Raw genomic sequence first — 44,181 nt, 5'->3', positions numbered from 1 at the left:
CCACGATGTGGCGGCAGGACTGCAGGAGGAGTTCCGGCATGGAACTCCTCCCGGGTCCGCCTCCGCCGCACAACCGCGGCTGGACCGCGAGCCCGGACCGGATGCGGCCCCATGGGCAGCGCTGCTGCCGGGCGTGTCCGGGGCGGCGAAGGGGCTGGAGCTGGTCGCCGCCCGCGTGAGGGAGCGGGCGGCTGAGCTCGCCGCCGGCCCGCCCCCAAGAGCAGCCGGATCGCCAAACGGCAAGATCCGGCGGTAGAGCACAACGGACGCCCGTTTAACTCCCGGGCGTCCGTTGCTGTGTCGAGGGCACTCATGCGCGCAAAACAAGTAACAAAAAGGCATTAAAATTACTGGCGTGGGTGCTCATGCGACGAAACAAGTGCCAAAAGGCATTAAAATTGCTGGCGTGGGTGCTCATGCGACGAAACAAGTGCCAAAAGGCATTAAAATTGCTGGCGTGGGCACTCATGCGACGAAATAAGTAACAAAAGGCACTAAAATTACTGGCGTAGGCGCTTATGCGGCGAAACAAGTGCCAAAAGGCACTAAAATTGCCGACGCTGGTGTAGGCGCTGGCATAGACGCTGGAGCGGCCACTCATGCGGCGAAAGGCGAAGCGGGTGCCGCCCACATGTGCGAACGATCAAAAACTGGGCGGAAAACCTCGCGTTTTCTCGCCCATCTTTTGTTGGGGACTTCAAATGAACAGTTCCTTTGAACTTACTTATTTGAGCAGCCCCTTCGTATTACTTATTCAGCGGCGATCCATGTTCGCCATAGCCGGGGTGGTGATAATCCGTATTGCCCAGCCGGCTGAGAATACCCGATTCCATGAGCATGGTGCGGGTTCTGGCCGTTCCGGAGCGGTAGAGAAGCACGTACAGCTCGGAGAGCTGCTTGTTGAATTGCTCCGGAGCAGCATCATGGTCTGCCGATTTATAGGGAACCGGCGCGCGCCGGAACGTGTAGTCATCTTCGGCTGTTAAAGCGTTCAGCTTGTCCTGCAGCAACGATAATTCTTCTTCATCCAGCAGGACTTCGAATTCGGCTGAATCATTAGGGGACTCCTGAATAAGACGATGAGCGACAGATACATAGTAAGTCTGCTTTTCGTGTTCCATATGCATCTTCCTTTCCGTGACGGAGCGTGGCAGAGAAGCCCTATTTTTTGTTTACACGCGCTTGTCGAATGTGAATCAAGTCCGATTTTCACCGGGATTCCAAAAGTGGTATGATAGCAGTTATAATCGAACCAAATTCACACCGTCAGGAATGGAGGACTACTGTCATGAATTTTTTTCAGCGTATAAAAGACGGGGCGGGAAAGGTATCCGACCGAGCGCAAAATGCCGTGGAAATCGGGCGGTTGAACACACAAATAACAACTATTGAACGCGAGATGGGACTGTACCATCAAAAAATGGGTGAAGTCTTCTATGACGGGTACCGTCAAAAGGATATGTCAGAAGCAGAGAAAGAAATGCTGGAGCTGGCGAAGACATGTGATCTTCTTGTTGAAGAACGGGATGAGATTCGGGCCAAGATCGCTGAGTTGAAAAATGAGCGGCTGTGCGGCGCGTGCGGCAAAACGGTTGCTGAGGATGGACTGTATTGCCAGTATTGCGGGCATAAGCTGCATAGACCGAAGGCGGTGGCGCCTGTCAGAGAGAATCCGAAACAAGCCGAAGAGAAGATTCCGGTCAGGGCAAAGGAACCGGAGCTGGAGCCGGAGCATCCTCCTGTTCTGCCAGCCGACCCCTTGGATTTTCTGATCCCTTCCGCTTCGCGCGAAGAGGCGATGGCTTCCCTCGAGGTAGAACCGGAGCCGCAAACGGATTACCCCGAAGATGAGGAGCATGAAGCGCGCAGACAGCAGGAGCTTGAACGGGAGCAAAGGCGCCAGGAGGAGCTTGAGCGGGAGCGGAGGCGTCAGGAGGAGATGGATCAGCGAATCCGCTCGTGGCAGGAGGTGGCTAATGCCAGAGAGAAGTCTTCGGATCCTCTGGCGACGGCAATTCCGGTTGTGCAATGTCAAGTCTGTTCCGTTGAGCTGGTGAAAGGAACCAAGTGGTGTCCGCATTGCGGCTCCGAGCAAATTTAGAGCATCGTTCACTAAAATGTTGCAAAGTCCAGCTGGTCCCCCGTGAACTCATCCGTAGTAAATAGTATATTGGTTGCGACTTGGTCTAATCTGATTATGAATACTTGCAGCAACGATTACGGAAGGGAGCTGGCAACATTGGAATGCATTGTTCACTTTGAGGTCGTCTATCCTCATGAGAGCAAGGAATTAAGGGGTTTGATTTTTTTAAACGAGGGGGAAAAGCCCTCGGAGCGCGACTTTCTGGATATGTTTCAGTCGATGGGCTTCAAGCTGAAAATAGAGGACCGCGAGGAGTTGGTCTTTAAACCGGCCGAGGCTGGAGCTGCTTACAGCTTGATCCGGATTCGCAGACTGGATACCGGGGAGAAGACTTATAAAGAGGATCAGGAGCTGAGATCCCTGTTAACTCACCTGCTTCCGGGTGAATCGCGTCCGATCTAACGGGACTGCACAAAAATTCCTCTTTATTTTCTATCAGGTTGTGCGTTATACTGCTAACATTGCTTTTGAGTTCGGCATTTTTCTCGTATATGTGCAGGAATGGGCCTGCATGTTTCTACCCGATCACCGGAATGATTGGACTACGGGGAAACCATGATATGTATTCAAACTAAGGGAAGTCGGCCTGTTCTTTGAGCGGGCCGGGCTTCTTTTGGGTTTAAGCGTGTATGGTTTTCCGCAATTTCAGTCCGTTTCCCGGCCGGGAGACGGACTTTTTTGTGTCCGGAGATGCATGTCCGAATAGAATTCACAGGGGGAGAGAGACATGAAGCTGCTTAGAGACAAGGTAATGACTGAGGGGATCGTGCTGGGAGAGCAGGTGCTGAAGGTGGATTCTTTTCTCAACCACCAAATGGACCCGCTGCTGATGAAGGAAATTGGACGAGAGTTCGCCCGGAGATTTCAAGACGAAGGGATTACCCGGATCTTAACGATCGAATCTTCAGGAATCGCTCCGGCCATCATGACGGCAATGGAGCTCGGCGTGCCCATGATTTTCGCAAGAAAGCATAAGTCGCTTACGCTGAAGGACAACATCTACGTGGAGAAGGTATATTCGTTCACCAAGCGTGAGAGCAATGAGATCACCGTATCCAAAAAGTTTTTGCAGGAAGGCGATCGAATCCTGATTATCGATGATTTTCTGGCGAATGGCGAGGCGGCGTTCGGTTTGGCTCGAATTGCGGAACAAGCCGGCGCAAGCGTTGCGGGGATCGGAATTGTGATCGAGAAGTCTTTCCAGCCCGGTGCAGGGCTGCTGCAAGAAGCAGGATACCGGGTTGATTCGCTGGTACGGATTGCTTCGCTAGAAAATGGAACCGTCAGCTTCGTAGAAGAAGTGCACGGGCAATAATTAGATCAAGAGTACTACACAGAGAGATAACTTGAGAATTTAGAGGGTAACCATACGGGGAGGAATAGATTCACATGGAACGCGAGGCAATATTTCAAAGAAACCGGCATCCGTTTAAGACTTTTTCACTGGGCTTGCAGCATGTACTGGCCATGTATGCCGGCGCGGTCATCGTACCGTTGATTGTAGGCGGGGCTCTAGGACTATCGCATCAGGATTTGACGTATCTGATCGCCATTGACCTGCTCGCCTGCGGGATCGCAACACTGCTTCAAGTTTTCGGGAACCGCTACTTCGGGATCGGTCTGCCGGTGATGCTGGGCTGTGCATTTCAAGCGGTATCCCCGATGATCGCGATCGGCCTTGAGGATGGAATGGGTGTGAGTGCCATTTACGGGGCGATCATCGCTTCAGGCCTGTTTGTCTTCCTGTTCTCAGGCTTGTTCGGCAAGCTGATCGCTTTGTTCCCGCCGGTTGTAACCGGCTCGGTCGTCACGATTATTGGCGTCACGCTTATTCCGGTAGCTCTTACGGATCTGGGCGGCGGCAACACGGCTGACCCGAATTTCGGAAGTCCTGCCAATCTGATGCTGGGCTTTGGGGTTCTGATCTTCGTCATTCTGATGAACCGGTTCGCCACCGGATTTCTTCGTTCCATCTCCGTGCTGCTGGGCCTGCTCGCGGGGACAATCGTTGCCGGCTTCATGGGCCTGGTTGACCTGACACCGTTAAAGGAAGCAGGCTGGTTCCACATGATTGAGCCCTTCTACTTCGGCAAGCCGACCTTCCATGCTTCGGCTATTTTGACAATGATTCTTGTAGCGATCGTGAGTGTTGCGGAATCCACCGGCGTATTTATGGCTCTGGGCAAAATCGTGGATAAAGATATTACCTCCAAGGATCTTGAACGCGGCTACCGTGCGGAAGGCCTGGCCATTATGCTGGGCGGCGTGTTCAATTCCTTCCCGTATACGACCTATTCGCAAAATGTCGGGCTCGTCCAGATGAGCCGGGTCAAAACCCGCGATGTTATCGTTGTAGCGGGGAGCCTGCTTATCCTCATTGGCTTTGTTCCTAAAATTGCAGCATTAACACAGCTTGTTCCTACTTCCGTCTTGGGCGGAGCGATGATTGCCTTGTTTGGTCTGGTGCTCTCCTCGGGTATCCGGATGCTTGGGGACCAAGTGGACTTGAACCGTCATGAGAACCTGCTCATCATTGCTTGCTCGGTAGGCATGGGCCTTGGCGTAACTGTTGTTCCCCAGATTTTTGACGCATTGCCTGCCTGGCTGCGGATTCTGGTGGACAACGGCATCGTAGCCGGGAGCTTTACAGCCATTGTCATGAATCTGCTCTTTAACGGCCTGCGCGGAGACAGCACTAAAGCGTCCCGCACCGCGGAAGAGGAAGAACCGGCAGCAGCGGAACTTACCGCTTAACCGCCTTACATCCGGTTCAGCTGCCGCTCGGCGAACTCGCCGATCCAGGGCAGCTTGAGCCATTTTCCTTGAAGGGCGGCCAGCATAAGGACAATCCAGAGTACAAGGCTCAGCAGGGAGAGAAGCATACCGACAATGACGCCGATGATCGGAAGGAAGCCTGCGGCGGCATGAAATACCATCAAGCCGGCGAACAGGATGACCGATTGCAGGGCGTGAAACAGGACAAAGCGGCTTCTGCGCTCGATCAGGAGGAAGACAACGCCTCCTACGAAAGCGAATAAGTAACATAGAAAGGCTGCGACATTCTCATAAAGTCCGGTTGATGATCGGAATGGAGACATACATGCACCTGCTTTCCGTTATAGAGGTAGTTCAAAAAGCCGACTTTTTGAACAATTAACTTATATTTTCATACTATGTCATACACGGGACGGGCAGAACCGGATTGAAGCGCGGGCGCGCAGCACCTTGTCAAAGGGGCGGCGTCCGCGCTTTTGCTTATTCAGAGCCCGTTCCGCGGTCAGCAAGCAGGACTGGCAATATCTGCTCCTCCATCAGCCGCTTGGGATTTTTACAGCGCTTGACGTTGCAGGCGGAGGCGAATACCGCCACGGCTTCCAGCTCGGGGAGCACATAAATTTGCTGGCCGCCATGACCATGAGCATAAGCGTAACGGAGACCGTGGAATTCACTGGTCCACCAATGGTAGCCGTATTGCCCGTATTCGGAAAATGCTTCTCCACGCGGCGTCATTGATTCGTGAAGCCATTCTTCATGAAGCAGGCGGTTCCCTCGGAAGGTGCCTCCCGCAAGACAAAGCTGGCCAAGCTTCATCATATCGATAGCTTTCATATAGAGACCGACATGCCCGCAGGCGCCGCCGTCCGGAGCGGTTTCCCAGTGATAATCTTTAATCTCAAGCGGACTGAACAGGTAACGGTCTGCATAATCTCTGACAGGGGTGCCGCTCCATTTGGACAGTAGACAAGCAAGGAGATGGGAATAAGCGCTGCAGTATTGAAAATGTCCGAGTTGCTCCGGTATGACAGGCAGCCGCAAGACAAAACCGGTCCAATTTTTACTGCGGTGTAAGCGATGTATGAATCGTTCGCCGAGCTTGGGGCCGGTCTGCCAATACAGCCCGCCCGTCATGGAAAGGAGCTGTCTCAGCGTCATCTCGGGCCAATAGGAGTCGGGTCTGCTCGGGGCATACTCCTTCACATCGTCCCATACCGGCTTGTCCAATTCGGGTAATAGCTCTTGATACTGAGCGATGCCAAGCAGAATGGAGAGGACGCTTTTTGTTGCCGATCTAAGATCATGGAGTACTGCCGGAAGGGATTGCTGAAAGTATTGCTCATGCCGCATCTGTCCATGCTGGGCAAGCAGAAAGCAGCGAATTCCAGGATAATGGGCACGAATTGTCCGGTCGGCAGCATGGAAGGCGGGGTCAGTCGGCGTTGTGAAATTCATAAAGCCTCCTAGGTTTTTTACTTGTATTTTTACCCGCACAGACCGATATAAGTAACAAGGAATAAAATTAAAAGGATGATTGATTTTGGAAGAAAGCTGTACCGGGGAGATGAATATGTTACAATATAGGAGGTAGAGGTCTTTTTCCGCATGGATGATTCTCTAAGACCGGCATACAGCTGCAAGGACGCTTGATTTGATCATGCCTGATTCATCGAGAACGGGTGAGGGTATGTATAGTGTCATGCACCCGCTGAAAAGAGGCATCAGCAACATCTAACTTCACGACATACTAGCTTTTCGGCATTCTCGAAATCGGAGCATTGAACTAGAATCGTTCTGGGAGGGAATATGGTATGGCAACGAAAGGTCACAATGAGGTGAAAGAAAGTTTGCGGGAAATGACGCGAATATTCAAGCCGAAGGATCCTAAGAAATTTGTGAAGGAGTATGTCCGCAAGTACCGGATTACAGGTGGGTATGAGGAAGAATTGACTCATCTGGTTGAAATGGAGCTCGACAAGCTCGACTCTTCGGTCTCCTGAGGAGATTGCATATAAACAGAATTCACTATAATAGCTGTTAATAACGAACGCCTGGCAGATCGCTCGGGCGTTTTTTCTTGGTATGCGGCATATAATAGCCACAGAGCCGAACAGTCATCATGAAAGGGGCTAGCAATTTGAAGATTCAGTTGAAGTCGAAGGAAGAAATTGAGCGTATCAGAATGGCCGGAGCCATTTTGGCTGACTGCCATAAGGAGATTGCCAAGGTGATCAAGCCGGGAGTCACGACGGCGGAGATTGACAGACTGGTAGAGGTCTATCTGGCAAGCCGCGGGGCGACCCCTGCTCAGAAGGGCTACAGAGGGTTTCCTTTTGCGATCTGCGCCTCAGTGAATGAAGTAGTATGTCATGGGTTTCCAGGGACCGTTCCGCTTCAGGAGGGGGATATCGTCACCATTGACATTGTCGTGAATAAAAGCGGCTGGATGGCGGATTCGGCCTGGTCCTATCGGGTCGGAAATGTATCGCAGGAAGCGGAGAGACTGCTGCAGGTAACGGAGAGGGCTCTTGCAGCCGGCATTGAAGCAGCACGCATTGGGAACCGAGTAGGGGATATCAGCTATGCGGTTCAGGAAGTCGCCCGCAAGGCCGGGCTTGGAATTGTAAAGCCGCTCATCGGTCATGGAATCGGGCGCAATATGCATGAACCGCCGGATGTCCCCAACTTTGGGCGCCCTCGTTCAGGTCCGAAGCTGCAGGCGGGAATGGTTATAACCATTGAGCCGATCTTGACGCTGGGAGACACCGGAGCGGTATTCTGGGATCAGGATGGCTGGACGATCCGATCTGCAGACGGAAGCCTTGGAGCTCATTACGAGCATACGCTAGCTATCACGGAGGAAGGCCCCGTCATCTTGACTTGCTGATTAGATAAGTTGAACTGATAATTGTACGTGCACTTAATTTAGACCGATCGATCTCATTATTTAAAACCGAGCCTGAGCCCTGCAAAGGGAAAGGGCTTGGTTTTTTTATTTTTTCAGCAACCAAATTCTCCGCTGACAATATTCCAATATCAGGAATGCTGGTATACAGACTCTCAGGTTTCAGTCATAAAGTTTTGATAAATGTCAAAAATGAATATTCTAAAAAAGAAGCCGGAAAAGGAAGGGAGGAGGCGGGTTCAAGCGTCGTTTTCAAAGATTAAAAACATGTGAAAACGTTCGCAAACCCTTGTTTCAAGCGGGATTTCAGATATTTGAACAATTTGTGAACTAAGTTGTGAACGTTGACAAAACATGGGTTCGATCATATATTTAATAGGTGATAACTGTAATTGACAGGGGATAAAATCCGTGATACATGAATCCGTTTTTTATGCTCAAGCCTGTACATAAACTGGTTACTAAACGGAAAAGTGGGGTTGATCAATGATGAAACCGTGGAAGGGTATCAAGCGTCTGTTGCCTCTGCTCGCGATGTCTCTCTTGTTGTCCGCATGCGGACGGGAGGATCTGTCGGTGCTCAGACCGCAAGGAACCGTGGCACAAGGCCAATTCGATCTGATTATATTGTCCATATCAATCATGGTTGTAGTAATGCTCGTTGTGTTTGCGATCGCGGCCTATGTCTGGATCCGCTTTCGGCGCAAGCCAGGACAACAGGAAGTTCCCAAGCAAGTTGAAGGCAATTTCAAGCTGGAGGTTGTCTGGACGGCAATTCCGCTCGTACTGGTGCTGATCCTTGGTGTGTTCACGGTTCAGAAGATCTTCGCCTATGGAGAGGATTACTGGAACGATAAGAACGCTGTTAGGGTTCAGGTGACAGCCCATCTGTTCTGGTGGGAGTTCTCGTATCCGGATTATGGAATAACAACAGCGCAAGACATGATTATTCCTACTGGGAAGAAAATTGCGCTGGAGCTTAAGACGGCTGATGTACTGCATTCCTTCTGGGTGCCTTCGCTGGCGGGCAAGACGGATACCAATACAGATGGGACCGTGAACAAAGCCTGGATTGAAGCGGAGCAGGAGGGTGTCTATCTAGGGAAATGTGCGGAGCTATGCGGACAGTCCCATGCCTTTATGGAATTTAAGGTTAAATCGGTCAGTGAAGAATCGTTCAATGCTTGGGTAGAGTCTATGAAAGCGCCTGCTGTATTGCCGGAAGATCCGGCGGTGGCCGAAGTCTTCCGGACGCAATGTCTGTCATGCCATGCCGTTGGCGATCAAGGAGTTCCGGTAGGGCCGAATTTAACGGGGGTAGGCAGCAGAGAGACGGTAGCAAGTATTCTTCTGAATGCCGAAGGCTCGGGCAATGCGGTTGATACCCGGCCTGTCCAGGAGAATATGGAGGCATGGCTCAAGGACCCTCAGAAGTGGAAGCCGGGTAACCGGATGCCGGATCCCAAGGAGGATCTGGGGCTGACGGATGCGGAAATCGAAGCGATCGCCAAATATCTGGCCGATTACAAGCTATCGTATGAATAAGGGATGGTGATTCTTCGAGCTCACTGACTGGCGCGGTGTGAAGCCGCAGCAACGATAAGGGGGTACACAGCCTTGGCTCACGCTCATAGTGTCAAGCGGTACAAGGGATTCATGGATTGGATCACAACAGTTGACCACAAAAAAATAGCGGTATTATATTTGCTGGCAGGTGGATTTTTCTTCGGAATCGGCGGTATTGAAGCGCTCTTGATCCGGGTTCAGCTCGCCAAGCCGATGAATGATTTCGTAACGGCCCAGCAATTCAACGAGTTAATTACAATGCACGGCACAACGATGATTTTTCTAGGCGTGATGCCGGTGATCTTTGCTTTGATGAACGCGGTAATTCCTTTGCAGATCGGTGCGCGGGACGTGGCCTTTCCTTTTCTGAACTCGCTGGGCTTCTGGACGTTTCTGTTTGGCGGCTTGCTGCTGAATCTGAGCTGGGTGATGGGCGGAGCGCCGGATGCAGGCTGGACTGCTTATACACCATTGTCATCCTCGCAGTTCAGCGCCACTCATGGTGTGGATTTCTATACCATCGGCTTGCAGATCGCCGGTTTAGGGACGCTGATCGGCGGGATTAACTTTTTGGCAACGATTATTACGATGCGGGCGCCAGGCATGTCTTTTATGCGGATGCCGATGTTTACGTGGACGACCTTCGTAACCTCGGCCATGATTCTGTTTGCTTTTCCGGCGATTACCGTCGGGCTCGTATTGTTAACCTTCGATCGGATTCTGGGCGCGAATTTCTTCAATGTTGAACTCGGGGGCAACCCGGTGCTGTGGCAGCATATCTTCTGGATCTTTGGCCACCCTGAGGTGTACATATTGATTCTCCCGGCGTTCGGCGTGATCTCCGAGGTGGTCAGTACCTTCTCGCGGAAGCGCTTGTTCGGATACAGCTCCATGGTGTTTGCGACCATTCTGATTGCCTTCCTCGGCTTCATGGTCTGGGCCCACCATATGTTCACGACAGGGATGGGGCCGATCGCCAATGCCTTGTTCTCGATTGCGACGATGCTTATCGCGGTTCCGACCGGTATCAAAATCTTCAACTGGTTATTTACGATGTGGGGAGGACAAATTACGTTCACCACAGCAAATTTATTTGCCGCCGGCTTCATACCGACCTTCGTCATGGGCGGGGTTACTGGCGTTATGCTGGCCTCGGCGCCAGCGGATTATCAGTACCATGACACCTATTTTGTCGTAGCGCATTTCCATTACGTAATTGTCGGAGGTCTGGTGCTTGGCCTGTTCGCCGGTCTGCATTACTGGTGGCCTAAAATGTTCGGACGCGTTCTAAGCGAACGACTGGGCAAATGGGAATTCTGGACTTTTATTATCGGCTTCCATATGACCTTCTTCGTACAGCACTTCCTGGGACTTATCGGGATGCAGCGCCGCGTATTTACTTATTTGCCGAATCAGGGCTTTGATCTGATGAATCTGATCAGTACCATTGGCGCGTTTTTGATGGGTGTAGGCGTGCTGATCTTCCTGGCGAACGTCATTCTCTCCTTCCGGGAGAAGAAGGGAGTTGCCGGGGATGTATGGGGGGATGGCCGGACGCTGGAATGGGCTATTCCGTCGCCGCCTCCGGAGTACAACTTTAAGCAAATTCCGCTGGTTCGCGGGATCGATGCATTCTGGAAGGAAAAGATGGCAGGACATCAAGAGATGACGCCAGCAGAGCCTGTAGGCCCGATTCATATGCCTTCACCAACAATATTGCCATTCCTCATGTCCGTGGGATTATTCATTGCCGGCCTGGGCTTTATGTTCACGAATGATGACTTTGGAAATAGCTTCCTGAACTTTATGTTCAATAAATATATTGTAGTTGCTATTGGTCTTGGACTGACCTTTCTCTGCATGCTGCTAAGATCGTTGCACGATGATCACGGCTGGCATATTGAAGAGGAAGAATTGAAGGATGGGGGGGTTCAGGCATGACAACACCACATGCACAGCAAGTGAGTGATACGCTTCCCCATGAACCGGAGAAGGCGACGCTGGAAGGACGCAATAAGGTGCTCGGTTTCTGGTTGTTCCTTGGCGGGGAGGCGGTGCTGTTCGGAACGCTGTTCGCCACCTTCCTGGCCTTGCGGGATCAAGTTGCGGACGGCCCTTCTGCGGCGGAGTTGTTCAGCTTGCCGATCACGGCGGCAGCCACCTTCATCCTGCTGGTCAGCAGCTTGACGAGTGTGTTCGCTATTCAGGCGATGCATCGCGGCAACAGGAAGTCGCTGGCTACCTGGCTTGGAGTGACAGTCGTGCTCGGTCTTGCGTTCCTCCTGCTTGAAATTTACGAGTTTTATGAGTACATCGTTCATGATGACTACGGGATGACGACCAGCGCATTCAGTTCAGCTTTCTATACACTGGTTGGATTCCACGGAGCGCACGTGCTGTTCGGGATTCTGTGGATTTCGATCCTGATCGGACAACTGATGAAGAAGGGGCTTACGGCCGTTACGGCTCCTAAAATCTATGTATCCGCCATGTACTGGCACTTTATAGATGTGGTATGGGTATTTATTTTCACGGTGGTCTATTTGCTTGGAAAGGTGGTCTGACGGGAATGAGCACCCATGATCTGAACGAAGACGGGGCGGTGAAGCATCGGCATCGCCAGGAAGGGCCGCAGAAGCATGTGATTGCGTTCATCTTTTCGATCATCCTGACCTTGATCGCCTTCGCAGCGGTTGCAGCGGGAGGCGTGAATACAGCATTTACGGTCATTCTGCTGCTGGTGATGGCCATTCTGCAGGTGCTGATCCAGCTCGGCTACTGGATGCACATGAAGGATAAGGGGCATATGATCCCGATTCTGTTCATGGCCGGAGGCTTTTTTGTCGCCGGATTGGCTATTATAGCGGCGCTATACTGGATGTGGTGGTAAAATAAGGAGAGGCGGGCTTGGAATAAGCCGCCTCTTTCGTCTTGTTAGAGCCGTGTTCACAATTTGGACAATTGATTGGCAGTGCAAGGGGGATATGTGGTGTTTGGATTAGCCTATTTTAAGTGGGAAGAAATTTGGAGTCCTGTTTTTCTGGCGGTTATGTTATTGATTACAGCGGCTTATCTCGTACTGACTGGTCCTGTCCATGATCGCTTGCATAAGGGGAAGCCGGTGACAGCTGGACGTAAGGCCCTGTTTTTACTGGGTATGACTGTGCTTTATGCTGCCCAGGGAGGCCCTGTGGAGCTGCTGGGGCATATCATGTTCAGCTTCCACATGGTTAGTATGGCGCTATCGTACCTGATTGCCCCGCCGCTTCTGATGCTGGGGCTGCCGAATTGGATTTGGCGCAGACTTGCAGAGCAGTTGTCCCGCAGTCCGTTGTCCCGCCTGCGCTTTCTGACGCATCCGATCGTCGCGGCTGTGGTATTTAACGGACTGTTCTCGCTCTATCATTTCCCTGCCATTCATGATTACGTCATGCTCCATTTTACTATTCACCGTCTGTACTATGCGGTTCTGTTCATCGCAGCCATTCTGATGTGGTGGACGCTGGTCAAGCCTCTGCCGGATCATTCGGAAGTGCATGGACTGAAGCAAATGGGCTTTATTTTTCTGAACATGGTGCTGCTTACTCCGGCTTGCGGTCTGATTATTTTTGCGCCTGAACCGCTCTATGCGACCTATAGTGATCCGGCGGTCTGGGCTCAAGCGATGGGGTATTGTGTATCCGGTGATCCGGGAATGCTGCTATCCCGCTTCGGGGGACCTGAATTCTTCGGTTATCTGGAGCCTGCTATTGACCAGCAGGTTGGAGGCATTATAATGAAGTTTATTCAGGAGATTATCTTTGCATCGATGCTTGCCTATGTGTTCTACAACTGGTACAAGCGGGAGAATCGGGAGGATGACGAGCTTTCCGGGGACGAGGCGAAGATGAATCTTACGTGATTGGAGGATATTCATGGATTGGTATTTTATATTCCCTACGATCAGTACAGGATTTATTGCCCTAAGCGCCGTGCTGGTTGCCATCGGTTGGGCACTGATTATCAAGGGGAAACGGGAAGCCCATAAGAAGACAATGATAGCTGCGGCGATCGCGGCCATCCTCTTTTTTATCATCTACATGTCGCGCACCATATTTATCGGCAATACATCATGGGGCGGCCCGGAGGATCTGGAAGTGTATTATCGCGTCTTCCTCATCTTCCATATTGTGCTGGCGAGCGTGGCGGCTGTCTTCGGCATTACAACCCTGGTGCTAGGCTTTAAAGAAAAATATGCCAAGCATCGGAAATGGGGCAAGATCACTTCGCTCATTTGGTTTGCCACGGCAATTACCGGGATAACGGTATACGTGCTGCTGTATCTGCTCTATCCAGGCGGCCATACCCGGCCTGTATGGGAAGCTATCTTTGGATTGAATATAAGTTAAATAGAGCAGCCAAGTAGAAAGGGCATAAGTGTGAAATGTTCTGAAAGAAGCGAAAGCGTTCGCCTTTGAGAACGGATTTCCACCCTATGATGGCTTAGTTCAATCAGAGAAATCCGTGAACAACAGCGATCGTAAGAACACTTCACACGTTGCCCTCAGTATACAGGCAGGAGTTTAACTTATGACGATATTTTTCTCAGCAAAAAGGGCTCTGAAGTCATGCAAGACGGACTTTGGAGCCTTTTTGCTATGCATGAGCGCCAAGCGAGCGGTTGTATTTTTCCCAGGATTAGGGTTGACGTACATAAGGCCAGAGATTATACTGTGTATAAAGATATAAACAGTAAGCACAGTGATTTCGAACCGAAAACCTGCGCAAGACGGGAAAGGTGATGACGCTTGAACAAGTGGCGGGATGCTTGGGTGATTATCAAGAAAGAGCTTAGCACCGATAGGGTGTACCTGATCTGGGGTCCGCTCTTCATGGCGTATGCAGGGGCGATGATCGGCCTGATGATGTATGGTCTCTCGGAGCAAGAGGATCACCTGAATCCAGTGATCGATTTCCTCATGCTGGCTGTTCTTCCGTTGGCCGGCATTCTGTTCTCCAAGCGCTCATTTAACTATATCAAGGATGACACCTATACAAGAATGTTGTTCTATTATCGTACATTGCCGATTCCGGTTGAAACGGTGATGAAGAGCAGATTTCTTCATATGATTGCCGCCTTCCTTATTAATGGTGTTATCCTGTTCACAGCCATCCGGTTGCTTTTTGATATGAATATGAACGGGCTTCAGTATGCCGTATTTATATTGACTTGGCTAGGCTATGCATTAGCGGTGAATGGAATCTTCATTTTCTTCGAATTCACCACCAGCGGCCGAACTTACATGTGGTTTACGATTTTGATGGTGCTGTTGTTCGGACTTGCTGCTCTGATATCCGCTATTTCTGGTTTCGGTCTGACTGAATATTCGATGCAAATGAGCAGGGAGCACGGAATGCTGTCTTCTCTGATGTGGGGAACGCTGCTGGGAGGCGGGCTTCTGCTTGCAGGCTTTTGTACTCTTGCTATCCGCAAGTTGAGCCGAAGAAGTCTTAGGGGATAAAGGAGCATCCAAGATGATCTTGGAGTTGGAGGTGAACGGAAGGTGTGGATTCCGATTCAGATTAACGAGAATAGTGCGGAGCCGCTCTATCATCAGATTGAGACTCAATTGAAGTCGCTTATCGTAAGCGGACAGCTTGAGGAGGGAACGCTGCTTCCTTCCATCCGGGAGTTCGCAAGCAGTCTGAACTGCAGTGTCATCACGGTGCGAAGAGTGTATCAGGACCTTGAAAATGAAGGATTACTGCGTACCAAGCAGGGGACAGGGACCTTTGTGGCAAATGTTGCGGCTGGCGAGCGTGATGAATATAAACGTGCGGTAGTTCAGAAGGCGGTTGAGGCGGCAGTAGATACGGGGATTTCCGTGCAGTACAGCAGCCAGGAGCTGAAGAAGCTGTTTCTGGATATTTTACAGATTAAATATAAGGATGCAGGAAAAAGGGGTGACCAGGAATGATGCAACCGGATAGCGGAGTAGCAGCAGTCGAGCTTATGAATGTGGTGAAAAAGAGCCCCCGGGGACAGATTGGGCCGTTTCAGCTCAAGATTCCTCAGGGCTATGTAGTTGCATTAGTCGGCCCTAATGGATCCGGTAAGACAACATTGCTGAACATGATGCTGCAAACCCTGATTCCGGATACAGGCAGTGTGCGATGGTATGGCAGAGGGTTCGAAGGCCCAATTCCGTTGGAGATTCGCCAGCAGATGGGTTATGTTCCTGAGCACCCCGCAGCCGAAGAGCATATTATGACCGCCGACCAGGCGGCAAGGTTCAGATCGCACTGGTATCCGGCCTGGGACTGGCAGCGTTATGAAAGACTGATGGACCGATTTGAGGTGCCCCGTAAAGAGAAGCTGAACCGAATGTCCAAGGGGGAACGCCGTAAATTTGAAATCGCAGCAGTGATGGCCGCAAGGCCAAAGCTGATGCTGCTCGATGAGCCATCGGCCGGACTGGATCCATTTGCCTGGAAGGATATGATCGAGGAACTGAGAAGAAGCCTGGATGAGGACGCATCGACCATCGTCCTGTCCACGCACATTGTGGAAGAGATCAAGCGGCTTGCGGATTTTGTTGTTCTTGTTCAGCGGGGAGAGCTGCGAGGCATGGCTGAAAAGGACGCGCTGCTCGGAAGCTGGAAGGAGTATTGGGTTCGCGGGGCGGAAGGCAGCTTCTTGACGGGCATGAATGGCGTGATCAAATGCGAGCCTGACGGCCCCTCCATATTGCGTATGGTATTGAAGGACGAGGCGGAGCTGGAGAAAAGAATAGCATCATCAGGCGGAAATGCGCAGATTATCAAGAGCCGCGTGTTGGAGCTGGAAGAGATACTTCAGCTATGGATGCAGGGAAATGCACCTGATGGATTAATCGATTCAAACTAGGAATGGAGGCGGATTATGGTGGCAAAGAGACTGGAACTGGAACAGGTTGTAAAGGAATTTGGAGAGAAAAGAGCGGTGGATCAAATTACGCTGCAGGTTGAAGAGGGCGAAATTTACGGATTGCTGGGCGCTAACGGAGCAGGGAAGACGACAACCATGCGGATGGTGCTCGGTCTGATCTATCCGGATAGCGGGCGGATTCTATATAATGGGAAGCCATACGGCCCGGAACTGCAGTCGCAGATGGGCTACCTGCCGGAAGAGCGCGGTCTCTATCCTAAGGTGAAGGTTAGCGAACAGATCATTTATTTGGCCCGTCTACGGGGCATGTCCGCCGCAGAAGCCGATAAGAGTCTGAAATATTGGCTCGAGCGCTTTGAGGTGCCGGAGTATTACGATAAGAAAATCGAGGAGCTTTCCAAGGGGAATCAGCAGAAGATGGGCTTTGTCGCCGCCGTGGTGCACAAGCCGCAGATTGTGATTATGGATGAGGCCTTCAGCGGCCTGGACCCGGTCAATGTGGAGCTGCTTAAGGCAACCGTCAAGGAGCTTCGCGATCAAGGAACGAGCATCCTGTTCTCAACGCACCGGATGGAGCATGTTGAGGAGCTGTGCCGTAATATTACGATTTTGGACCGTTCCCGCACCGTGCTTCAAGGAGATTTACGAGAGATCAAAAAGAAGTATCCGCGTGAAGAGGTGCTGCTCTATACCACGGGAGAGGTTGAAGGGCTTGACCGGATTCCGGGTGTGAAGAAGGTCAGCCGACAGGAGAGAGGATATGATATCTCCATCTCGGATGTAGCTGCCGCGAAGTTAATTTTGAAGACGGCGATGGAGCAGGGCGAGGTTGAACGCTTTGAAATTAAGGAGCCGACGCTCAATCAAATCTTTATTAAGGAAGTGGGTGAGTCGAATGAGTAAATTAAATACGGTGATCCGGTTTACATTTTTGAACAAGATCAAGACCAAATCATTTCTCATTACAACGCTGGTGCTGGTTCTGCTTGTGTCGATCGGTATGAATATTCCTTATTTCATAGATAAATTTTCAGGCGGGGAGCAGGGGCCGGCGAGTGTCGGAGTGATGGAGGCCAGCCAGCCTGAAATCGTTGCTTCGCTGGAGGCCTATCTTCAGAAGCAAGGCGAATTCGGATTCACTTTGCAAAAGTTTGCGGGAGAGAATGAAGAAGCTCTTCGTGCGGAGCTTAAAGCGGGGAATATCGACGGGTATCTAAAATTCAATCAGGATGGGCAATCCGCATTTCCGACGGTTTCCTACATTTCGAATAAAGACAGCGTTCCTCAAACCTTGAACAGCTCGCTCCAGGCCGCTCTTCAGAGTGTAAAGGCAGAGGTTATTACGAAGGGGGCGCTGAGCGAGGAGCAGCTGGCTGCCCTGACAGCTCCGGTATTTATCGATCCGGTTAAGCTGGATGCTTCGGGAGCAAATGCATCCGCAAATGAAGCAGAGACAGAGGCAGGTCCTGCGCCGATTAATTACATTGTTGTGTACGCTCTGGTCATTCTGTTCTTCATGATTATTATGATGACCGGGAATATGATTGCGGCGGAGGTAACGGCCGAGAAGAGCTCCCGAATCATGGAAATATTGATTACCAGCGTCTCGCCGCTGACCCAGATGTTTGGCAAAATTATCGGAATGCTGTACATTGGACTGCTGCAAATCTTTATTTTTGCAGGCGTAATCGGCATTAACATGTCGCTTCCGCACAACCAGTCGGTTCTTGGAAGTCTGAATCTGAACCTGGCTGATATCAATTTGACAGTGCTTGTACTGGGCCTGATTTACTTTGTGCTGGGTTACCTGTTGTATGCCACATTGTTTGCCGCCATCGGCTCGCTGGTAAGCCGGACGGAGGAATTGGGCCAGGCGATTATGCCGATTACCATGCTGTCGCTGGCTGCTTTCTACATCGGCATCTTCAGCTTGAGCGCGCCCAATTCGCTGCTGATCAAGATCAGTAATTTCATTCCGTTCTTCTCGCCGGTCTCCATGATTGTGCGGGCGGGCTTAGGGGATACCCCGGTCTGGGAAATTGCGGCTTCCCTCGTCATTCTGGCAGTCTCGATCCTGTTCTTTGGCTGGCTTGCCGCGAAGATTTATCGTACGGGCGTGCTGCTCTACGGCAAACGTCCAACCATGAAAGAGCTGCGTAAAGCAATGCGTGCTTATAAAATTTAATTCAGGAGTAGAGGAGAATTCGACCTATGAAAAACTGGAAATACATGCTCTTATCACTTGCTCTTTCGACCGGTCTGCTTGCATCGGCGGTCCCGGCTGCGGCAGCGCCGCAACAACCATGGATTAAAGTGAACGACCAAGCCATCGAATATGCGGCCGAGACCGCGCCGATTGCTCAGGATGGAACCACGCTGGTGCCTTTGCGCACTACGCTGGAGGCTTTGAATGCGAAGCTTGCCGGAACTGCGGACGATACCATCACTGTTGTGGTGGAAGGCCGGACGATTACGCTGAAAAGCAAGCTGGAGCGCATTCATGGAGTAACCTATGCGCCGATTCGCATCATCGGGGATGTTGCCGGCTATGTAGTCAGTTGGGACCAGGCGACACGTACGGTCCAGCTGGTATCCAAGGCAGCGGCGCCTGAAGCTGTCTCCCAGACCGGAGGACGGGGCTTCCTGTGGGAAGTTGAAAACAACGGCACGACGGTATATCTGGTAGGCTCCATGCACATCGCAGATGACAGCTTTTATCCGCTGCGCGATGAGTTTGAAGAAGCTTTTACAGAAGCGGACTATTTGGGCGTAGAGATCGATATCAGCAAAGCGGCGGATGAAGCGCAGCAGAATTTGATTCTGAGCATGGGAACGTATCAGGACGGATCAACCTTGAAGGATCATATCTCGGCCGAGACGTATGCCAAGCTGGGCGGCGTTCTGAAGCAAAACGGCTTGGAGCCTGATATCCTCGATGCTTATAAGCCGTGGGTTGTGGATTCTACACTTGCATCGCTGAAAACTGCGGCGACCGGCTATGAAGCATCGGCAGGGGTGGATCTGTATTTTATCCAGAAGGCGCTTGAGCGTCAACTGCCGATCATTGAGCTGGAGTCTTACGAGTCTCAACTGAGTATGTTCAACAATTTTTCTAAAGAGCTGCAGGAGAAAAACCTGAACACAACGCTAGACAATATCGATGTGGTGGAAGATAGCGTGAATGCGATGGCTGAAATGTGGAAGACAGGAAATGATGAGCAGCTTCTGGAGCTGACTAACAGCTTCTCCGAAGATGAGGAGTACAATCAGGCTATGCTGATTGACCGGAATCTTGGAATGGCAGAGAAGATCGACGGCTACCTGAAGAGCGGAAAGAACGAAGAGTATATGATCGTAGTTGGCGCAGCTCGTTATTTGGGAGAACACGGAATCATTAAACTGCTTGAAGATAAGGGTTATACGGTGGTGCGGAAATAATGACAAGGTTGGATCATAAAAATAGAGTCGGTGTCCTGTTTGTTTGTCTGGGTAACATCTGCCGTTCTCCGATGGCGGAAGCGATCTTCCGCCATCGGATGATCGAGGCGCAATTGCAGGAGCTCATCACGATTGATTCGGCGGGAACCGGCAATTGGCATACCGGCAAGCCCCCTTATGAGGGCACACGGCGTATCCTTGACCAGTACGGAATCTCGTATGAAGGCCAGAAGGCAAGACAGGTTGCCGGGGATGACTTTACCCGGTTTGACTATATTGTCGCTATGGATGGTCAAAATGAACAGGATCTCCGCACGCTAGCCTCCCGGGCAGATGCCCGGATTATCAAGCTGATGGACCTTGTTCCGGAATCCCTGCTTAAGGACGTTCCTGATCCGTATTATACAGGAAATTTTGAAGAGGTTTATGACCTGCTTACTGCAGGGTGCAGTGCCTTGCTGGAACTGATTCGGCGGGAAAAGGGGCTGTAATGTAAATTAGTATCCATAGCATGCCGAAGGCCGGACTGGAGATAAACTCCTCGTCCGGCCTTTATTTGTTAGGACTTCCCGTTGATGATCTTACGACCAGATCGCATGCCAGGTTGATCTTCTCGAAGGGTCTGCCAGGCTCGCTAATCCGGTCCAGCAGAGCGGAAACCGCACGTTCTCCCAGCCGCTCCTTGTCTACATTAACGGTAGTCAGCGGAATGGCGGAACGTCCGGATTCCTCAATATTGTCGAAGCCGGTAACCGATATAACATCCGGCACAGACATGCCGCTTGCTTGAAGCGCTTCTAATGCGGCAAGGGCAATCTCGTCATTGGCACAGACCCAGGCGGTCGGAATCGGTTCGCCGTTATCGGTATATTCGCTTATCTTCTCCTGCAGCAGTGCGAAATTGGCGCTGTGATCCGTGCTGGTTAAAGCTAACTGGTTGTTTGCCGGGCGGATATCGAGACCATTGTCCTCCAGGGCTTTGCGAAAACCAATCCAGCGGTCCGTGAAGCTTCGCGAGTAGCGCATTTCTCCCAGAAACCAGAAGGAACGGTGCCCTAATGCCCAGAGGTGTCCGGTAATCATCGACATGCTGTCGATATTGGAGGCGAATACCGTATCGGATGGAACGAGAGGATCCTCATGATCTGTTAGGACAAAGGGTAGTCCCAGCCGCTTGATCTCCAGCAGCATGGATGTCGTCACTTCTCCAACACCGATGACGCCGAGCAGGCTGTCCGGCTTCAGCAGCCGCTCAAATCCCTCTGGAGTCTGCTCCGTCAGGATGAGCATGCCGAGTCCGCGGCGGGAGAGCGCGTTGCCGATTCCGTGCACAATCATGCTCCAGAAGGTTGAGTCCATGGTCTGCAGTCTAATATTAGGCATCAGCACGGCGACGGTCTGCTTATCTTGTCCCCATACCTCTTGCCCTGTTGTACTGGGCCTGCTTTTCTCCTCATGACCTCTGACGGTGCGCTGTTGCTTGAAATATCCAAGCCGGGTAGCGGTATCAATTATTTTTTCACGGGTTTGAGGGGAGACCCCCTCTTTACCGGCTAACGCTTTTGAAACAGCATATTTGGAAAGCCCAAGCGCATCGGCAATTTGCTGCATGGTCACTTTTTTCATCTCTTATAAAGCCCCTTTTTCTCTTGGGAGTATCGAAATCTATACTATCGGATTACGATTAGGTTTACAAGGTGTTTTGTTAGCGAAACAAGTTGAACTTGTTATTTTGTTAGTTTACAATTGTGATTGTTAGCTAACAAAATAGAGGTGATAAGAATTGGAACCATTACAGCTTAAGCAGGAAATGAACAAAGAGCTGCATGATATTCTTCGTTTTTGGTTAGAGCATTCTATTGATGTTAAGCATGGAGGATTTGTCGGACAGATCAACAGCGATATGACCGTGGTGCCGGACGCCCCGAAGGGCTTGGTGCTGAACGCCCGGATTCTCTGGACCTTCGCCCGTGCCTATCGGCATGAACCGAAGCCGGAATATATGGAAATGGCAGAAAGGGCGCTGCATTATCTTGAAGCTCACTTCCGAGACCCGGAGTATCCGGGGTATTTCTGGATGGTCGATTATCGTGGACGTCCCCTGCAGACCAAAAAGCAGATTTATGGGCTGGCATTTTACCTTTATGCGCTATCCGAATTTATTCTTGCTAGTGGACGCAAGGATCTTCTTCCTCTTGCCGAAGAAGTATTCGAAGTAGTTGAGAAAGGCTTTGATCCGGTTCACGGAGGGTATGTTGAGGCCTATGCGAGAGATTGGACGGATGAAGGGGATATGCGCCTTGGTATTCATGATCAGAATGATAAGAAGTCGATGAATACCCACCTTCATGTTCTGGAGGCCTATACGAACTATTTCCGCATTGCCAGAGCTCCAAAGCTGGAGAAGCAATTCAGGAGATTAATAGGAGACATGCTCGATCGGATCGTTGATGAAGAGGGCGGTCATTTTCATTTGTACTTCGATGAGGATTGGAGCTTGAAGTCCAGCCATGTCTCTTATGGCCATGATATCGAAGGAAGCTGGCTGCTCATGGAGGCAGCAGAGCTGTACGGAGACGCCGAACTGCTTGAGCGGACCCGGAATGCGGCGCTGCGAATGGCGGATGCCGTGTTGACGGAAGGAATGGATGCTGATGGAGCGATTATGTGGGAAGGGGATGCCAATGGCGTCTTCGACACAGATAAGCACTGGTGGGGGCAGGCTGAAGCGATCGTAGGATTCGTGAATGCTTGGCAAATGACCGGAGAAGAGCGCTTCCTGAAGGCAGCTACGGGATGCTGGGGGTTCACCCGTAAGCATATTGTTGATCCGATCCATGGAGAGTGGTATTGGAAGACAGACCGGGCTGGCAATCCGGACCTCAACGATCCGAAGGTCAACGAGTGGAAATGTCCGTATCATAACGGTCGGGCCTGTTTTGAAATTATCGAACGTATTAACCTTTGATCACGAAGCAAAATCTTGAAGTGACTCGGCATCGAATCTTGAATTCAGCCGGGCCTTCCGTTGCTCACGTAGGTTCTGCCTACGCTCCGCTACTCTGTCCCTAACTTCATCCAACCTTCTCGGTGCTGAAAGGTTAACTTTTGATCGCTTATTTAATGGTATAAATTGTTAATTATATTAAATTTGTGGAGGGCTGTGTATAACAGATGAGTACATTGTTCGAACAGCGCAAGGAACAGATCGAGGATTGCTACGAGGCATTAATTTCCCGTAAAAATGAAGCTTTGTTCTCCGAGAACGGGATCTATGAGCGGTATGCCAATCCTGTATTGACCCATGCCCATGCTCCGCTTGTGTGGCGTTATGACTTTAATCCGGAGACGAACCCGTATTTCATGGAACGGATCGGTGTCAATGCGGCCTTTAATCCAGGGGCTATTGAGCTTGACGGAAAGTTCTATCTGATTGCGCGTATGGAAGGTGTGGACCGGAAGTCGTTTTTTGCCGTTGCCGAGAGTGATAGCGGGGTTGACGGCTTCCGTTTGTGGGATCATCCGGTTGTGATGCCGGAGACCGAAGAGGAAGACACAAACGTATATGATATGCGTCTGACCAAGCATGAAGACGGCTGGATTTACGGTGTATTTTGCACAGAAAGAAAGGATCCTGATGCGGCTCCAGGGGATCTCTCGAGTGCAGTTGCTCAGGCTGGTATAGCACGTACAAAGGATCTTAGGACATGGGAGCGGCTCCCGGATCTGAAGACCAGCTCGGCCCAGCAGCGCAATGTGGTGCTTCATCCCGAATTCGTAGACGGGAAGTATGCATTCTATACCCGCCCGCAGGACGGATTCATCGATGCCGGTTCCGGCGGAGGAATCGGATGGGGCCTGTCCGACAGTATGAATCCTGCTGTTATTGAGAGTGAGACGATGATAGACCGCCGTTATTATCATACGATCAAAGAAGTGAAGAACGGCCAAGGCCCGGCTCCGATCAAGACGGAGAAGGGGTGGCTTCATATTGCGCACGGCGTAAGAAATACAGCGTCAGGCCTGCGCTATGTCGTGTATGCCTTCCTGACCGATCTGCAGGATCCGTCGACGCTGCTGCATGCTCCGGCCGGTTATCTGATTGCCCCGGAAGGAGAAGAAAGAATCGGCGATGTCTCGAACGTTGTGTTCATTAACGGTTTGATCGCCAGAGAAAATGGGGACGTCTACTTGTACTATGCATCCTCTGACACGCGCTGCCATGTGGCTACCACTACGGTTGACCGTCTGCTTGACTATGTGCTGAACACGCCGGAGGACCCGCTTCGCTCCTATGCCTGTGTGCAGCAGCGAATTGAATTGATAAACCGTAATTTGGAGTTTTTGAGCTAAAGAAGAGAAAGAGGAGATTCAGAGAGCGGGCGGTCATTTGACAAGCCGCTATGCTTCCCCTATGCTTATGCACCAGAGGTACTCTCACGAAGGAGATGATAGCGGTGCATAATGGTTTACCCTTTGAAGAAATATCTTCCAAAGAGCTGAATGATCGGCTGGAGCGGGGAGAGGGCCTGCATATTGTTGACGTGCGGGAGCCTCATGAATGGTTCCAGGGTCATATCCCGAGTGCAAGGCACATTCCATTAGGGCAGCTTCCACATAGAATGGACGAACTGGACCCGCAGGAAGAATGGTTCGTTATCTGCCATAGCGGGGGAAGAAGCGCGCTGGCCTGTGAATGGCTGGAGGAGCAAGGCTTCAGAGCCGTCAATGTCATGGGCGGAATGATGTTTTGGGAAGGCGAGATCGAATAACACACGAGGGTGTCCCAAAAATTCTTTACACCCTTAATAACAAAGTAGAGTGATATTCATATAGGAAACAAGGGATCAAAGCGAGAGAAGGCCGCTTGATCCCTTGTTTTCTTGTGTCCACTGAGGCTTCTTTGATCAAACAAGGAGTGAGGGAAATCCACCCGACCTTCAAACTTACTTGAATCTGACAAACATCACCTGGTTTTGGCAATCCTCGAAGCTTTAGTGTGTTGAAGCTTTAGTGACCTTCTGGATTATAATGGTCTCACCGGCATCCGCACCAGCAAAATTAATGCCTTTTGGCATTTATTTTTGACGCATGAGCACCCACGCCAGCAATTTAATGCCTTTTGGCATTTATTTTTGACGCACGAGCACCCACGCCAGCAATTTTAATGCCTTTCGGCACTTATTTCGCCTCCCGGAGCCGCCCGCCAACAATTTTAATGCTTAATGGCACTTGTTCCGCAACGCACGGCATGACGTTACTTTGAAAAAGGTGTCCCTAACCTCTGCGATGACTTTGGGATACCCTCAACTTCGGCGAAACTTTTCTCAGGCTTAAGTCGTTAACATGAAGAAGAGCAAGTGAATAAGCAAGATAAGGAGATCAAGCATGCCTACTCCATCATCATTGCCCAGCCGTTCTACGGCACGCAAGAATCAGGGGCAGCAAAAAAGGAAGACAACGCGTAAGCCGCGCCGAAAAAAGAAAGGTGTATTTTTACGGTTTATCGGCCGTTTAGTCGTGACCTTTATGGTCATCGGGGTTTTAGGCACACTTTGGCTATTTCTAACTCCGTCAGGCAACAGTATGCGTTATCTGATGGCAGATACGCTGATCACGACACAGCACCGTCATTGGGCTAAATATATCATCGGACAAGCAGAATTGGATAAGCGTGTTGCTGCCTACCAGGCTCAATTTGATGCCATGGGAACCGAGGAGGATACGCATACGATTAACCTTCCAACTGGCGAAGAGGAAGAGGGGGCCGAGGAAGAGAAGCCCTTAATTGAAATCGAAGAGGTTTCCGGTACGGGCTACCATGGTTTTGTTCTGACGGTCAACGATCCGACCAAGATCCGGTTAGGCGTTCCAGCCAAGACTGGCAAGGGGGAGAAGGTATCCAGCATGGTGGCTCGCACCGGGGCGGTTGCCGGGGTCAATGGCGGCGGCTTTGCGGATCCAAACTGGAAGGGGAACGGCTTCAAGCCGATCGGAGTCGTTATTTCCCAAGGGAAGCTTTACTACAATGGAATCGGAGCCAACGATGCGACCCAAATTGTCGGTATCGATAAGAAGGGCAAGATGATCGCCGGCAAATATACGTTAACCGAGCTGTCCGAGCTGGGCATTCAGGAGGCGGTCACCTTCCAGCCCCGTATTATTGTGAATGGCAAGGGGCAGATCAAAAGCCAGAAGGAAGGCTGGGGAATTGCTCCAAGAACGGCAATGGGGCAGCGGGAGGACGGCGCGATTCTCTTTGTCGTGATCGATGGACGCCAGCCCGGCTACAGCATCGGGGCTAGTCTTTACGATGTTCAGCAGATCATGCTGGATCATGGAGCGGTGATTGCTGCCAATCTGGACGGCGGTTCCTCGACCGTGCTGGTCACGAAAGGCGGAGAGATCGCCAATAAGCCGTCATCCGAATACGGAGAACGGTATTTACCGACGGCCTTTCTTGTCTTTGAGGATCCGGATCAAGTGGAGATTCCGAACATTTGGGAGGGATTGCGTCCCCAGGATATCGATGCCGGCAAAAAGTGATATATTTCCAAAAGGGAGAATAATGATTCTGCGTGTTGTGGGCAAGGTGTGAAGTGTGCTTACGATCGCTATTGCTCGCGGATTTCTTGATTGAATAAACCATAGCAGGGTAGAAATCCACTCACAAAGACGAACACTCCGAGCATATGCTCCCGAAGAAGCTTTCTTTTCAGAAAGCTTTTACTACAGCAAACTTCACACTTATACCCTTATTACGCATTCTCTTCAGCTCGGCTTTATAGTGCCGGATGCACTAATAGTGCTCATACAGCTGCCTAAGGCAGCATCCTTGTATCCCTCGACATGCATATATACAGGCTCGTTCATCCGGCATATGGGCCACCGGATGCACTGATGCATTACGTATGCAGCATTGCCCCTAATGGATAAGCACGTGAATTTAACTATGCCCACGGTGTACGGATTTTTCTAACGGTGGATGTGAGTCGTATGGAGAAGTTAAGGGGAGTAACTAAATTGCGATTGGAATGAGCAGGAGTCGAATTAGCCTAGTCATGTAGAGCAAGTGAAGTTTGAAGCAAGACAAGCATACCGATCAATTGAGCATAGCTTCGGTGCAAGACCGGAGCATCCTGAGGCTGGGTGCAACTAACTCCTAACGCATCTCTAGGGCAACTCCATGCGCTCGGTATGCTAACGGTGTCGTGCGTAAGCTATCGCGCGAGCTTGCCATTCACACGCTTAGCCCAAGGCCGCGTGTAGTCTCCTGCTTGCTGCCGCAAGCGGCAAGCTTATTGCAGTGTAGCTTAGGCGCAGCTATGTGCAAACAGGGGGCTAGTTAAACTCCTAAGGCGAAGTAAGCAGGGCATAAGTGTGAAGGGTAAAAGCTTTCTGCAAGAAAGCTACTTCGGAAGCATAGAGCGGAGCGTTCGCCTTTGTGAGCGGATTTCTCCATTGTTAGAATTTAGTCCAATCATAGAAATCCGCGAACAACAGCGATCGTAGCAACTCTTCACACGTTGCCCCTCTAACGCGCCTTCTTTTTGTTTAGCTGCACATTTTCCTGTTTGACTCACCTGAGCATTCGCCAGCTCATAAACAGGTTTTCGCTACTTAATAATCACGCCCCCAAAGGGAATTGCTTCTCGCAAGAACCGCTTTACGATTCCATCGCCGCTCTCCAGCTCCTGCTGGAGACGGCTGCCGCCAGTGGCCTGTACCAGTACGGAGCCTTGGCCCGTAATTTTCCACTGGTAGCGCATATGCTGGCTGGCCAGATGATTGCCGTACACAGCCAGTTCCATTCGCGCGGACTCGGGGTAGGCAACTACACAGCCCGCCTCTACATATAGCGGCTCAACAGGATGCAGCTCCAGCTCGAGCACCTGGCCTTGGGTCAAAATACCGATTTCTCCTTCGCCGGAAAATTTCATTTTCACAGCATCCCGGGTGATCATCATATTTTTGATGCTCAGAATGCGCGATTCCATAGTTATATGATCTGTATAGAAGAAGAGATGGCGGAAATCATACAGCAGATCGCTGCCCCCGCTAAGAGAAATAGCTTTAAGACTGATGCCGGGAGGAAGGGAGGCTGCTAACTCACAAGGGCCGGTAAAATCAGCCCGAACCAGCTTCCGTTTGCGGTACATCCCCTTGATATTCATTAGCCTGTCTACCCGGTTGGCCGTAGCGCCGCGGTAGGCGATCACCTGGGCAGGGTGCAGTATATGAAGCTGCTCCCCTTCGTCCAGGAAGAACCTGACGGCTTGTCCGCCATAGCCGCCGCCCGGTTGATGTTGATTCTCGATTTTCATCTATGGATCAATCCCTTCATGCCGGGCTTCTGATCGGCTTATTGTACAGCGGATTGAATGGACCAGCTAGCGTCTGAGCAGCACCCGGATCAACCGCAGCACTACAAAATAACCTGCAATGAGCAGTACCCCTGTAATGATCATTATCCTCAGCTTGCGCGACTGATTCTCCCGGTTTTGCTGAGCCGTCGTCAATGCAGCGACGGATTCCGTAAGCTCCCGATTTTGCTCAAGTAAAGCCTCGTTCTGCTGACGGTAAGCCTCCAGGGTGGCGTTCGCCTCTTCAAGCTTGTCCTGTGTCTGCTGGTAGCTCTCCTTCAGTTCATTTACTTCACTCGGCAGTTCCGAAATATCCTTGATTCCTTGATACATATCGCTAAAAAAACCGGCCTGGGCATGCGGTGCAGCAGGGGTATACAGACTGCTCCATCCTGCTGCCGCAGCAACGGCCAGCAGTAAAGCTCTCTGGCACCATCGTTGAATTTGCATCCCGCCACCTCCATAACATGTCTCGACAATTGTACTCTACAATACGATTGAAAAGTCTATAAAGTTTCTTATTCTATCCTTAAACGACATGAGGCAATGTGAAAAAAAGGCCGCTCTGCGGGATGCATCAGCATCGAACAGAACGGCATAATTCAATAATCCTGGTCAAGCGTACATCTGGCAGCCAGGTCGGCGTAAATACATAATCGCAACTGTACGCGGACCGCAATGACAAGAGATGGCGCAGCCGCCCTCAATAATGGCAACTTCCTTCGTGTCAGTCCTCTCAAGCAAGGTTGACTTGATATAATCGGCAGCCCGCTCCGCCAGTGTCTGAGCTACAATAATCAGCTCGCGGTCCACCTTATGAATATTTTCGGTGAAATGATGAAGCATTCGCTCCACGGCCTTCTCTTTCTTGCCGCGGTATTCATCGGCAGAGATGACGTTACCTTCTTTAATACGGAGCACAGGGCGAATCTTGAGCAGGCTGCCCAGCATGTGCTGGACATTGGATACTCTGCCGCCCCGATGAAGATAGTCCAGGCTGTCGACGAGCACTTCAATTTCAACCCGTTCGCGAAGCTCCTCAAGCATGGTCACAACTTGCTCGGCCGTTTTGCCCTCACGTACTGCCTCGGCAGCCTTTCGAGCCAGCAACGCGATTCCGCCGGAGACATTCAGGGAATCAACGACAAAGATACTGCCTGCAGGGAAATCGTCTGCGGCGATCAGCGCATTTTGATAAGTTGAAGATAGCTTTGATGACATGCTAATGAATACAATAGTGTCGCCTTTATCGATATAAGGAGCAAAAGCGCTGATAAAGTCAGCCGGAGAAGGGGCAGTCGTATGCGGCAGCTCCCCGGTCTCATCTACACGGCGGTAAATTTCATCCGTAGTTATCTCATGTCTGTCCTTATAGGCTGTTCCGCTAAATACAACATAGAGCGGAATGATTCCGATATCGTACTCCTCCATCCAACGTTCCGGAACATCCGATATGCTGTCGGCAAATATTTTGACTTGTGTCAACGCTTCTCCCCCAGTTAATGAGTATTAGATATAAAGTCCTGTAACTTTGATTATAGTGCAAGGGGGGCGGCTTACGCAAAAAAGTCTGTTCGGCTTCCTAGCGGCATGCTCCGATCGGTTAACCTCTATTCCAGCTGAAGCGTTGACGATATTTGCGTGGAGCCAAGCCCTCGATCCGGGTGAAGCTGGAGGTAAAGTAGGCCGCCTGATTGAATCCGACCTCCTCCGCAATCCGTTCCACCGGCCAATCGGTCTGCAGCAGCAGCAGCTTGGCTTGATCTATGCGAAACCGGAGCAGGTAAGCGGAAGGAGAGCATCCGAACACGTTATGCATACAGCGGGCGATATACACCGGATGGAAGTTGATGGCCTCCCCGAGCCGGGAAGCCGAGAAGGGTTCGCGATAATGCGCTTTTAGATATATTGCGGCCTTCTCGGCACAAGCAGATTGGGGGGAGTTATTCTTCGCCTCCAGTGAAGCGGATAGAAGCATTATGATCTCCTGGAACAAGGCCTGCTGCTTTAGCCTGGCACTGGACATATGTGTGCTTTGATTCAAAGAGTCCAGCTCATGCAAGGTGTCGAACATTTTTTGCGGCTGAACCAGCTTGGTAAATTGAGGGAGAAAGACCGAATAGGGCGTAACTTCGAAGGGATCGGGAGAAAGGAAGCCCTTGGACTCATGGTCGATCAGCCGCTGCCCCGCAACCGGATATTCATTAATGACCTTCCAGTCTCCTAGCAGTTGAAAATGGAGCCAGTAATGCGCTGACTCGTCCGGACAGCCTTCATAGGCATAATGGTGACAGTCTGGACGAAGGATGAGCGCATGGCCCTCAGAGATGACATAGTCCTTTCCTTCTTCACCGACGAACAGGGTTCCTTTCCGCACGACAAGCAGGTCGAATGCCCCGATATTTTTCCGGCTGGGATGCTTGCCTCCCGGGGGGAGAGCAGCCAGACCGCTCATAATGAAATGAGGCAGCGGGGGTGCGGTGAATTCAATAATGTTTGACAACGTTTACAACTCCATTCATGCCATGATGAGGTTGGAATATTGAAAGATTGAGTTGGTTCAATGATACAATAAAAACATTTTTCAATCTATAATGTGATTCATGTTATATAAGTTGAACTATATAAACTACGTAGAAAGGGCATAAGTGTGAAGTGTGCTGAAGAAGCGTAAGCGTTCGCCTTTGTGAGTGGATTTCTACCTTATAATATCTTAGTTCAATTAGAGAAATCCGCGAACAACAGTGATCGTAAGCACACTTCACACGTTGCCCTCAAAACGTAAAATTCAATAGTTTAACTTATATAATAAGATAAGAGAGATACGGCAGGGAATGTCTTACCGTTTTCACAGGAGGTTGAAATTGTGATGGAACAGCAAGAAGGAAAGGGTAACAGATTTTCCCTATGGATGCTTGCATGGCCGATTTTTATTGAACAATTTTTGCAATTTTTGCTGGGGGCCGTTGATACATTGATGGTCAGCCGGATTTCTGATAACGCAGTAGCGGTAGTCGGCTTCTCCAATCAGCTGTTTAATGCGCTTATGACGCTGTTTGCAACTGTGGCAAGCGGGGCCGGGATTGTTATCGCCCAGAAAATCGGTTCCCGCAAGGAAGAGGAAGCACGTACCGTGGCGATCATCGCTTTTAACGTGACCGCGGCAATCGGTCTTTTTCTCAGCCTGATACTAGTTGTGGCACCGCGCCAAATTGCGGCAATGCTGCAATTGCCGACAGAATTGCTTCCGTTGGCAGAGGTTTATATCTCTATTGTTGGCGGCGGCATGATCCTGACCGCGATGATGGCGGTCCTCAGCACGGCGATTCGGAATACCGGCAATACAAAAGGGCCGATGATGACAGCTATTGGGATGAACGTGCTTCATATCATCCTGAACTATGGTTTTATTTTCGGAGAGCTGGGATTGCCTCAGCTGGGGCTGACAGGTGTTGCCATTTCGACTGTGGTCTGCCGCTTGCTTGCGACGCTTGTGCTGCTGTTCATTTTCCTTGGGTCCTTTGTCCGGAAAATCCTGCCGCGCGACTTCTCCGTCTTTGATCGGCGGCTGTTCAAAGAAATACTGGTGATCGGCTGGCCGCTGGGGGTGAACTCGGCAAGTTGGGTATTCTCTCAATTGGCGATCTTTTCATTTCTCTCGATCCTCGGGACGACCGAACTGACTGCGCGGACCTACATGAATACATTAGAATCGTTCTGCTTCCTGCTCGGCTTCTCGCTGGCTCTGGCCGTGCAAATCCAGATTGCGCATCTCTATGGAGCAGGAAAGACCAAGGAGGCCTACAGCGCTGTCTTCAGGGTGCTTAAGGTCGGACTTCCCTTAGTTATCGTGAATGCTTTTCTGCTTGTATTGTTCGGAGAGCATATTATGAAGCTGTTTACCCAGGATCAGGATATTTTAAGCCTTTGTACGGTGCTTTTATGGCTCAATCTGCTGCTTCAGCCGGGTAAAATGGTGAATATGGCGATCGGGAACTCCTTGAATGCCGTCGGAGATACCCGCTATACCATGAACATTTCCCTCATTTTCATGTGGATGGTTGCTACCGGATGTTCTTATCTGTTCGGCGTCTGGTTCGGGTTTGGAATCGTGGCGATTTATCTCAGCATGATCAGTGATGAATATATTCGCGGTGTATTATCGTATTTCCGCTGGAGACAGCGAAAATGCCTTCGGGTGAAGGAAGCAGATTTGCAGCGGGAGCGGGAGTATGAAAAAGATGATGCCTGCAATACGGAGTGTACCCCGAGCCCCGCTGTTTGAATAAATAGGGTTGTCTAATAAGTCCCAAAATAAAAGTTGGACGAGAAAACGCGGTGTTTTCCGTCCAACTTTATTGTTTTGCGGCTTTGCGCCTATACCTTATTCTGCGGCCTCTTCATCCTTGACCCGATCCGGCAGCTGCTGAACATAGCTATCGGACATCCGGAGCAGCTCAAGCGCTCTGTTATATTCGTTCTCGGTTGTGAGAGCCTGACTGACAGCCTCCTCGGTGAACGGATATTGAGTGCCGTCCTCATACCAGATTCCTGGCATGAACAGTGCTTTATTGTTCAGGAAGGAGCCTGAAGGCAAGTAATAGCGTTGTGGCAGCAGGTTATAAGTATGATTCATGATATCCTGGCCGAAATGCAGATGCTGATCCAGCGATAATCCCATAATGTTGGCTACGGTAGGAAGAATGTCGACCTGACCGCCAACATGATCCAGTTCGGCAGGCCCTGCGCCTGGAATCGAGACGATGAGCGGGATGTTGATCATGTCGATATAGCCATAATCCCGGCCGTAAATCTCTTTCATCAGTTCCAGACCCTGTTTATCAAGGGAGTACATCGGCAAGCCAAGATGATCCCCGTAAATGAGGACTACGCTGTTATCCCAGATACCGCGGTCTTTCAGGTCCTGAATGAATTCGCCAAGCGCATGATCCGCATAGTTCTGGGCACGGATATAGTCGCCGACCATGTTGTCCTGATAACGTTCAGGCATTTCAATCAAATCCTTCTCATGCGGCAGCGTAAATGGATGATGTGCCGTCATGGAAATGACATGAGAGTAGAACGGTGTGCCCGTATCCTGCATTTTGCCCAGTTCCTCAGCGGTCTTTTTATACAATACCTCGTCAGAAGGCCCGAAGAAGATCGTGTCTTCATCGCCGAAGAAAGCTTGATCGTAATAACGGTCAAATCCCAAAGCTTCATAGAGCGCGCCCCGATTCCAGAAATCAACGACATTGGTATGGAAGGTTGTTGTATCATATCCGGCTGATTTCATCAGCTTCGGTAGACTAGGAAGATCCTTGTCGGGATAGTTCTGGGTTGCCGCCTCATTATATGGAATATAGTAAGAGGTGTTCACTACAAATTCAGCATCTGATGTATTTCCCTGTCCGACCATCTGGTAGAAGTGCTTGAAATACAAATTATCCTTCACAAGCGAATTCATGACCGGCGTAATTTCCTGACCGTCGATTTTTAAATTGATCAGGAAATTCTGAAAGGACTCCATTTGAATGATGATCAGGTTCTTGCCTTGACCGGCCCCGGCATACTTTACCTCGGCATCCGGGGCGGTTGCCTTAATCTTATCAATTTTCGCCTGGGTAATTTGATTCTTGTCTACCAGATCCTCTTGCTTCGTTGCGGATACAATCGCATAGGTTTCATAATTCAGGATCCCCATTTGTTCGGCCTGCTTGATCTCGTTCATGCTTGCCCGGTTCGGCCATACATTAAATAGGCAAAGTGCCAGGGAAGCTGCAAACACAACTGCGATAAAGCCTTTATTCAGCTTCTTCAGATTGAAGAAGGCTCTCAGCTTCTCGGCCCGTTTCTTACGGAACAACCAGAAGGAGAGGACGACGATATCTAGAAAGATCAGCAAATAATAAGGAGCAAGCAGCGAGAATACACTGTTCTTGACCGCGGTCACCTGATTGACCTGCTGGAGGGCGTGAAAGGTAACAATAACGCCATAGTATTTATGATACATAATTGCTGCGAAGAAAATGGCGGTTACTGTTAAATTAACGGCCACATAAATTCCGATCTTGCGCTTGGAAGAGAACATTTCGATCAGGCAGAAGAGCACCCAAATAAAGGGCAGTTCTCTCAGCAGCGGTCCCCATGGCGGCACTCCGTCAAAGATGGAGATCCAGGTAAGATAGGTTTTTAAAATCATGATTATTGTAAAAAAGACAAAGGGCTTCGTATTTCCAAGCCAGGTTCGATTTGATGCGATCACAGTATGTCCCATCCTTTCGTTTTATCTCTACGTAAACTCTAAGTAAACACTTCTCATATAATACATGAAATCAAACGAAGAATAAAATAAGCCAAATCACATATTTAGCAAGTTATTCCAAGAAAAACTATACTATACCCTGATCCTACGGGGTTATTGACATGTGGTCTCAATATTTGGTAAATTTAATGTATCCTAAGTGATAGGGAGAGCTATTGATGACGGTGAGCGTTCTTAACTAAGCAATTTCATACGAGCTGATTTTGGAGCAAATGGCGAGGCATGGCTTCTTTTTTTGAAAAGGAATCAGGCAGCCTTGTTTTGTATTACCCAATTTCGGTTCTGTGATTAGTTAAGAACACACGCAAAGCATCGAATAGCGCTTGATCGCTGTATGCTTGTTCGGACCGATATCCGAAGCCGTGTTGTTTCCAGCACGGCTTTTTTTGTTGCTGCAAGCGTCCGGAATGAAGCATATACAGGAGACACAAGGGCAAAGGATGGCATTCGTGCTGTCTTTTGCCCTATTTTTATACCCTTAGGAGGGAATACAAATGGAGAAATTTACATTACACATGCTTGAGTATGAAAGTATGAAGCAGGACCTAATGACCTTTGCGGTCACTTACGCCGGTCGGGATAGAATCGCTAAGCTTGCTCCTATGAGTGACAGAAGGAGGATCGAGCGAGAAATGCAAGAGACCGCCGAGGCGCTGCTTCTCGTGAAGCGGGGTTCGAGTGTTCCTCTCCCCTCGCTTGAAGGCATAGAGGTGGTTGCGTCGCTCCTCGGCACAGGTTACCTTTTTTCAGAGCAGGATCTGACCGCCGTCCAGGTATTCCTCCAGAGCTGCGGACATTTACGGAAATATATAGAGTCCAAGGGGGATGCAGCCTGGCAGATCGGTATTCACGCGGCTTCTCTACGCGACCTGCCTGCCCTTAGACAAGAAATTAACCGATGTATCCGGCATGGAGAAGTAACCAATGAAGCGAGCAGAGAGCTTGAGAAGGTAAGGCGCAGGATGGAGATGGCGAAGGAGAAGATCAGCAAGAAGATTCAGGGCTTCATGTCGCGCTATGCCTCCATTCTTCAAGAGAACATCATCAGTCAGCGGGGCGGAAGATATGTGGTGCCGATCAAGCGGGAATTCTACAAGCAAGTAAAGGGAAGAATGCTCGACCAGTCTACGAGCGGGCAGACCGTATTCATTGAGCCCGATGAGATCGCTGTGCTTCAGGGAGAGTTGGAGGTTCTGCTTGGGGAGGAAGCGCGCGAGGAGGCAAAGGTTCTCGGGATGCTGACGGAGCTGGTAGAGTACGAGGCAGATACGATTAAGCATAATATTGAGGTTACAAGCCTGTATGACTTTATTTTCGCTAAGGCGAGGTATGCTGCATCCATGGATGCGGTGCCAGTCATCCTGAATGATTCTGGAGAGACGGTGCTGCGCGGGGCAAGGCATCCAAAGCTTCTCGATGTCATGGTTCCACTGGATCTCTCCATTGGGAAGCACTATAAAGCGCTCATTATTACCGGACCAAATACCGGCGGAAAGACGGTTGTTCTGAAGACCTTGGGCTTGCTTGCACTGATGGTGCAATCCGGTCTGCTGGTCCCGGTCCTGCCGGGCAGTCGCTTCTCAGTCTATCGCGAGGTCATGGCGGTAATCGGCGACGGGCAGAATCTCGAGCAATCGCTGAGCACCTTCTCGGCTCAAATTCACAGCTTGGCGGCGATGCTTCAGGAGGCTGGACCGGGCAGTCTGTTGCTCATTGATGAACTCGCCGCGGGAACCGATCCCGGTGAGGGCATTGCCTTATCGGTTGCTATTCTTGAAGAGTTCAGGCGTAAAGGGTCCACAGTTTTGGTTACGACCCATTTTAATGAGCTGAAGACCTTTGCTTCCCATGCGTCAGGCTTTGAGAATGCCCGTATGGAATTTGATGCGGAGACGCTTATGCCGCTGTACCGGCTGACAATCGGGCTGGCCGGCCAGAGCTATGCGATCGATATTGCCTGCAAGCTGGGAATTCCGGAGGGAATTATCACTCGTTCCCGTGAGCTTGTTATGACGCCTGTTCAGAGCAGTCCTTCGCATAGCCCGCTGCGCATGGACTTGGGGACAGAGACGGATAGGGATACGGACACAGATACGGACACAGATACAGACACAGATACAGACACAGATACAGACCCAGATACAGACACAGATACAGACCCAGATACAGACCCAGATACAGACCCAGATGCGGACCTAGAAGAAACCAACCGTCCCCGTCTTCAACGAGATGATCGGGCGGAGGAGCAAGAGGGAGAGCGTGTGCAAGATCGTGAGCAGGAGCAAGCGGATCGGGAGCTTCAACCCGCTGTTCATGAGACGGTGGTCAGACCGGTCTTTGAAGTGGGGGATGCGGTACAGATCCCTGCCCTGGGAAAGATCGGAATCGTGACCGAAGCAGAGGATCATCGCGGAATGGTGGGGATTATGGTTCAGCGGCAGCGCATGAAGATGAACTGGAAGCGGCTGAAGCCTTATCTGAAGAAGGAGGCACTGTATCCGGAGGATTATGACATGGACATCATCTTCGATACGAAGGAGAATCGGAAGAGACGGCATCTTATGGGAAAACGCCATATCGAAGGGATGGAAATTATCCGCAAGCCGGGAGAATAATGAGATCAATGCAGAAGTTAATGCCAATGCTCCATTCACCGCAGTTTCCTGCAAGAGTGCAGCAGTATAAAACAGGCTAACGTTTCTGCGTACTGGGGGTAACGTGTGAAGGTTGCTTTCGATCGCTGTTGTTCGCGGATTCTCTGATTGAAATAGTAGGGTAGAAATCCGCTCACAAAGGTGACCGCTCCGCTTCTGCAGTAACCTTCACACTTATGCCCTTGCTACGCAGGCTCTTTAGCTCGGCTCTATAAGTGCCGGGCACTAATGAATTACAAACAGTAAATAGGCAACACCGCAACACCGCAACACCATTGGGTAGATGCCCCAATTACAACAATCCCGCAAAGCAAGAGTTGTTTCAGTAGATCAGCAATTTTCCCACCAAATACGCATACGTACACCTCGCACTGAGCGCGGCTCTTCAGGGCGCGGTGTTTCGCAGCATGACAGTGATCGTTCGATGTCATGAAAATACGATCGTACGCATCCAGTGAAAAAAGTTACCTTAAATTCAGTGGAAATGCTAGAAATGCGGATATAGTGAAATTTTTGTACTTAAAGTTGACTAAAACACGGGTTTGGCTAGTTACTGGCGATCTAAGGTAAGTTTTTTCACTAAAAGTGGGTTTGCGCGTCGAATGAAGATTTTAAGGTAGGTAATTTCACTGGAGCGTAGCCGGAATGAGGCTGAATAAGCTGGATGAGTGAAGTTCGGAACAAGAATACCTAGTCAGATAACGAAGTTCCGCGTTCTGCGCAAGGCCGAAGCGACGTGCGAGTGGGCGCAACTCCAGGCGCCAGTGTTCCATTGGGCTGTGCGTAAAGTGAATCGTGCTGGCTTCCATTCGTAATGACTAAGGCGATCCTGATAGCAAGGGGGAGTTGGGGGGAGGCTTGCGCGGAGTATCCTACTTGCATGCCACAGGTGGCCAGCTTACTGTAATGAAACATGTGGCACAGCCATGGTGCAATCTGTCGTATCAGTTGAACTGCGAAGGCGAAGTAGCCAGGGCAAAAGTGTGAAGGGTTGTGAAGAAGCGGAGCGTTCGCCTTTGTGAGCGGATTTCTACCTTGTTAGAACCTAGTCCCATCATAGAAATCCGCGAACAACAGCGATCGTAGCAACTCTTCACATGTTGCCCATCTAACTCGCTCTATTACGTTTAACTGTTTTCCTGCTCGCATGTCACAGACGCAAGCACGAAAATGTCAGCTTATGGCATCATGTTCGCCCATTGGCTAAAACAATGTCAGCGGAGATTGTAAAGCCTCAGTCAAACGGTCGGTAAACCGCTCCAGAAAGACTTGATCCTCAGCACTAAAGCGTCCCTTTAGCGGACTGTCGATATCAAGGACACCGAGGAGCTGCCCGTCTTTCACTAGAGGAATGACGATCTCGCTGTTTGAAGCGGCATCGCAGGCTATATGGCCGGGGAAGGCGTGGACATCTTCGATCCGCAGCGTCTCCTTGCGTGCTGCGCTCGTACCGCAGACGCCCTTGCCGAGCGGAATCCGGATGCAGGCAGGGAGCCCCTGGAACGGGCCAAGCACAAGCTCTGTTCCGTCGAACAAATAGAAGCCGACCCAGTTAATATCCTGTAAATAAAAGTTAAGGAGAGCGGAAGCATTGGCCAGATTGGCGGCCGTGCTGCTCTCGCCTTCAATTAATGCGTGAAGCTGGGATAAAGCGGCTTGCTCCCGCTCCTCGCGCGTACCTTCATAAGTGCTGGCGTGAAACATAATCGAATGAACCTCCTTTGTGTACAACTCCCATTATAACGCTATTCGGGCACTCTTGGCTGTTTCCCAAAACTTTTTCAAGGGTAAATTTGTAGCGTAAGGTCGAAGCATTGAAGCCGAAAAGGGAAGGGGGAACAGGCATGCGTGCCGACGTGCAAAATTTGTTCATTCGTATTCATATGCTGAACCAGGCTACGCTGGAGAAGCTCACGGTCAGCGGTACATTGGCTCTTCTCGAATCGCAGGGCTACAAGGTAGGAGAACGGGAGGTCAAGCAGGAGCTGGAGCAGCTGACAGACGCGAATTTTCTTACCTCGTACGAGGATAACTATTCCATCACCGGGGCCGGTATGGAAGAAATGAAGGAAATTCGGGGTGTGCTGGATCATTTATGCAAGACGGTCAACCAGACACCCCAGAGAGACTGACTGACTTTGATGCAAAATGCCTGACAACACTTGAAGGTGGTGGCAGGCATTTTTTCTACACCAATCGTCAAAAAAAACCATATTTCATGTAAATTGTATAATATGTTTTTTTGCATCATGCGATACAATGACTGTAAGACTATGGGAAGGTGATCGTATGACAGCCTCGTACTTTACGAATACATGCAATAAAAAGCCGCCAGTCACCAAAGCCAAAGTAAGCAACGAGCTGTCGGATATGATCGAACAGCTCCGTGCACAGCTTGTCCACGCCGCAGAGCATAACGGATTCTGCAGTGATATTGTGATTGAGCTGAGCCAGCGACTGGATACGTACATCGTCATGGCTCAGCACGAGATGGTAGGTCAATGAGTCATCCGCCCGGAAGCGCAGAAACCGGACCGGATACGGAAATGCCGGATAACCCGGATCTGTTCTCTGCTTCTGGCTTCAACGCCAGCTGGATCAACTGCTGAACCTCCCGGGCATAGCGCACCGGATCAACGGCATAGGCATTTCCGTGCACCGCTCCTTTTACAAGCAACAAGCTCCGCGGCTCGGGCTTGGCTTCATAGAGCTCTTCGCTCATATAGGTGGGGACATAATTATCCTCGGTTCCATGTATAAACAGAATGGGAAGTGTGCTGTTCTGTACGGCCTTCAAGGGACTGACCTGTTCCATCCGGAATCCGGCACTGCGGTGCATCCGGCGATTAATCATGCCAAGCAGCGGGAAGGCGGGAAGCTTGTTCAAGACGCTCATCTGATGGCGGAGCAGCTTGGTCAGGTCTGAATAGGGGCAGTCCGCAACAACAAACTTCACATGAGGGTCAGCTATGGCAAGGTACTCAAGTACGGTACCGCCGCCAAGAGATTGACCGTGCAGACCGATAGAGCAGTCCTCTCCGTAGTGGTCAACAATCCACGCAACCCAAGCTGCGATATCATGCTTCTCCATGTATCCGTAGGTGGTATATTTTCCCTCGCTTTTCCCGTGTCTCCGCTGGTCGATCAGAAGGAGATTGAAGCCTTCCCTTTGAAACAACTCAATATACTGTGTGGAAACATAGAGCGAAACGGTATAGCCATGGACAAGGATCATCCAGCGCTTCCCGTTCCGATGCGGTTCAACCAAATAACCGCCTAGCTTCAGTCCGTCTATCGAGGTGGTCTGCACCTCTTTTTTCTCCAGCCTCTTGAATTTTTCTCTGCTGTACATGCCGCAATGCTCAAGATAGTCGAAAATGCCCTCGCTGCTCTGGTGCTTCATCTGAGTAATCAGTCGAAAACCATAGTGACTGCCGATAACTAAGATAACGGAGACACATAACCCGGCGGCAAGCAAGTAAATCATCGGATACCCACTCCTTCACGCTGATGCTGTAGCTATAAGTAGTATCCCCGTTTTTTGTCTAAGAAAATCAGAACTTGGTGCATTTACATTTCAAAGGGAGTGTAATGCGGAAATAGATCAGACTCTGAATCGCAGCGGAGAAACAGTGAACAGCAGTGAAGCAGCGTTGAACATTGAGGCAAAATACGAAGAAACCCTGTACTTTGAAAAAGTACAAGGTTCTTTTACTAAATCGTTTGATGCCGCTTAATCTATAGGTTTTTTATTTAACCAAATACGATGTGGTCAAAGGGACAAATAAGGAAGAACCTGGATCTGCGTCAACGATCTCCACAAATATAAAGTCTGTATCGGCTACATCTACATCGACAGAAACCAATCCATTACTCGGTGCAACGGTAAGTGATTTCAAGATTGTATTGTTATGATCTATAATTGTGATTTCCTGCGAACCATTAAGCGTCGCCAGTTCAAGATGCAGCGTTGAATATTTGTTTGAAGTCATGATCTGGAAGCTCTTTCCCTGCTTAACGGTGTCGGTGTTCAGGTAAACATCTTTGTAATCTTTGCCGTCATAGGATGTATCCTTGGGGTCTTTGGTATGCCATGCAGAGGTACCCAGTACGGTTTCCGCCAAAGAACTTAACGTCAACTTGTCAGTTGTCGGTGAAGGTGTGGAACCACTGTTTCCGCCAATGATCACCGAAGAGGTTGTGTTGTCATAAGTAATCTCTGTTCCCAGCAATGTACCGAGTCCTCGAATAGGCAAATAGGTTGTTCCATCATAGGTAATAGGCAAAACAGTCTTGCCGTTGGCATCTTTAACGGTCACAGTTTCCCCATTCATTTTCAGAGAAACCTTGCTGTTCAGATACGCTTTAATGGGCTCTAACCCTGTTGCCGCAAGCGCTCCTGATCCAAACCCAAGCGTCAGTGTACCTAACATTAACCCTATAACGACTTTTTTCTTCATTAATTTCCCTCCTTAATTGGGAATAGATTCCTTTATACATTTAAACCACTAAAGAGATGGTGTCAAGTGCTTTCAGGAGTGTTTCAGCAAAATTTTTAATAAAAATTAAAAAAGCAATTTTTTATATTCGTTTGTTTTGACGAGCAGCGGGCTTGTATGTTTATATAATTGGGATACCATGATTTGATAAGGAGGGAGAAGCATGTACAAATGCGGCGGACAAATTCCTATCCTGGAGAGCCATAGACTTAGACTCCGCAGGATGGAGCGGGAGGACGTGCCGGTACTGCTGGACTATTGGAGCGATCCGGAGGTTGTTAAACATATGAACATACCTCCCTTTGAAACGCAAGAGGATGTATGGCAAATGATCCATCTGCTGAATGGGCTGTCTCAGAGCGAGGATGCGATACGCTGGGGAATTGAACTGAAATCCTCCGGGATGCTGATCGGGAGCTGCGGCTATAATGTGTGGGAGCTTGCCGGTGCTTACCGTGGAGAAATCGGGTATGATCTCGGCCGTCCCTATTGGCGGAAGGGTTATATGACCGAAGCGCTGCATTTGCTGCTGTCCTTTGGCTATCATACGATGGGTTTAAATCGAATCGAGGCTTTGGTGGTTCCTGAGAATGCTTCCTCGCGATCACTGCTTCGGATTCTGGGGTTTCAGGAAGAGGGCTTGCTTCGGGAGTATCAGATGACAAAGAGTGGCTTTACGGACTTGTTGATGTATTCTTTGCTCAAAAGAGATTATGAGTTATCGATCAAAAAATGACTTGGGAACAACCTCTGAAAGGCTGGCGGAGAAATGAACACGGGATGGAATTTACATAAACTGGACCCCCTCTCCAAGCTGGTTGTCCTGTTCTGTGTCGCCTTGTTGGCGATGTATTGGGATACTCCAGCTCCGTTGCTGTTGTTGCTGGCCGTGCTGCTGGTTCTGGCGCGGTATGGAGCGGGAATCGGTTGGCTGAAGCTGTTTGGCCGGATGGGGTATATTATTATCTTTGCACTTCCGTTATTTGTGATTACAGCAATCAGTGTACCGGGAGAAGGAGCTCAATTGTTTCCCGGACTTCCAATTTCCGCGGGGGCGGTATCATATGCGGCGGCAATTTCGCTCCGTATGTTTTGCATGTTTTTATCCTCGGTCATTTACATCTGGTCCACCGATCCGCAGGATTTCGTCGTTATCATGGCAAATCGGTTGAAGCTTCCCTATCGATTGGTCTATGGTGTATCGATGGCTCTCGCTTTCCTGCCGCTGCTGGAGAGGGAGGGGCGGGTTCATGCCCAGGCCAGAAAGCTTCGGTTCGGACGGGCCCCCCGCGGACTTCGGGAACGGGTGATGCTTCGACGGGAGAGCCTGGTTGCTGTATTCTCGGGAGCCATCCGCCGTGTGGAGCAGACCGCAGGAGCAATGGAGGCAAAGGGCTTCGGCGCTTATTCCAGCCGTACCTATCTGAGGGAAGTTCGGATAGAACGCTCGGGATATGTCATTATGCTGACAAGTGTGGTGCTTGCGTCAGTGATGATGATGTTTTAGCAGATTGAAAAAGAAAAGTCTTGACGCATTCTAATTGTCAACTTATATTTTTAAATTAGGTTGACAATTAGAGACGGGAGAGATGAGCATAATGAGCGCAGAAGAAACGAAGAAGAGTATAAAGGACAGAATCCGGTTTTCCGCATTTACTACGGCAGAGATCGTTATGATGGCGATGCTGGCTGCAGCCAACGGAGTGCTGACAATGTACATTTCACCGGTGAATCAATTATTGAACGGCCTCGGCGGACCTATTGCTACATCCACGATTACAGGACTGTATATGCTCTACGGAATGCTTGCCTGCTACCTGATTCGCAAACCGGGTACGGCTGTTATTACCTTTGGAATCGGAGCGGTTGTCCAGTCATTTATGGGCTCGGCATATGGGATTCCATCCGCCTTTGCGGCAGCTGCTTGTTATATGGTGGTTGCGGAAGCTGTATTTGCGGTATTCCGTTACCGCAAATGGGGAATGGCTCAGATGATGCTGGCAGGCGGGGCTTTGGTGCCGATCTGGTTCTACTTTGCGGCTAGAATGTTCGGCTACGTAAATTGGAGCGGAGATATCCTTGCCTTGGCTTTGGTTGTACGAATCGTAAGCGGAATGGTTCTGTCCGGGATTCTCTCGAAGCTTGTTGGGGATGCTCTGGTCAAGAGCGGTTTATTACGCCGCTTTGCCGCTGCAAAATCTACGTTGGAAGGATAAGCAATGAAGACAGGTGTGAAGGACAAGCTTCTTAAGGAGGAGCTAATTACGGTGGAATCCGAATCTGCTGTAGGGGAAGCGCTCAGGCTTGAGCGGGTATGTTATCGCTATAAGGCAGACAGTAAGCCTGTGCTTGACGAGATTACATTCTCTCTGGAGCCTGGAGAATGGGTCACGATTGCGGGGCCGAGCGGATGCGGCAAGTCTACACTGGCGAGGATACTGGCGGGGGACTTGCCCCGAGCCGGCGGAGGACTGCGAACCGGCGAGATCCTGGTGAACGGCATCGATCCTGCCGATGCCAAGATCGGGGAGACGGCCCGGACCATCGGCCTCGTCTTTCAGGACCCGGACGCGCAGCTGGTCCTGGGAAGAGTAGAGGACGAGGTG

General features: G+C 50.3%; 44 protein-coding genes and 1 riboswitch. Of the genes, 31 read left to right on the top strand and 13 right to left on the bottom strand.

What is annotated here, in order from left to right; all coding sequences use genetic code 11:
* Positions 1 to 310: 310 nt before the first annotated feature.
* Both TX85_RS26820 and TX85_RS14610 read right to left on the bottom strand, forming a co-directional pair.
* Positions 311 to 631 (bottom strand): hypothetical protein, encoded by a 321-nt coding sequence (locus TX85_RS26820; RefSeq protein ID WP_148444370.1) that lies wholly within the window; start codon positions 629 to 631, stop codon positions 311 to 313.
* A gap of 115 nt (positions 632 to 746) precedes the next feature.
* Positions 747 to 1,121: a hypothetical protein gene (locus tag TX85_RS14610; protein WP_044480246.1), complete on the bottom strand. Its 375-nt coding sequence runs from the start codon at positions 1,119 to 1,121 to the stop codon at positions 747 to 749.
* Between the two features lie 167 nt (positions 1,122 to 1,288).
* On the opposite strand from TX85_RS14610, the gene TX85_RS14605 reads away from it, so the two are divergent.
* From TX85_RS14605 to TX85_RS14590, 4 genes are all read left to right on the top strand, one after another.
* Positions 1,289 to 2,101, top strand: coding sequence for a hypothetical protein (locus tag TX85_RS14605; protein ID WP_044480245.1), 813 nt, complete (start codon positions 1,289 to 1,291; stop codon positions 2,099 to 2,101).
* Between the two features lie 96 nt (positions 2,102 to 2,197).
* Complete coding sequence (locus tag TX85_RS14600) at positions 2,198 to 2,545, top strand: hypothetical protein (protein WP_316244895.1); 348 nt, start codon at positions 2,198 to 2,200, stop codon at positions 2,543 to 2,545.
* Between the two features lie 63 nt (positions 2,546 to 2,608).
* Positions 2,609 to 2,708: riboswitch (purine riboswitch) on the top strand.
* Between the two features lie 162 nt (positions 2,709 to 2,870).
* On the top strand, positions 2,871 to 3,458 hold the full coding sequence (locus TX85_RS14595; protein ID WP_044480242.1) for a xanthine phosphoribosyltransferase: 588 nt from the start codon (positions 2,871 to 2,873) through the stop codon (positions 3,456 to 3,458).
* Positions 3,459 to 3,532: 74 nt separating this feature from the next.
* Complete coding sequence (locus tag TX85_RS14590; protein ID WP_044480241.1) at positions 3,533 to 4,897, top strand: nucleobase:cation symporter-2 family protein; 1,365 nt, start codon at positions 3,533 to 3,535, stop codon at positions 4,895 to 4,897.
* A gap of 5 nt (positions 4,898 to 4,902) precedes the next feature.
* Here the strand turns inward: TX85_RS14590 and TX85_RS14585 are convergent, their stop codons facing one another.
* Together TX85_RS14585 and TX85_RS14580 are read right to left on the bottom strand one after the other, a co-directional pair.
* Entirely contained in the window at positions 4,903 to 5,241 is a 339-nt protein-coding gene (locus TX85_RS14585; protein ID WP_044480240.1) for a DUF4870 domain-containing protein, read from the bottom strand.
* A 157-nt stretch (positions 5,242 to 5,398) separates the two neighbouring features.
* Positions 5,399 to 6,373: a serine hydrolase domain-containing protein gene (locus TX85_RS14580; protein WP_049894974.1), complete on the bottom strand. Its 975-nt coding sequence runs from the start codon at positions 6,371 to 6,373 to the stop codon at positions 5,399 to 5,401.
* A gap of 356 nt (positions 6,374 to 6,729) precedes the next feature.
* Between TX85_RS14580 and TX85_RS14575 the strand changes: the two genes are divergently transcribed.
* The 15 genes from TX85_RS14575 (at position 6,730) to TX85_RS14505 (ending at position 20,225) form a co-directional block, all read left to right on the top strand.
* A complete protein-coding gene (locus TX85_RS14575; protein ID WP_044480239.1) occupies positions 6,730 to 6,918 on the top strand; it encodes a hypothetical protein in 189 nt (62 codons plus the stop codon).
* Between the two features lie 137 nt (positions 6,919 to 7,055).
* Positions 7,056 to 7,805, top strand: coding sequence for a type I methionyl aminopeptidase (gene map, locus TX85_RS14570; RefSeq protein WP_187375163.1), 750 nt, complete (start codon positions 7,056 to 7,058; stop codon positions 7,803 to 7,805).
* 504 nt (positions 7,806 to 8,309) lie between these two features.
* Positions 8,310 to 9,368 (top strand): cytochrome c oxidase subunit II, encoded by a 1,059-nt coding sequence (gene coxB / locus TX85_RS14565; protein WP_044480237.1) that lies wholly within the window; start codon positions 8,310 to 8,312, stop codon positions 9,366 to 9,368.
* A gap of 111 nt (positions 9,369 to 9,479) precedes the next feature.
* Positions 9,480 to 11,330, top strand: coding sequence for a cytochrome c oxidase subunit I (gene ctaD / locus TX85_RS14560; protein ID WP_044480809.1), 1,851 nt, complete (start codon positions 9,480 to 9,482; stop codon positions 11,328 to 11,330).
* Positions 11,327 to 11,953 (top strand): cytochrome (ubi)quinol oxidase subunit III, encoded by a 627-nt coding sequence (locus TX85_RS14555; RefSeq protein WP_044480236.1) that lies wholly within the window; start codon positions 11,327 to 11,329, stop codon positions 11,951 to 11,953. The genes ctaD and TX85_RS14555 overlap by 4 nt, the downstream gene beginning before the upstream one ends.
* A 5-nt stretch (positions 11,954 to 11,958) precedes the next feature.
* Positions 11,959 to 12,279, top strand: coding sequence for a cytochrome C oxidase subunit IV family protein (locus tag TX85_RS14550; protein ID WP_044480235.1), 321 nt, complete (start codon positions 11,959 to 11,961; stop codon positions 12,277 to 12,279).
* A gap of 99 nt (positions 12,280 to 12,378) precedes the next feature.
* Entirely contained in the window at positions 12,379 to 13,290 is a 912-nt protein-coding gene (ctaG, locus tag TX85_RS14545) for a cytochrome c oxidase assembly factor CtaG (protein ID WP_044480234.1), read from the top strand.
* A 13-nt stretch (positions 13,291 to 13,303) separates the two neighbouring features.
* Positions 13,304 to 13,777 carry a DUF420 domain-containing protein gene (locus TX85_RS14540; RefSeq protein WP_044480233.1) on the top strand — a complete coding sequence of 158 codons (474 nt, stop codon included), beginning with the start codon at positions 13,304 to 13,306 and terminating at the stop codon, positions 13,775 to 13,777.
* Positions 13,778 to 14,176: 399 nt separating this feature from the next.
* On the top strand, positions 14,177 to 14,890 hold the full coding sequence (locus TX85_RS14535) for a hypothetical protein (RefSeq protein WP_044480232.1): 714 nt from the start codon (positions 14,177 to 14,179) through the stop codon (positions 14,888 to 14,890).
* A gap of 42 nt (positions 14,891 to 14,932) precedes the next feature.
* Entirely contained in the window at positions 14,933 to 15,346 is a 414-nt protein-coding gene (locus tag TX85_RS14530) for a GntR family transcriptional regulator (protein ID WP_044480231.1), read from the top strand.
* Entirely contained in the window at positions 15,343 to 16,275 is a 933-nt protein-coding gene (locus TX85_RS14525; RefSeq protein ID WP_049894973.1) for an ATP-binding cassette domain-containing protein, read from the top strand. Before TX85_RS14530 ends, TX85_RS14525 begins: the two co-directional genes overlap by 4 nt.
* Before the next feature lie 18 nt (positions 16,276 to 16,293).
* Positions 16,294 to 17,199, top strand: coding sequence for an ABC transporter ATP-binding protein (locus TX85_RS14520; protein ID WP_233500757.1), 906 nt, complete (start codon positions 16,294 to 16,296; stop codon positions 17,197 to 17,199).
* A complete protein-coding gene (locus tag TX85_RS14515) occupies positions 17,192 to 18,481 on the top strand; it encodes an ABC transporter permease (RefSeq protein WP_044480229.1) in 1,290 nt (429 codons plus the stop codon). The genes TX85_RS14520 and TX85_RS14515 overlap by 8 nt, the downstream gene beginning before the upstream one ends.
* A gap of 26 nt (positions 18,482 to 18,507) precedes the next feature.
* Positions 18,508 to 19,734, top strand: coding sequence for a TraB/GumN family protein (locus TX85_RS14510; protein WP_044480228.1), 1,227 nt, complete (start codon positions 18,508 to 18,510; stop codon positions 19,732 to 19,734).
* Positions 19,734 to 20,225, top strand: coding sequence for a low molecular weight protein-tyrosine-phosphatase (locus TX85_RS14505; RefSeq protein ID WP_044480227.1), 492 nt, complete (start codon positions 19,734 to 19,736; stop codon positions 20,223 to 20,225). The genes TX85_RS14510 and TX85_RS14505 overlap by 1 nt, the downstream gene beginning before the upstream one ends.
* Before the next feature lie 61 nt (positions 20,226 to 20,286).
* On the opposite strand, the gene TX85_RS14500 is transcribed toward TX85_RS14505, so the two are convergent.
* A complete protein-coding gene (locus TX85_RS14500; RefSeq protein WP_044480226.1) occupies positions 20,287 to 21,360 on the bottom strand; it encodes a LacI family DNA-binding transcriptional regulator in 1,074 nt (357 codons plus the stop codon).
* A gap of 157 nt (positions 21,361 to 21,517) precedes the next feature.
* Between TX85_RS14500 and TX85_RS14495 the strand changes: the two genes are divergently transcribed.
* The 4 genes from TX85_RS14495 (at position 21,518) to TX85_RS14480 (ending at position 26,280) form a co-directional block, all read left to right on the top strand.
* Positions 21,518 to 22,702 (top strand): AGE family epimerase/isomerase, encoded by a 1,185-nt coding sequence (locus TX85_RS14495; protein WP_233500756.1) that lies wholly within the window; start codon positions 21,518 to 21,520, stop codon positions 22,700 to 22,702.
* A 206-nt stretch (positions 22,703 to 22,908) separates the two neighbouring features.
* Positions 22,909 to 24,087 (top strand): glycoside hydrolase family 130 protein, encoded by a 1,179-nt coding sequence (locus TX85_RS14490; protein WP_044480225.1) that lies wholly within the window; start codon positions 22,909 to 22,911, stop codon positions 24,085 to 24,087.
* Between the two features lie 104 nt (positions 24,088 to 24,191).
* Complete coding sequence (locus TX85_RS14485) at positions 24,192 to 24,506, top strand: rhodanese-like domain-containing protein (RefSeq protein ID WP_392391845.1); 315 nt, start codon at positions 24,192 to 24,194, stop codon at positions 24,504 to 24,506.
* Positions 24,507 to 25,263: 757 nt separating this feature from the next.
* Positions 25,264 to 26,280, top strand: coding sequence for a phosphodiester glycosidase family protein (locus TX85_RS14480; RefSeq protein ID WP_233500778.1), 1,017 nt, complete (start codon positions 25,264 to 25,266; stop codon positions 26,278 to 26,280).
* Between the two features lie 1,070 nt (positions 26,281 to 27,350).
* On the opposite strand, the gene TX85_RS14475 is transcribed toward TX85_RS14480, so the two are convergent.
* The 4 genes from TX85_RS14475 to TX85_RS14460 form a co-directional block, all read right to left on the bottom strand.
* A complete protein-coding gene (locus TX85_RS14475) occupies positions 27,351 to 28,058 on the bottom strand; it encodes an AIM24 family protein (RefSeq protein WP_044480223.1) in 708 nt (235 codons plus the stop codon).
* Positions 28,059 to 28,124: 66 nt separating this feature from the next.
* Complete coding sequence (locus TX85_RS14470; protein ID WP_049894972.1) at positions 28,125 to 28,547, bottom strand: hypothetical protein; 423 nt, start codon at positions 28,545 to 28,547, stop codon at positions 28,125 to 28,127.
* Between the two features lie 165 nt (positions 28,548 to 28,712).
* Complete coding sequence (locus TX85_RS14465) at positions 28,713 to 29,582, bottom strand: DegV family protein (RefSeq protein ID WP_049894971.1); 870 nt, start codon at positions 29,580 to 29,582, stop codon at positions 28,713 to 28,715.
* 118 nt (positions 29,583 to 29,700) lie between these two features.
* Complete coding sequence (locus TX85_RS14460) at positions 29,701 to 30,600, bottom strand: helix-turn-helix domain-containing protein (RefSeq protein WP_233500755.1); 900 nt, start codon at positions 30,598 to 30,600, stop codon at positions 29,701 to 29,703.
* Positions 30,601 to 30,966: 366 nt separating this feature from the next.
* Between TX85_RS14460 and TX85_RS14455 the strand changes: the two genes are divergently transcribed.
* Entirely contained in the window at positions 30,967 to 32,382 is a 1,416-nt protein-coding gene (locus TX85_RS14455) for an MATE family efflux transporter (protein WP_081671754.1), read from the top strand.
* Positions 32,383 to 32,481: 99 nt separating this feature from the next.
* Here TX85_RS14455 and TX85_RS14450 read toward each other — a convergent pair whose 3' ends face one another.
* Positions 32,482 to 34,374, bottom strand: a complete 1,893-nt coding sequence (locus TX85_RS14450) for an LTA synthase family protein (protein ID WP_233500754.1) — start codon at positions 34,372 to 34,374, stop codon at positions 32,482 to 32,484.
* 542 nt (positions 34,375 to 34,916) lie between these two features.
* Between TX85_RS14450 and TX85_RS14445 the strand changes: the two genes are divergently transcribed.
* Positions 34,917 to 37,037, top strand: coding sequence for an endonuclease MutS2 (locus TX85_RS14445; RefSeq protein ID WP_044480221.1), 2,121 nt, complete (start codon positions 34,917 to 34,919; stop codon positions 37,035 to 37,037).
* A 1,242-nt stretch (positions 37,038 to 38,279) separates the two neighbouring features.
* On the opposite strand, the gene TX85_RS14440 is transcribed toward TX85_RS14445, so the two are convergent.
* Positions 38,280 to 38,780, bottom strand: a complete 501-nt coding sequence (locus TX85_RS14440) for a GAF domain-containing protein (RefSeq protein WP_044480220.1) — start codon at positions 38,778 to 38,780, stop codon at positions 38,280 to 38,282.
* A gap of 140 nt (positions 38,781 to 38,920) precedes the next feature.
* Here TX85_RS14440 and TX85_RS14435 point away from each other — a divergent pair, with 140 nt between their 5' ends.
* Together TX85_RS14435 and TX85_RS14430 are read left to right on the top strand one after the other, a co-directional pair.
* Positions 38,921 to 39,208, top strand: a complete 288-nt coding sequence (locus tag TX85_RS14435; RefSeq protein WP_044480219.1) for a hypothetical protein — start codon at positions 38,921 to 38,923, stop codon at positions 39,206 to 39,208.
* A 157-nt stretch (positions 39,209 to 39,365) separates the two neighbouring features.
* Complete coding sequence (locus TX85_RS14430) at positions 39,366 to 39,581, top strand: aspartyl-phosphate phosphatase Spo0E family protein (protein WP_044480218.1); 216 nt, start codon at positions 39,366 to 39,368, stop codon at positions 39,579 to 39,581.
* 1 nt (position 39,582) lies between these two features.
* Here the strand turns inward: TX85_RS14430 and TX85_RS14425 are convergent, their stop codons facing one another.
* Positions 39,583 to 40,563: an alpha/beta hydrolase gene (locus TX85_RS14425; protein WP_044480217.1), complete on the bottom strand. Its 981-nt coding sequence runs from the start codon at positions 40,561 to 40,563 to the stop codon at positions 39,583 to 39,585.
* Positions 40,564 to 40,825: 262 nt separating this feature from the next.
* Complete coding sequence (locus tag TX85_RS14420) at positions 40,826 to 41,536, bottom strand: hypothetical protein (RefSeq protein ID WP_044480216.1); 711 nt, start codon at positions 41,534 to 41,536, stop codon at positions 40,826 to 40,828.
* Between the two features lie 202 nt (positions 41,537 to 41,738).
* On the opposite strand from TX85_RS14420, the gene TX85_RS14415 reads away from it, so the two are divergent.
* From TX85_RS14415 to TX85_RS14400, 4 genes are all read left to right on the top strand, one after another.
* The gene (locus TX85_RS14415) at positions 41,739 to 42,311 is read left to right on the top strand and encodes a GNAT family N-acetyltransferase (protein ID WP_044480215.1); all 573 of its coding nucleotides are present in this window, start codon (positions 41,739 to 41,741) and stop codon (positions 42,309 to 42,311) included.
* A 33-nt stretch (positions 42,312 to 42,344) separates the two neighbouring features.
* The gene (locus TX85_RS14410) at positions 42,345 to 43,082 is read left to right on the top strand and encodes an energy-coupling factor transporter transmembrane component T family protein (protein WP_044480213.1); all 738 of its coding nucleotides are present in this window, start codon (positions 42,345 to 42,347) and stop codon (positions 43,080 to 43,082) included.
* 91 nt (positions 43,083 to 43,173) lie between these two features.
* Positions 43,174 to 43,791 (top strand): ECF transporter S component, encoded by a 618-nt coding sequence (locus TX85_RS14405; RefSeq protein ID WP_044480211.1) that lies wholly within the window; start codon positions 43,174 to 43,176, stop codon positions 43,789 to 43,791.
* 3 nt (positions 43,792 to 43,794) lie between these two features.
* The coding region (locus TX85_RS14400) for an ATP-binding cassette domain-containing protein (protein ID WP_148444379.1) at positions 43,795 to 44,181 on the top strand (387 nt) is incomplete at its 3' end.

Origin of the sequence: Paenibacillus antibioticophila (assembly GCF_000455265.1) — a bacterium.
In the GTDB taxonomy this organism is placed as follows: domain Bacteria; phylum Bacillota; class Bacilli; order Paenibacillales; family Paenibacillaceae; genus Fontibacillus; species Fontibacillus antibioticophila.
This window is presented reverse-complemented; position numbering and strand designations above follow the sequence as displayed.

Bases quoted from the DNA above. Each gene is read 5' to 3' on its own strand.
- TX85_RS14440 (WP_044480220.1), bottom strand. From the start codon at position 38,780: ATGTTTCACGCCAGCACTTATGAAGGTACGCGCGAGGAGCGGGAGCAA.
- TX85_RS14455 (WP_081671754.1), top strand. From the start codon at position 30,967: ATGGAACAGCAAGAAGGAAAGGGTAACAGATTTTCCCTATGGATGCTT.
- TX85_RS14515 (WP_044480229.1), top strand. From the start codon at position 17,192: ATGAGTAAATTAAATACGGTGATCCGGTTTACATTTTTGAACAAGATC.
- TX85_RS14410 (WP_044480213.1), top strand. From the start codon at position 42,345: ATGAACACGGGATGGAATTTACATAAACTGGACCCCCTCTCCAAGCTG.
- TX85_RS14595 (WP_044480242.1), top strand. From the start codon at position 2,871: ATGAAGCTGCTTAGAGACAAGGTAATGACTGAGGGGATCGTGCTGGGA.
- TX85_RS14600 (WP_316244895.1), top strand. From the start codon at position 2,198: ATGAATACTTGCAGCAACGATTACGGAAGGGAGCTGGCAACATTGGAA.
- TX85_RS14510 (WP_044480228.1), top strand. From the start codon at position 18,508: ATGAAAAACTGGAAATACATGCTCTTATCACTTGCTCTTTCGACCGGT.
- TX85_RS14475 (WP_044480223.1), bottom strand. From the start codon at position 28,058: ATGAAAATCGAGAATCAACATCAACCGGGCGGCGGCTATGGCGGACAA.
- TX85_RS14590 (WP_044480241.1), top strand. From the start codon at position 3,533: ATGGAACGCGAGGCAATATTTCAAAGAAACCGGCATCCGTTTAAGACT.
- TX85_RS14575 (WP_044480239.1), top strand. From the start codon at position 6,730: ATGGCAACGAAAGGTCACAATGAGGTGAAAGAAAGTTTGCGGGAAATG.
- TX85_RS14450 (WP_233500754.1), bottom strand. From the start codon at position 34,374: ATGGGACATACTGTGATCGCATCAAATCGAACCTGGCTTGGAAATACG.
- TX85_RS14500 (WP_044480226.1), bottom strand. From the start codon at position 21,360: ATGAAAAAAGTGACCATGCAGCAAATTGCCGATGCGCTTGGGCTTTCC.
- TX85_RS14430 (WP_044480218.1), top strand. From the start codon at position 39,366: ATGACAGCCTCGTACTTTACGAATACATGCAATAAAAAGCCGCCAGTC.
- coxB (WP_044480237.1), top strand. From the start codon at position 8,310: ATGATGAAACCGTGGAAGGGTATCAAGCGTCTGTTGCCTCTGCTCGCG.
- TX85_RS14550 (WP_044480235.1), top strand. From the start codon at position 11,959: ATGAGCACCCATGATCTGAACGAAGACGGGGCGGTGAAGCATCGGCAT.
- TX85_RS14490 (WP_044480225.1), top strand. From the start codon at position 22,909: ATGAGTACATTGTTCGAACAGCGCAAGGAACAGATCGAGGATTGCTAC.
- TX85_RS14525 (WP_049894973.1), top strand. From the start codon at position 15,343: ATGATGCAACCGGATAGCGGAGTAGCAGCAGTCGAGCTTATGAATGTG.
- TX85_RS14505 (WP_044480227.1), top strand. From the start codon at position 19,734: ATGACAAGGTTGGATCATAAAAATAGAGTCGGTGTCCTGTTTGTTTGT.
- TX85_RS14540 (WP_044480233.1), top strand. From the start codon at position 13,304: ATGGATTGGTATTTTATATTCCCTACGATCAGTACAGGATTTATTGCC.
- TX85_RS14425 (WP_044480217.1), bottom strand. From the start codon at position 40,563: ATGATTTACTTGCTTGCCGCCGGGTTATGTGTCTCCGTTATCTTAGTT.
- TX85_RS14605 (WP_044480245.1), top strand. From the start codon at position 1,289: ATGAATTTTTTTCAGCGTATAAAAGACGGGGCGGGAAAGGTATCCGAC.
- TX85_RS14445 (WP_044480221.1), top strand. From the start codon at position 34,917: ATGGAGAAATTTACATTACACATGCTTGAGTATGAAAGTATGAAGCAG.
- TX85_RS14585 (WP_044480240.1), bottom strand. From the start codon at position 5,241: ATGTCTCCATTCCGATCATCAACCGGACTTTATGAGAATGTCGCAGCC.
- TX85_RS14580 (WP_049894974.1), bottom strand. From the start codon at position 6,373: ATGAATTTCACAACGCCGACTGACCCCGCCTTCCATGCTGCCGACCGG.
- TX85_RS14420 (WP_044480216.1), bottom strand. From the start codon at position 41,536: ATGAAGAAAAAAGTCGTTATAGGGTTAATGTTAGGTACACTGACGCTT.
- TX85_RS14405 (WP_044480211.1), top strand. From the start codon at position 43,174: ATGAGCGCAGAAGAAACGAAGAAGAGTATAAAGGACAGAATCCGGTTT.
- TX85_RS14415 (WP_044480215.1), top strand. From the start codon at position 41,739: ATGTACAAATGCGGCGGACAAATTCCTATCCTGGAGAGCCATAGACTT.
- TX85_RS14610 (WP_044480246.1), bottom strand. From the start codon at position 1,121: ATGGAACACGAAAAGCAGACTTACTATGTATCTGTCGCTCATCGTCTT.
- TX85_RS14470 (WP_049894972.1), bottom strand. From the start codon at position 28,547: ATGCAAATTCAACGATGGTGCCAGAGAGCTTTACTGCTGGCCGTTGCT.
- TX85_RS14480 (WP_233500778.1), top strand. From the start codon at position 25,264: ATGGTCATCGGGGTTTTAGGCACACTTTGGCTATTTCTAACTCCGTCA.
- TX85_RS14555 (WP_044480236.1), top strand. From the start codon at position 11,327: ATGACAACACCACATGCACAGCAAGTGAGTGATACGCTTCCCCATGAA.
- TX85_RS14435 (WP_044480219.1), top strand. From the start codon at position 38,921: ATGCGTGCCGACGTGCAAAATTTGTTCATTCGTATTCATATGCTGAAC.
- ctaD (WP_044480809.1), top strand. From the start codon at position 9,480: ATGGATTGGATCACAACAGTTGACCACAAAAAAATAGCGGTATTATAT.